At 69.2% G+C, this 57,671-nt stretch carries 47 protein-coding genes, 4 tRNA genes and 3 pseudogenes (1 of these 54 running past the window's edge); 42 read left to right on the forward strand and 12 right to left on the reverse strand.

Annotated features, from left to right (window positions below; translation table 11 throughout):
- Positions 1-955 precede the first annotated feature (955 nt).
- Both ACFY9I_RS13385 and ACFY9I_RS13390 read right to left on the reverse strand, forming a co-directional pair.
- Positions 956-2,287 carry a sensor domain-containing protein gene (locus tag ACFY9I_RS13385; protein ID WP_391001453.1) on the reverse strand — a complete coding sequence of 444 codons (1,332 nt, stop codon included), beginning with the start codon at positions 2,285-2,287 and terminating at the stop codon, positions 956-958.
- A 379-nt stretch (positions 2,288-2,666) separates the two neighbouring features.
- The gene (locus ACFY9I_RS13390; RefSeq protein ID WP_391000797.1) at positions 2,667-3,899 is read right to left on the reverse strand and encodes a sensor domain-containing protein; all 1,233 of its coding nucleotides are present in this window, start codon (positions 3,897-3,899) and stop codon (positions 2,667-2,669) included.
- Between the two features lie 309 nt (positions 3,900-4,208).
- On the opposite strand from ACFY9I_RS13390, the gene ACFY9I_RS13395 reads away from it, so the two are divergent.
- From ACFY9I_RS13395 to ACFY9I_RS13450, 12 genes are all read left to right on the forward strand, one after another.
- Entirely contained in the window at positions 4,209-4,604 is a 396-nt protein-coding gene (locus tag ACFY9I_RS13395; RefSeq protein WP_391000800.1) for an NADH-quinone oxidoreductase subunit A, read from the forward strand.
- On the forward strand, positions 4,595-5,344 hold the full coding sequence (locus tag ACFY9I_RS13400; protein WP_391000803.1) for an NADH-quinone oxidoreductase subunit NuoB: 750 nt from the start codon (positions 4,595-4,597) through the stop codon (positions 5,342-5,344). The genes ACFY9I_RS13395 and ACFY9I_RS13400 overlap by 10 nt, the downstream gene beginning before the upstream one ends.
- A complete protein-coding gene (locus tag ACFY9I_RS13405) occupies positions 5,341-6,819 on the forward strand; it encodes an NADH-quinone oxidoreductase subunit C (protein ID WP_391000805.1) in 1,479 nt (492 codons plus the stop codon). The genes ACFY9I_RS13400 and ACFY9I_RS13405 overlap by 4 nt, the downstream gene beginning before the upstream one ends.
- Complete coding sequence (locus ACFY9I_RS13410) at positions 6,816-7,784, forward strand: NADH-quinone oxidoreductase subunit H (RefSeq protein WP_391000808.1); 969 nt, start codon at positions 6,816-6,818, stop codon at positions 7,782-7,784. The genes ACFY9I_RS13405 and ACFY9I_RS13410 overlap by 4 nt, the downstream gene beginning before the upstream one ends.
- A 2-nt stretch (positions 7,785-7,786) precedes the next feature.
- Positions 7,787-8,548: a 4Fe-4S binding protein gene (locus tag ACFY9I_RS13415; RefSeq protein WP_391000811.1), complete on the forward strand. Its 762-nt coding sequence runs from the start codon at positions 7,787-7,789 to the stop codon at positions 8,546-8,548.
- On the forward strand, positions 8,545-9,327 hold the full coding sequence (locus ACFY9I_RS13420; protein WP_391000813.1) for an NADH-quinone oxidoreductase subunit J: 783 nt from the start codon (positions 8,545-8,547) through the stop codon (positions 9,325-9,327). Before ACFY9I_RS13415 ends, ACFY9I_RS13420 begins: the two co-directional genes overlap by 4 nt.
- Positions 9,327-9,728 (forward strand): NADH-quinone oxidoreductase subunit NuoK, encoded by a 402-nt coding sequence (gene nuoK / locus ACFY9I_RS13425; protein WP_391000815.1) that lies wholly within the window; start codon positions 9,327-9,329, stop codon positions 9,726-9,728. Before ACFY9I_RS13420 ends, nuoK begins: the two co-directional genes overlap by 1 nt.
- Complete coding sequence (locus tag ACFY9I_RS13430; RefSeq protein WP_391000818.1) at positions 9,725-11,770, forward strand: NADH-quinone oxidoreductase subunit L; 2,046 nt, start codon at positions 9,725-9,727, stop codon at positions 11,768-11,770. The genes nuoK and ACFY9I_RS13430 overlap by 4 nt, the downstream gene beginning before the upstream one ends.
- A gap of 6 nt (positions 11,771-11,776) precedes the next feature.
- Positions 11,777-13,369: an NADH-quinone oxidoreductase subunit M gene (locus ACFY9I_RS13435; RefSeq protein WP_391000820.1), complete on the forward strand. Its 1,593-nt coding sequence runs from the start codon at positions 11,777-11,779 to the stop codon at positions 13,367-13,369.
- Positions 13,366-14,934 (forward strand): proton-conducting transporter membrane subunit, encoded by a 1,569-nt coding sequence (locus ACFY9I_RS13440; protein ID WP_391000822.1) that lies wholly within the window; start codon positions 13,366-13,368, stop codon positions 14,932-14,934. Before ACFY9I_RS13435 ends, ACFY9I_RS13440 begins: the two co-directional genes overlap by 4 nt.
- 229 nt (positions 14,935-15,163) lie before the next feature.
- The gene (gene htpX, locus ACFY9I_RS13445; RefSeq protein ID WP_391000824.1) at positions 15,164-16,027 is read left to right on the forward strand and encodes a zinc metalloprotease HtpX; all 864 of its coding nucleotides are present in this window, start codon (positions 15,164-15,166) and stop codon (positions 16,025-16,027) included.
- The gene (locus ACFY9I_RS13450) at positions 16,024-16,422 is read left to right on the forward strand and encodes a YccF domain-containing protein (RefSeq protein ID WP_391000827.1); all 399 of its coding nucleotides are present in this window, start codon (positions 16,024-16,026) and stop codon (positions 16,420-16,422) included. The genes htpX and ACFY9I_RS13450 overlap by 4 nt, the downstream gene beginning before the upstream one ends.
- Before the next feature lie 159 nt (positions 16,423-16,581).
- Here the strand turns inward: ACFY9I_RS13450 and ACFY9I_RS13455 are convergent, their stop codons facing one another.
- On the reverse strand, positions 16,582-17,838 hold the full coding sequence (locus ACFY9I_RS13455) for an amino acid permease (RefSeq protein ID WP_391000830.1): 1,257 nt from the start codon (positions 17,836-17,838) through the stop codon (positions 16,582-16,584).
- Between the two features lie 167 nt (positions 17,839-18,005).
- Here ACFY9I_RS13455 and ACFY9I_RS13460 point away from each other — a divergent pair, with 167 nt between their 5' ends.
- Complete coding sequence (locus ACFY9I_RS13460; protein WP_391000832.1) at positions 18,006-18,272, forward strand: GlsB/YeaQ/YmgE family stress response membrane protein; 267 nt, start codon at positions 18,006-18,008, stop codon at positions 18,270-18,272.
- Between the two features lie 107 nt (positions 18,273-18,379).
- Here the strand turns inward: ACFY9I_RS13460 and ACFY9I_RS13465 are convergent, their stop codons facing one another.
- Positions 18,380-18,868: a YajQ family cyclic di-GMP-binding protein gene (locus ACFY9I_RS13465; protein ID WP_391000834.1), complete on the reverse strand. Its 489-nt coding sequence runs from the start codon at positions 18,866-18,868 to the stop codon at positions 18,380-18,382.
- Between the two features lie 167 nt (positions 18,869-19,035).
- Here ACFY9I_RS13465 and ACFY9I_RS13470 point away from each other — a divergent pair.
- Positions 19,036-19,117: transfer RNA gene (locus ACFY9I_RS13470), tRNA-Tyr, on the forward strand.
- A gap of 122 nt (positions 19,118-19,239) precedes the next feature.
- Positions 19,240-19,446, forward strand: a complete 207-nt coding sequence (locus ACFY9I_RS13475; RefSeq protein ID WP_391000837.1) for a hypothetical protein — start codon at positions 19,240-19,242, stop codon at positions 19,444-19,446.
- A 14-nt stretch (positions 19,447-19,460) separates the two neighbouring features.
- Here ACFY9I_RS13475 and ACFY9I_RS13480 read toward each other — a convergent pair whose 3' ends face one another.
- Positions 19,461-20,117 (reverse strand): NAD(P)H-binding protein, encoded by a 657-nt coding sequence (locus tag ACFY9I_RS13480; protein WP_391000839.1) that lies wholly within the window; start codon positions 20,115-20,117, stop codon positions 19,461-19,463.
- A 121-nt stretch (positions 20,118-20,238) separates the two neighbouring features.
- On the opposite strand from ACFY9I_RS13480, the gene ACFY9I_RS13485 reads away from it, so the two are divergent.
- Positions 20,239-21,318: a hypothetical protein gene (locus ACFY9I_RS13485; RefSeq protein WP_391000842.1), complete on the forward strand. Its 1,080-nt coding sequence runs from the start codon at positions 20,239-20,241 to the stop codon at positions 21,316-21,318.
- Between the two features lie 229 nt (positions 21,319-21,547).
- Here ACFY9I_RS13485 and ACFY9I_RS13490 read toward each other — a convergent pair whose 3' ends face one another.
- Positions 21,548-22,816: an amidohydrolase family protein gene (locus ACFY9I_RS13490; protein WP_391000845.1), complete on the reverse strand. Its 1,269-nt coding sequence runs from the start codon at positions 22,814-22,816 to the stop codon at positions 21,548-21,550.
- Between the two features lie 329 nt (positions 22,817-23,145).
- On the opposite strand from ACFY9I_RS13490, the gene ACFY9I_RS13495 reads away from it, so the two are divergent.
- The 6 genes from ACFY9I_RS13495 to ACFY9I_RS13520 all read left to right on the forward strand — a co-directional run bounded on the left by ACFY9I_RS13495 (position 23,146) and on the right by ACFY9I_RS13520 (position 25,867).
- Positions 23,146-23,218 (forward strand) — tRNA-Thr (locus tag ACFY9I_RS13495).
- Positions 23,219-23,263: 45 nt separating this feature from the next.
- Positions 23,264-23,336: transfer RNA gene (locus ACFY9I_RS13500), tRNA-Met, on the forward strand.
- 90 nt (positions 23,337-23,426) lie between these two features.
- Complete coding sequence (gene rpmG / locus ACFY9I_RS13505) at positions 23,427-23,591, forward strand: 50S ribosomal protein L33 (RefSeq protein WP_018834916.1); 165 nt, start codon at positions 23,427-23,429, stop codon at positions 23,589-23,591.
- A gap of 133 nt (positions 23,592-23,724) precedes the next feature.
- Positions 23,725-24,177 (forward strand): MaoC family dehydratase N-terminal domain-containing protein, encoded by a 453-nt coding sequence (locus ACFY9I_RS13510; RefSeq protein ID WP_391000848.1) that lies wholly within the window; start codon positions 23,725-23,727, stop codon positions 24,175-24,177.
- Between the two features lie 7 nt (positions 24,178-24,184).
- The gene (locus ACFY9I_RS13515) at positions 24,185-24,613 is read left to right on the forward strand and encodes a MaoC/PaaZ C-terminal domain-containing protein (protein WP_391000851.1); all 429 of its coding nucleotides are present in this window, start codon (positions 24,185-24,187) and stop codon (positions 24,611-24,613) included.
- Between the two features lie 198 nt (positions 24,614-24,811).
- On the forward strand, positions 24,812-25,867 hold the full coding sequence (locus ACFY9I_RS13520; RefSeq protein WP_391000854.1) for a UDP-N-acetylmuramate dehydrogenase: 1,056 nt from the start codon (positions 24,812-24,814) through the stop codon (positions 25,865-25,867).
- Positions 25,868-25,875: 8 nt separating this feature from the next.
- Here ACFY9I_RS13520 and ACFY9I_RS13525 read toward each other — a convergent pair whose 3' ends face one another.
- Both ACFY9I_RS13525 and ACFY9I_RS13530 read right to left on the reverse strand, forming a co-directional pair.
- Complete coding sequence (locus ACFY9I_RS13525) at positions 25,876-26,907, reverse strand: adenosine deaminase (RefSeq protein WP_391000857.1); 1,032 nt, start codon at positions 26,905-26,907, stop codon at positions 25,876-25,878.
- A 125-nt stretch (positions 26,908-27,032) separates the two neighbouring features.
- On the reverse strand, positions 27,033-28,259 hold the full coding sequence (locus ACFY9I_RS13530) for an aminotransferase class I/II-fold pyridoxal phosphate-dependent enzyme (protein ID WP_391000860.1): 1,227 nt from the start codon (positions 28,257-28,259) through the stop codon (positions 27,033-27,035).
- Positions 28,260-28,510: 251 nt separating this feature from the next.
- On the opposite strand from ACFY9I_RS13530, the gene ACFY9I_RS13535 reads away from it, so the two are divergent.
- The 12 genes from ACFY9I_RS13535 (at position 28,511) to ACFY9I_RS13590 (ending at position 44,480) form a co-directional block, all read left to right on the forward strand.
- Positions 28,511-28,583: transfer RNA gene (locus ACFY9I_RS13535), tRNA-Trp, on the forward strand.
- A gap of 114 nt (positions 28,584-28,697) precedes the next feature.
- The gene (gene secE / locus ACFY9I_RS13540; protein ID WP_033528314.1) at positions 28,698-28,985 is read left to right on the forward strand and encodes a preprotein translocase subunit SecE; all 288 of its coding nucleotides are present in this window, start codon (positions 28,698-28,700) and stop codon (positions 28,983-28,985) included.
- 77 nt (positions 28,986-29,062) lie between these two features.
- Positions 29,063-29,902: a transcription termination/antitermination protein NusG gene (gene nusG, locus ACFY9I_RS13545; RefSeq protein WP_391000863.1), complete on the forward strand. Its 840-nt coding sequence runs from the start codon at positions 29,063-29,065 to the stop codon at positions 29,900-29,902.
- Between the two features lie 175 nt (positions 29,903-30,077).
- The gene (gene rplK / locus ACFY9I_RS13550) at positions 30,078-30,512 is read left to right on the forward strand and encodes a 50S ribosomal protein L11 (protein WP_005481290.1); all 435 of its coding nucleotides are present in this window, start codon (positions 30,078-30,080) and stop codon (positions 30,510-30,512) included.
- A gap of 99 nt (positions 30,513-30,611) precedes the next feature.
- The gene (gene rplA, locus ACFY9I_RS13555; protein WP_033528317.1) at positions 30,612-31,337 is read left to right on the forward strand and encodes a 50S ribosomal protein L1; all 726 of its coding nucleotides are present in this window, start codon (positions 30,612-30,614) and stop codon (positions 31,335-31,337) included.
- A 207-nt stretch (positions 31,338-31,544) separates the two neighbouring features.
- Positions 31,545-32,417: a hypothetical protein gene (locus ACFY9I_RS13560; RefSeq protein WP_391000867.1), complete on the forward strand. Its 873-nt coding sequence runs from the start codon at positions 31,545-31,547 to the stop codon at positions 32,415-32,417.
- 281 nt (positions 32,418-32,698) lie between these two features.
- The gene (gene rplJ, locus ACFY9I_RS13565) at positions 32,699-33,229 is read left to right on the forward strand and encodes a 50S ribosomal protein L10 (RefSeq protein ID WP_033528319.1); all 531 of its coding nucleotides are present in this window, start codon (positions 32,699-32,701) and stop codon (positions 33,227-33,229) included.
- Positions 33,230-33,343: 114 nt separating this feature from the next.
- Complete coding sequence (rplL, locus tag ACFY9I_RS13570) at positions 33,344-33,727, forward strand: 50S ribosomal protein L7/L12 (RefSeq protein ID WP_030039747.1); 384 nt, start codon at positions 33,344-33,346, stop codon at positions 33,725-33,727.
- A 656-nt stretch (positions 33,728-34,383) separates the two neighbouring features.
- The gene (gene rpoB / locus ACFY9I_RS13575) at positions 34,384-37,869 is read left to right on the forward strand and encodes a DNA-directed RNA polymerase subunit beta (RefSeq protein ID WP_391000871.1); all 3,486 of its coding nucleotides are present in this window, start codon (positions 34,384-34,386) and stop codon (positions 37,867-37,869) included.
- 94 nt (positions 37,870-37,963) lie between these two features.
- Entirely contained in the window at positions 37,964-41,863 is a 3,900-nt protein-coding gene (locus ACFY9I_RS13580) for a DNA-directed RNA polymerase subunit beta' (RefSeq protein ID WP_391000874.1), read from the forward strand.
- A 181-nt stretch (positions 41,864-42,044) separates the two neighbouring features.
- Positions 42,045-43,157 (forward strand): DUF5937 family protein, encoded by a 1,113-nt coding sequence (locus ACFY9I_RS13585; RefSeq protein ID WP_391000876.1) that lies wholly within the window; start codon positions 42,045-42,047, stop codon positions 43,155-43,157.
- A gap of 51 nt (positions 43,158-43,208) precedes the next feature.
- Complete coding sequence (locus ACFY9I_RS13590) at positions 43,209-44,480, forward strand: MFS transporter (protein WP_391000879.1); 1,272 nt, start codon at positions 43,209-43,211, stop codon at positions 44,478-44,480.
- A gap of 286 nt (positions 44,481-44,766) precedes the next feature.
- Here ACFY9I_RS13590 and ACFY9I_RS13595 read toward each other — a convergent pair whose 3' ends face one another.
- Positions 44,767-44,928 carry a hypothetical protein gene (locus ACFY9I_RS13595; protein WP_391001491.1) on the reverse strand — a complete coding sequence of 54 codons (162 nt, stop codon included), beginning with the start codon at positions 44,926-44,928 and terminating at the stop codon, positions 44,767-44,769.
- 484 nt (positions 44,929-45,412) lie between these two features.
- Between ACFY9I_RS13595 and ACFY9I_RS13600 the strand changes: the two genes are divergently transcribed.
- From ACFY9I_RS13600 to ACFY9I_RS13630, 7 genes are all read left to right on the forward strand, one after another.
- The gene (locus ACFY9I_RS13600) at positions 45,413-45,898 is read left to right on the forward strand and encodes a DUF4190 domain-containing protein (protein ID WP_391001456.1); all 486 of its coding nucleotides are present in this window, start codon (positions 45,413-45,415) and stop codon (positions 45,896-45,898) included.
- Between the two features lie 388 nt (positions 45,899-46,286).
- Complete coding sequence (rpsL, locus tag ACFY9I_RS13605) at positions 46,287-46,658, forward strand: 30S ribosomal protein S12 (RefSeq protein WP_003948652.1); 372 nt, start codon at positions 46,287-46,289, stop codon at positions 46,656-46,658.
- A gap of 2 nt (positions 46,659-46,660) precedes the next feature.
- Positions 46,661-47,131, forward strand: a complete 471-nt coding sequence (gene rpsG / locus ACFY9I_RS13610; protein WP_005481264.1) for a 30S ribosomal protein S7 — start codon at positions 46,661-46,663, stop codon at positions 47,129-47,131.
- A gap of 39 nt (positions 47,132-47,170) precedes the next feature.
- A complete protein-coding gene (gene fusA, locus ACFY9I_RS13615) occupies positions 47,171-49,297 on the forward strand; it encodes an elongation factor G (protein WP_033528328.1) in 2,127 nt (708 codons plus the stop codon).
- Positions 49,298-49,479: 182 nt separating this feature from the next.
- Positions 49,480-50,673 (forward strand): elongation factor Tu, encoded by a 1,194-nt coding sequence (tuf, locus tag ACFY9I_RS13620; RefSeq protein ID WP_033528329.1) that lies wholly within the window; start codon positions 49,480-49,482, stop codon positions 50,671-50,673.
- A gap of 196 nt (positions 50,674-50,869) precedes the next feature.
- Complete coding sequence (locus tag ACFY9I_RS13625; RefSeq protein WP_391000884.1) at positions 50,870-54,094, forward strand: glycosyl hydrolase 115 family protein; 3,225 nt, start codon at positions 50,870-50,872, stop codon at positions 54,092-54,094.
- Positions 54,095-54,108: 14 nt separating this feature from the next.
- Entirely contained in the window at positions 54,109-55,185 is a 1,077-nt protein-coding gene (locus tag ACFY9I_RS13630) for an endo-1,4-beta-xylanase (protein WP_391000887.1), read from the forward strand.
- Positions 55,186-55,197: 12 nt separating this feature from the next.
- Here the strand turns inward: ACFY9I_RS13630 and ACFY9I_RS13635 are convergent.
- The 3 pseudogenes from ACFY9I_RS13635 to ACFY9I_RS13645 all read right to left on the reverse strand — a co-directional run.
- Positions 55,198-55,329: pseudogene (locus ACFY9I_RS13635) on the reverse strand (Uma2 family endonuclease); the annotation flags it as partial.
- Positions 55,330-55,358: 29 nt separating this feature from the next.
- Positions 55,359-56,050 (reverse strand): annotated as a pseudogene (locus ACFY9I_RS13640) (helix-turn-helix domain-containing protein); the annotation flags it as partial.
- 283 nt (positions 56,051-56,333) lie between these two features.
- A pseudogene (locus ACFY9I_RS13645) lies at positions 56,334-56,770 on the reverse strand (ATP-binding protein); the annotation flags it as partial.
- Positions 56,771-56,925: 155 nt separating this feature from the next.
- On the opposite strand from ACFY9I_RS13645, the gene ACFY9I_RS13650 reads away from it, so the two are divergent.
- Positions 56,926-57,671, forward strand: the 5' portion of a protein-coding gene (locus ACFY9I_RS13650) for a Scr1 family TA system antitoxin-like transcriptional regulator (RefSeq protein ID WP_391000889.1). The gene runs 130 nt beyond the window's last position; 746 of the gene's 876 nt are visible here — the first part of the coding sequence; its start codon is at positions 56,926-56,928; its stop codon lies beyond the right edge, outside the window.

Raw genomic sequence — 57,671 nt, forward strand, 5'->3', positions numbered from 1 at the left:
CCACGCCACGCCACGCCACAACCACCCACCCCCGACCGACCGCCGTTCGCGGCCCGGCCTGGTCCCTGCAACAGCTCCAGCATTCCAGCTTCGCGAGCCGGAGGCGTTGTACCGGCGGGAAAATAGGGGCAGGTAGACGCGATGACGTGGCCTGCCGCGGCCTTCCTCCTGGGGACAGGGGGTTTGTCCCGGCCGGACGGCGGCTGAGACAGGGTTCCCGAAGGGCGGCGGAACTCGTGGAGGGGCGGGTGCAGAGAGCAGTAGGGGGTGGGGGGAGACGGGAGGCGGAGGACGTCCCCGCGTAGGCGGCGTTGCTGGGAACGAAACGAGAACCCGGCGGGGCCCCACCGCGCCCTGGACCCCGCCGGAGCCGGATGCCGCCGTGGGCAAGAGGCGGATGCCGCCGGCGGGCGAAGGCGGATGCCGCCGACGGAGGAACGGAACGCGCGTCCGGGAGCAGACCCCTGGACGCGCTCAGCAGGCATCCTTCAGGGCGGCACACGGCTCGCCGACGGCCCCCGGCCCCCGGCCCTCGGCCCCCGGCCGACGGCGGGTCGGTTCGCTCATGACCCCCGGGCTGCGGCGGCTCGGCTCGGCTCGGCGACGGCTTTCGGGCTGCGGCGACTCGACGGCCCCGGCCGCCAAAGCGGCCGCGCGGTTCCCTTCCTGCCATCGGGTGGCCAGATCGCCGGGCTGTCGTGCGGTTCGCTCCCGGCCTTGCCGTCAGGCCGCCGGGCTGTCGGGCGGTTCGTGTCCTGCCACCGGGTGGCCAGATCGCCAGGCTGCTGCGGTTCGCCCCAGCCCTTGCCGTCATGCCTGTCGGGGCTGTCGTGCCGTTCGCCTCCTGCACACGGGTGGCCAGATCGCCAGACTGTCGTGCGGTCCCCTCCCACCAGGCAGCAACCGTCAGGCTGCCGTGCGGCGCGGGCCCTCGCCACCATCAGGTCCAGCCCCCTCACACGGCGCGCCAAGGCAACTCCGCCGTCACGCGGGTCGGGCCCCCGGCCGGTGAGTCGACGACGAGGATGCCGTCGACGGCGCCGATGCGCTCGGCGAGGCCCGCCAGGCCGGAGCCGCGGCCGGTGTCGGCGCCGCCCAACCCGTCGTCGATGACCTGGAGCATCAGCCGGTCCTCCACCTTCCACACATCCACGGTCGCCCGCGAGGCCCTCGCGTGCTTGCTCACGTTCTGCAGCAGCTCGGACACCGTGAAGTAGGCGATGCCCTCGATCGCCGGCACCGGACGCGTGGGCAGGTCCACCTCCACCACCACTGGGACGCCGCACCGCGAGGCGACCGCCGACAGCGCCGCGTCGAGCCCCCGGTCCGTCAGCACCGCCGGATGGATTCCCCGCGCCAGGTCCCGCAGCTCCCGCAGCGCCGTTTTGACCTCACCGTGCGCCGAGTCCACCATCACCGCCGCCGCCCGTGGGTCCTCCGCCAGCTTCTCCTTCGCCAGCCCCAAATCCATGGCCAGCGCCACCAGCCGCGCCTGCGCCCCGTCGTGCAGATCCCGCTCGATCCGCCGCAGATCAGCCGCCGCGGTGTCGACCACGACCCCCCGGTCCGACTCCAGCTCCACGACCCGCGCCCCCAGCCGCGACGGTCCGAGCAGCGCACCCACCAGCACCCGGTCCACCGTCGTCAGCCCCCGCAAAATCCACGGCGTGGCCATGGTGAAGAGCAGTCCCACCAGCGCGGTCACGGTCACCTCGAACGGGTTGTCCAGATACACGGAGTGCGTCTCGTCCCCGTACAACTGCAACCCGTCCTGCCCGGCCCACACGGGAAAGACCCAGAACCACAACGGATAAGTCAGCAGCGCCCAGCCGTACGCCCAGAAGTTCACCGCCACCACGAACGAGAACACCGACCACGGGAACAGCACGACCGTGTACAGAAGCTGCCGCCACGACGCCCCACTGCGCAGCACGGCCCCCATCCAGGCCATCGCCCCGCGCCCCCGCATCCGCAACGGCTCCGGCGCGGCCACCTCCACCCCGAGCAGCACGCGCGCCCGCGCCCGCTCCATCGCACCGAACGCCCGGCACCCGGCCAGCCCGGCCGCCAGCACCGGCACCCCGAGGAACGTGACCAGCAGACCCACGCCGAGCGACAGCATCGTCACGGCGTACGTGAACAGCACGATCCCGATCGGCAGCCCCAGTACCACGTACCCGAACTCCCGCCAGCTGCGGGCCTCGAACGGCGCCCGCACACCGGCCGGCACCCGATGCCGCCGCTCCTCGCCCCAACCCCCGTAGCCGTCCCCGTACTCCGTGGCCATCACCGTCGCCGCCTTCGCTCGTCCCGCACTCCGGATGTCGTACTCCCACAGTGCTCGCCCCGCCCTCACCCGGACCATGGAGCAAGTAGGCGTCTGCATACGGGGGTTTTCCCCACCCACCCACCCAACCCCGCGCCCCAAAGCAGCACGAGGACAACGCGAGCAACCACAACGAACCGCACCCCGCACCCCGGTGCAGCACCTTCATGGCGGTGAGGCGCGATAGGGGCGCGGGGAACTGCGCGAGCAACCACAACGAACCGCACCCCGCCCCCGGCGCAGCACCCCCACGGCGAAAGGGCGAACGGTCACCCCCGGCAAAGAACCTCCCACCCCAAGGCCCCCAACCGCACACCCACCCCGCCCAACCGTCGGAGACTCACCGCTCACGCCAAGGCAACTCCGCAGTGATCGTCGTAGGCCCACCCACAGGCGAGTCGATGACGAACAACCCGTCGACCGCGTCGAGCCGCTCCGCGAGCCCGGCGATGCCCGTGCCCCCGTCGAGCCTCGCCCCACCCCGCCCGTCGTCCCAGACCTGGATGAGGAGCCGATCATCAGACCGCCACACCTCCACCGCGGCCGACGTGGCCCCACTGTGCTTGCTGATGTTCTGCAGCAACTCGGAGACGGTGAAGTACGCGATCCCCTCGATCGCGGCGGCCGGCCGCGCCGCCAGGTCGACGGTCACCTTCACCGGCGCCGTACACCGCGACGCCACCGCCGACAGCGCGGCGTCCAGTCCCCGGTCCGTCAGCACCGCCGGATGGATTCCCCGCGCCAGATCCCGCAGTTCCTGAAGTGCCAGTTTCACCTCACCGTGCGCCTCCTCCACCATCGACGCGGCCGCGTCCGGATCCTCCAGCAGTTTCTCCTTCGCCAGCCCCAGCCCCATCGCCAGATTCACCAGCCGGGCCTGCGCCCCGTCATGCAGATCCCGCTCGATCCGCCGCAGATCGGCCGCGGCCGTGTCCACGACGACCCCCCGGTCCGACTCCAGCTCCGCGATCCGCCGCTCCAGCTCATCCGAGGGTGACAACAGCGACCGCACCAGTACCCGGTCCACGTTCGTCAGCCCCCGCACGATGTACGGCAGCACCGGCCACGCCACGAACAACCCCGTCAGGGTGATGACGAACGTCGCGATCGCCCACGGCATCCGGATCAGCTCGTACAGCATCGAACGCCAGCCGACCGGATCCTTGACGCTCATCCACACCTGCGCGAAGAACCCCTCGTCCGCCCTGCCGCCAGATCGGCCAGATCGGAACGGCAGCGGACTTGGCTCGTCCACCCGCACCCGCAGCAGCGCCCGCGCCCGAATCCGCTCCATCTTGCCCAACTGTCGCGCCCCCATGAGCGCGGCGGCGAGCAGCGGAAAACCGATCACCGTCAGCGTCAGGAAGGCGCTGGTGAACATCACCGTCGTCACATACACAAACCCGAACAGTGCGAGCGGCAGGTTCGCCAGCAGATGCGCGATCTCGCGCCACGTCTGCCCCTCGAACGCGAACCGCGCGGGGGGCAGCGGCTCGGAGGGAGTGTGACTGGAGGGCAACGGACGACCGTACGGCCGCCCGGGGCCGGTCGACGAGGAGAAGGCAGCGGTCATGGCCACAGCCTGCCCGCCCGCCCCCCTCCCGCGCCATGAGGAGGACCGGCCCCGCCACCCTGGGGAAAACCCCACCTCGCCCCGGGCATCGCGCCTCGCCCCCGGGTCATCGCGCGTCACCCGGCGTCATCTCGCGCCACCCGGCCCTCGGGACGCGGCGGCCCGGGCGTGCCGACCTGTGACGGGCTGCTTACGGTCTCTTTAGCAGGGCCTAGACTCCCGTGCGTACAGATCGTCGAACAGCGACGTACGTACGGCGTCCCCAGTCACGTACGTACGAATCGCCAGGCCAGGGAGCGAGGGACGGACGTGCCGGAACCGACCGTCGCCGTAGCGGCGGACTACTTCCAGTCCTACTCGGTCGTCGGACTGCTCGCCGCCGTGGGCGTGCTCTTCGTCGCCGTCGCCTTCGGCGCGGGACGACTGCTGCGCCCCGAGGTCCCCACCCAGGAGAAACTCCTGACGTACGAGTGCGGAGTCGACCCCGTCGGCGAGGGCTGGGCCCACACGCAGGTCCGCTACTACGTGTACGCCTTCCTCTACGTCATCTTCGCCATCGACTCGATCTTCCTCTTCCCCTGGGCGACGGTCTTCGCCGATCCTGGATACGGCGCGACCACGCTCGTCGAGATGTTCATCTTTCTCGGCTTCCTGGCCGTGGGCCTGCTCTACGCATACAAGAAGGGCGTCCTGGCATGGACGTGACGCCAGAAGTGAACTCGCCGGAGCCGATTCTCCTCCCGGAGCCCAAGCGGCTGGGCGCCCTCGCCCGCCTCGCCCCCGAGCCGATGAAGGTGATCCTCAACTGGGGCCGCCGCTACTCGCTCTGGGTCTTCAACTTCGGTCTCGCCTGCTGTGCGATCGAGTTCATCGCGGCGTCCATGGCCCGCCACGACTTCATCCGCCTGGGCGTCATCCCGTTCGCGCCGGGGCCGCGCCAGGCCGACCTGATGGTGGTCTCGGGCACGGTCACCGACAAGATGGCCCCGGCGGTGAAGCGCCTCTACGAACAGATGCCCGAACCGAAGTACGTCATCTCGTTCGGCGCGTGCAGCAACTGCGGTGGGCCCTACTGGGACTCCTACTCCGTCACCAAGGGCGTCGACCAGATCATCCCGGTCGACGTCTACGTCCCCGGCTGCCCGCCCCGGCCGGAGGCCCTCCTCCAGGGCATCCTGAAACTCCAGGAGAAGATCGCGAAGGAGTCCCTGGGCGAGCGCTACGGGTACGGCCCCGCCACCGGACGCCCTTCGACGGCGGCACTGCAGAGCGACCTGGTGAAGCCACCGGCGGCCGACGCAGACGCCGGCACCGGCACCGGCACCGGCACCGGCACCGGCACCGGCACCGGCATGGGCACGGGCACGGGTGTAGGCACTGGATCGAGCACCGGCACCGGTGATGACGCCGGTACCGGCGTCGATGCGGGGGAGGGGGACAGGTGACCGGCTGGCTTCCCGCCCCCGCCGAGGACCTCTTCGGCCCCGAGGCCACGGCCGAGGAGTCGTACGACGTCCTCACGGTGGACGTTCCGTCCGCATCCTGGACCGAGGCCCTGCTCACGGCCCGCTCCACGCTGGGCTGCACCTATTTCGACTGGCTCAGCGCGGTCGACGAACCAACGGGCTTCCGGGTGTCGGCCCACGTGGTCGCCCTGGCCCCCGTCCGCCGCCTCCTCCTCCGCACGACGATCTCCCACGAGTCGCCGACCCTCCCCACAGCGGTCGACATCTACGCGGGCGCGGCCTGGCACGAACGCGAGACCCACGAGATGTTCGGCGTCCGCTTCGAGGGCCACCCCGCCCTGGACCACCTCCTCCTCCCCGAGAACTTCGAGGGCCACCCCCTCCGCAAGGACTTCGTCCTTGCCGCCCGTGTCGCCAAGGCCTGGCCCGGCGCCAAGGAACCCGGTGAGTCCGAACACGGCGGTCCCAAACGCCGCCAGATGCTCCCGCCCGGCGTCCCCGACCCCAACGAATGGGGCCCCCTCAAGGGCCAACTCCCCCCGGCCCCGACCCGCCCCACCCGAGGCGCTCCCGGAGAACGCCCCGCCCGCCGAACCCGCACCACAGCCGAAGGCTCAGCCGCCCAGCGCTCCGCCGCGCCGGGCGACGCACCGACTCCTCGCCGTACTCGCTCGGCTGCGGAGGGCTCAGCCAGTCAGGCATCCTCCGCCGCGCCGGGCGACGCACCGACTCCTCGCCGTACTCGCACCGCTGCGGAAGGCTCCACCAGCGCGCCCGCACCCGCCCCAGGCGCCGACGCGCCCGGTGGTCCCACGCCCCCGCGTCGCGCGCGCACCGCGTCGGGAGGCTCGGCGAGCCAGCGCGCGACCCCCGCCGAGACATCGCGCACCGGCGAGCTGGCGGCACGGCCCCGCGCCGCCCGCCCCGCCTCACGCAGCGCGGACGCCCCCTGGCACCACGCCCGCCCAGCATTCGACGAGCCCGGTCTCGAGCGGGGGCCCGAGCGCAGGCCGGAGGCCGAATCCGAGCTCAAGAGCGGGCCGGAGGCCAAGAGCGGGTCGGAGCCGGAGGCCAAGAGCGGGCCGGAGGCCAAGAGCGGGTCGGAGCCGGAGGCCAAGAGCGGGCCGGAGGCCGAGCGCGGGTCGGAGCCGGTGGTCGCACCGGCCCCCGAAGCCACCCCCGCTTCCCCTCCTGTCCCCGCCCCGGCCCTCGACTCACCGCAGCCCGAGCCGGATGACGGGCCCACTCGCCCTACCGCTCCCCACCCGGACGCCATCCCCGGCGCGGACGCTGAGCCCGGAGCCGGAGCCGGAGCCGGAGCCGGAGCCGGAGCCGACGACGAGGCGGACCCGTCCGCCGAAGTCCGTCCGGCCGACGACACCCCCAACCCCGAGGAACTTTCCGCCGAAGACGCCCCCAACCCCGAAGAACCCCCCACCGGAGGCCCGCAGTGAACGACGCTCTGGACGTCGCCCTGCGACTCCTCCTCGTCTTCGTCGTCTTCCTGACCTTCCCCTTGATCATCGGCCAGACCGAACACAAGGTGATGGCCCACATGCAGGGCCGCCTCGGTCCCATGTACGCCGGCGGCTTCCACGGCTGGGCCCAACTCGTCGCCGACGGCGTGAAGTTCGCCCAGAAGGAAGACGTGGTCCCGGCCGGCGCCGACCGCCGCATCTTCCAACTCGCCCCCGCCGTCGCCCTCCTCCCTTACCTCCTCGTCCTCCTCGCCATCCCGATCGGCCCCGGCGAGGGCGCAGTCGGCGAGGTCATCGACGCCGGCATCTTCTTCGTCCTCGCCGTCATGGGCGTAGGCGTCCTCGGCTCGCTCATGGCCGGCTGGGCATCCGCCAACAAGTTCTCCCTCCTCGGCGGCCTCCGTACCGCCGCCCAGCTCCTCGCCTACGAACTCCCGATGCTGCTCACGGCCGCCTCGGTGGCGATGGCGGCCGGCACGGTCTCCCTCGTCGGCATCCTCGACGCCTTCGAGTGGTGGTGGCTCCCCTGGCAGATCGTCGGCGCGATCGTCTTCTTCGTCGCCGGCCTCGCCGAACTCCAGCGCCCTCCCTTCGACATGCCCGTCGCCGACTCGGAGATCATCTTCGGCGCCTACACGGAGTACACCGGCCTCCGCTTCGCCCTGTTCCTCCTCGCCGAGTACGCCGGAATCGTCGTCCTGTGCGGCCTCACCACCGTCCTCTTCCTCGGCGGCTGGCACGGCCCTTGGGGCGCCGACGGCCTCGGCTGGGTCTGGACCCTCCTGAAGACCGCCGCCCTCGCCTTCCTGGTGATCTGGCTCCGCGTCACCTACCCCCGCCTGCGCGAGGACCAGCTCCAGAAGCTCTCCTGGACCCTTCTCGTCCCCCTCTCCCTCGCCCAGATCGCCCTCACCGGCGTCGTCAAGGTGGTGATCCAGTAGCCATGGCCCCCATTCCTGGTTCCGGCCTCGCCAAGGGCCTGGCCGTCACCCTGCGCACGATGACGCGGAAGACCGTCACCGAGCAGTACCCGGACGTCCAGCCCGAACTCCCGCCCCGCACCCGAGGCGTCATCGGCCTCTTCGAGGAGAACTGCACGGTCTGCATGCTGTGCGCCCGCGAGTGCCCGGACTGGTGCATCTACATCGACTCCCACAAGGAGACGGTCCCGCCCGCCGCCCCCGGCGGCCGCGAACGCAGCCGCAACGTCCTCGACCGCTTCGCCATCGACTTCTCCCTCTGCATGTACTGCGGTATCTGCATCGAGGTCTGCCCCTTCGACGCCCTCTTCTGGTCCCCGGAGTTCGAGTACGCCGAGACCGACATCCACGAACTCACCCATGAGCGAGACAAACTCCGCGAGTGGATGTGGACGGTCCCTGCCCCACCGGCCCTGGACCCCTCAGCCGAAGAACCCAAGGAACTCGCCGCAGCCCGCAAGACGGCCGACAAACTTGCAGCCACGCAGGCCACGCAGGCCACGCAGGCCACGCAGGCCACACAGGCCACACAGGGCGCCCCGACCGCTGACCCGACCGCTGAGCCGCACGCGGACGAACAGTCCCGCGCGGCGGAGCAACCCACCCGCCCCATGGGCGCCTCCAAGCAGCAGACGGACGCGCCGAGGCAGCCGGACCAACCGAGGCAGCCGGACCAGCCGGACCAGCCGGACCAGCCAGGACAAGGACAGGAGGGCCGCGAATGACCCCCGCAACGACCGCCGCCCCCCTCACGCCGGACACGACGACCACGGCCGCCGAAACCGCCGGCTTCCTCTCCCCGACCGGCGTCGAGATCGCCTTTCTCCTCGTCGGCCTGGTCACCCTCGGCGCCGCGATCGTCACCGTCACCACCCGCCAGCTCGTACACGCCGCCCTCTGGCTGGTCGTGGCGCTCGGCGGGCTGGCCGTCGAGTACCTCCTGCTCACCGCCGAGTTCATCGCCTGGGTCCAGGTCCTCATCTACGTCGGTTCCGTCGTCGTCCTCCTCCTCTTCGGTCTGATGCTCACCAGGGCCCCCATCGGCCGCTCCCCGGACGCCGACTCCGGCAACCGCTGGGCCGCCCTCACCGTGGCCGTCGCCTCGGCCGCCGCCCTCGTCTGGGTCGTCGTCGACGCCTTCCGCACCAACTGGATCGACCTCGACGGCCCCGCCGTCGGCTCCACCAAGGCCACCGGCGAGAGCCTCTTCCAGAACTGGGTCCTCCCCTTCGAGGCGCTCTCCGTCCTCCTCCTCGCCGCCCTGGTCGGTGCGATCGTCCTCTCCCGCAGGACCAAGCCGACCACCCCGACCGCCCCGGCCGTCCGGACCTCCCCGACCGTCCGGACCGCCCCGACCGCGCCCACCACGGCGAGCACCCCCGCACCACGAGCCCCAGCCACACCCGAGCCCGGACGCAAGGCCACACCCGAAGCCGAATCCCAGGCCGAACCCAAGGCCGAACCCGACACCACACCCGAGACCGGCAAGGGAGGCGTCCGCTGATGCATCTCGTCTATCCCGTCGTCCTCTCCGCCCTCCTCTTCTGCACAGGCCTGTACGGCGTCCTCGCCCGCCGCAACGCGATCCTCGTGCTGATGTCCGTCGAGCTGATGCTCAACGCCGTCAACCTCAACCTCGTCGCCTTCGACGTGTGGCTGAGCAAGGCCGCCGAGGAGACCCTGCACTCCGGCCAGGCCCTGACCCTGTTCACCATCACCATCGCCGCCGCCGAGATCGGCATCGGCCTGGCGATCGTTCTCGCCGTCCACCGCAACCGGGGCACCGCGGACATCGACAAGCTCCGCGACACCGCCGAGCACCCCGACGGCGACCCCCACGAGCCCGGCCGCCCCGGTCTGCCCGGCCACCCCGAGCGGAGCGAGAAGGCTGAGGCCACCGCGTGACCACGACCACCCTCGCCGTCCTCGTCCCCCTCCTTCCCTTTCTCGGCGCCGCGGCAGGCCTGCTCCTCGGCCGCACCGCCCCCGGTTTCGTCCGCCCCCTCGCCGTACTGCCCACCTTCACGGCCTTCGCCCTGGCCGCGCTGGTCGCCGTCCGCCAGGGCGGTGACGACCCCGTGGACGCGGCCACCCAGCTCACCCCCACCGGCTCGGTCCCCGTCGAACTCGCCCTGCACATCGACGGATTCGCGGCCCTCGTCGCCGTCCTGGTCGGCCTGGTCGCCACCTGCGTGCAGATCTACTCGACGGGCTACCTCCGCGACGACCCGCGCTACCCCTCCTACGCCGCCCTCGTCTCCCTCTTCACCTCCGCGATGCTCCTCGTCGTCTACTCCGGCGACCTGATGGTGCTCCTGGTCGGCTGGGAGATCATGGGCATCTGCTCGTACTTCCTGGTCGGCCACTACTGGGAGACCCCGGAGGCCCGCGCCGCCTCCCTGAAGGCCTTCCTGGTCACCAAGCTCGGCGACGTCCCCTTCCTGATCGGTCTGTTCGCCCTCGCCACGGACGCCGGGTCGTTCCGCATCACGCGGATCCTGGCCACCGTCGCTGACGGCGGCCTCGACCACCCCACCCTCGTCGCCCTCCTGCTGCTCGCCGGAGTCGCCGGCAAGTCGGCCCAGTTCCCCCTCCACACCTGGCTCCCCGACGCGATGGCAGGCCCCACGCCCGTCTCCGCGCTGATCCACGCCGCGACGATGGTCGCCGCCGGTGTCTACTTCATCGCCCGGCTCCTCCCGGTCTTCGCCGCCTCCTCGGCGGCCCTGGTCGTCCTCGCCGCCATGGCCGCGCTCACCATGGCGGGTTCGGCGCTCGCCGCGCTCGCCCAGGACGACATCAAGCGCGTCCTCGCCTACTCGACGATCGGCCAGCTCGGCTACATGACCGGCGCCCTCGCCGTCGGCGACCGGGGCGCCGCCGTCTTCCACCTCCTCTCGCACGGCGCCTTCAAGGCGCTGCTGTTCCTCGCCGCCGGTGTGATCATCCACGCCGCCGGCACCAACTCCCTGGCCGCCATGTCCCGCATGAGCCACCTGCGCGCCCGCGTCCCGGACGCCTTCTGGACGATGACCGTCGCGCTCCTCGCCCTCGCCGCGATCCCGCCCTTCAGCGGCTTCTTCTCCAAGGAGTCCGTCCTCGGAGCCGCCGAGCACGCCGCCACCGGTCACGCCGAACGCATCCCCGGCGCCGCCGGCTGGACCGTCCTCGTCGCCGGTGTCCTGACCGCCCTGCTCACCGCCGCGTACGCGGCCCGCCTGTGGCTGCTCGCCTTCCACGGCACGGGAGCCGAAGCCCCCGACCACGGCCGTCAACCGCGCACGATGACCGTGGTGCTGTGGGTGCTCGCGGTCCCGTCCCTCGCCCTCGGAGCCTTCGCCTACGGCAGGCTCCCCGACTGGTTCGACGGCGACGAACTGGCCCCGACCCTCACCACGTCCGTCCTGGGCACGGGCGTCGCCCTGATCGGCGCCCTGGTGACGTACGCGGCCTGGCGGTCCGCGCGGGCCAGGGCGGCCCGTGTCCCGCTGGGCGCGGTCGCGGCCCACCCCGAGGCGGACGCCGGCACGGTCGAGGCGGAGGCCATCTCCCGCCCGTCGCCCGACCACCACCCCTCAACGAGCCGCTCCGCGGCGCCCCTTTCGATGACGCCCGCCTACGGGGACGTCGCCTCGGCGCCCGACCCGGCGGACCCGGGCCGCCTCCTGCTCGGCCCGCTGCACCGGCACGCCGCCGCAGGCTTTCACCTCGACGCCGTGTACACGGCCCTCTTCGTCCGCCCGGTCCAGGCCGGCGCGCGTCTCGTCCGGTTCCTCGACCGCGAGGTCGTCGACACCTACGTCCATGGCGCGGGCGCCCTGCCCCGCCTGCTGGGCGCGGCCGTACGCCGGGCGCAGACCGGCAACGTCCAGACCTATGTGAGCGCGCTGCTCGCCGGCACCGTCGTCCTGGTGGTTGCCGCCCTTGTCGTCGCCACGGGAGCGTGAGCAGGCGTGATCGATATCAACGAATCCGTGATGCAGGTCCTTCTGGCGTTGATCGTCGTCGGCCCGCTCATCGGCGCCGCCGCCGCTCTCCTGCCCGCCCCGCCGGGGCTGAAGGGGAAGTCACCCGAGCAGGCCGTGCTCCGCCACGGAATCACCGTGACCGGCGCGGTGCTCATCGCGGCGATCGTCCTCGCGCTCGGCTTCGACCACGACCAGCCGTCGAAGATGCAGGCCAGCACGGACATCAGCTGGATCCCGGCGCTCGACGTGCGCATCCACCTCGGCATCGACGGCATCTCCCTCCCCCTTCTGGTCCTGACCGCGCTGCTGACCTTCCTCTGCGCGCTCTACTCCTACTTCAAGCTGCCGTCGGGCCCGCCCCCGAAGGCCTTCGTCGCCCTGCTGCTCGTCCTGGAGTCCGGCACCCTCGCCACCTTCGCCGTCCTCGACCTGCTCCTCTTCTTCCTGGCGTTCGAGATGGTGCTCATCCCGATGTACTTCCTCATCGCCCGCTGGGGCGGTGAGCAACGCACGCAGGCCGCTTGGAAGTTCATCCTCTACACCCTGCTCGGTTCCGTGGTCATGCTGCTCGGCCTGCTCCTGATCGGAATCAGGGCGGGCACATTCGACATGGTGGCACTCGCCACTGACAATCGCCCCGAGCTGACCACATCCGTGCAGGTCATCGCCGTTCTGGCGATCGGTATCGGGCTCGCGGTGAAGACCCCGATGTGGCCCCTGCACAGTTGGCTGCCGGACGCCCACACCGCCGCCCCGACCGTCGGCTCGGTCCTGCTGGCCGGTGTCCTGCTGAAAATGGGCACCTACGGGTTCGTCCGCATCCTGCTGCCGATCACACCCGACGGCTTCCGCACCTTCGCGCCCTACCTCGCCGCCTTCGCGGTCGTCGGCATCATCTACGGATCCCTCGCCTGCCTCGCCCTCGCCAGACAGGGCGCGAAGGGCGACCTCAAGCGCCTCATCGCCTACTCCTCCGTCGGCCACATGGGCTTCGTGCTCCTCGGTATCGCCACGATGACCCCGACCGGCGTGAACGGCGCACTGTTCGCCAACATCGCCCACGGCCTCATCACCGGCCTGCTGTTCTTCCTGGTCGGAGCACTCAAGGACCGCACCGGCACCACCGACCTCGACACACTCGCGCAGGAGACCGGCGCCGCCCTCTACGGCAGGGCCCCGCGCCTCGGAGGTCTGCTCGCCTTCGCCGCCGTCGCCTCCCTCGGCCTGCCGGGACTCGCCGGGTTCTGGGGCGAGATGCTGGCGCTGTTCGGCGCGTTCCAGCCCGCCGACGGTCTCAGCCGCCCGGCCTTCCTCACCTTCATGACGATCGCCGCGTTCGGCACGCTCCTCACCGCCGCCTACCTGCTGATCGTGGTCCGCCGGGTCTGCATGGGCGCCGCCCCACAGGAACCGCGGGAAGCGCAGGAAAGGCCGCGACTCGCGGACGTGCAGACGTACGAGTTCGCGGCCTGGACCCCGCTCGTCGCCCTCACCGTCCTCGCCGGCCTCTGGCCCGCGGCCCTCCTCGGTCTGTCCGACCCGGCCGTGCAGCAGCTCCTCGCAGGAGGCACCCGTTGAGCCCCTTGGCCCAGCCGCCGGTTCAAGCCCAGGCCCATGCCCATGCCCAGACCCTGGCCGAGTCCGTCGTCCAGTCCGTCGACTGGCTCGCGATCGCGCCGCCCACGATCGCCGCGGTCGTCGGCCTCGCCGTGCTCGTCGCCGACCTCTTCGTGGGAGACCGCAGGAAGGCCCTGCTCGGCTGGGCCTCCGTCGCGGGCCTCGCCGTATCCCTCCTGGCCCTGCTGCCCCTCCTGGACGGCGACCGCGCCACGTTCTGCCTGACCGGCGACCCGGACGTCTGCAGCTACACCGCCGACCGCTTCACCCTCGTCGTCCAGTTCCTCGTCCTCGGCGGCGCCCTCCTCGCCGCCCTGCTGTCGATGACGGCTCTCAAGGACGCGCAGAAGGCGCTCCCCGAAGGGGAGTTCTGGTTCCTCCTGCTGTCGTCCGCCGCCGGTGCCGCCCTCCTGCCCGCCTCCCGCGACCTCGCGACCCTGATCGTCGCCCTGGAAGTCGCCTCCCTGCCCGCTTTCGCCCTCGTCGGCATCCGCCAGGGCGACAAACGGTCCTCCGAGGCGGCCCTGAAGTTCTTCCTGTCGTCCGTCACCGCGACCGCCGTCAGCCTCCTGGGCATCAGCTTCGTCTACGCCGCCACAGGCACCCTCTACCTCACCGAGATCGCCGACCGGATCCAGGACGTCGACGGCCAGCTCCACACCCTCACCCAGGCCGGCGTCGTCCTCACCCTCATCGGCTTCGCCTTCAAGACAGCCGCCGTACCGTTCCACTTCTGGGTCCCCGACACCTACGTGGGCGCCCCCCTGCCGGTGGCCGCCTACCTGTCCGTCGTCGGCAAGGCCGTCGGCTTCTCCGGGCTGATCCTCGTCACCGTCGTCGCCCTCCCGTCGTACGCCGACGTCTGGGGCCCCGCCCTCGCCGCGCTGGCCGCCCTCACCATGACCGTCGGCAACCTCGGCGCCCTGCGACAGCGCTCCACGCGCGCGTACAGCGCGGTCCGGCTGCTCGCCTGGTCCTCCGTCGGCCAGGCCGGCTACCTCCTGGTGCCGATCGCGGCGGCCGCGTACGCCGAGAACACCGACGACGCCGAAAGGGCCATCGGCTCCACCGTCGCGTACGCCCTGATGTACGCCGCCGTGAACCTGGGCGCCTTCACCGTGGCCGCCCTCGTCGGCCGTACGAGGACCCTGAACCGGGTCAGCGACTACCGCGGCCTGTACGCGTCGAGCCCTCTCTCCGCCCTGCTCCTCGCGTTCTTCCTGCTCTGCCTCGCCGGACTGCCACCGGGTGTCATCGGCCTGTTCGCCAAGGTCACCGTCTTCTCGGCGGCCGTCGACGCGGGCCTCGGCTGGCTCGCCGTCGTCATGGCCGTCAACGTAGTGATCGCGCTCTTCTACTACCTCCAGTGGACGGCCCTGCTGTTCCGCGCCCCCGAAGGCGAACCCCAGCCGCACGGGATCCCGGCACCGCTGACCGCCGCCCTCGCCCTCACCGGCATCGTCGGCATCGCCCTGTCCGGCGCCCCCCAGTTGGTCCTGCGCTTCGCCGACACCGGCCTCTTCTAGCGTGCCCCTGACGAACTAACGGGCCCCTGACGAACCCACACAACCCGCCCCTGACGAACCCCGCCCTCACCCGGACGGCCCAGGCGGCCCTCCCGGGCCCTCCCGCGCGCACAAGGGAACTCGTACTCCCCGCCTGGCGTTGACCAGTACGGGAGGGTCCACTGAGAAGTGGAGTCAACAGCTACAGCAAGCAAAGGGTTCCCCTGCCGCACGACTTGGAGGGCGTACCGTGCACCGCCGGCACAACGGGCTCAGGACCGCCGTACTCCTCGGGGGACTGTCCGCACTCATCATCGTCATCGGAAGCCTCTTCGGCCGCACGGGCCTGCTCGTCGCGGTCGTCGTCGCCCTCGGCACGAACGCGTACGCGTACTGGAACAGCGACAAGCTGGCTCTACGCGCGATGCGCGCCCGCCCGGTGAGCGAGTTCGAGGCGCCGGCGCTCTATCGCATGGTCCGCGAGCTCTCCACCCAGGCCCGCCAGCCCATGCCACGGCTCTACATCTCCCCGACGGACGCCCCGAACGCGTTCGCGACCGGCCGCAACCCGCGCAAGGCGGCCGTGTGCTGCACCGACGGCATCCTCCGCCTCCTCGACGAACGCGAACTGCGCGGAGTCATCGGCCACGAACTGAGCCACGTCTACAACCGGGACATCCTCATCTCGTCGGTCGCCGGCGCCCTCGCCTCCGTGATCATGTTCCTGGTGAACTTCGCCTGGCTGATCCCCATCGGCCGTTCGGACGACGACGACGGCCCCGGCCTGCTCGGCATGCTGCTGATCATGATCCTGGGGCCGCTCGCCGCGTCCCTCATCCAGCTCGCGATCAGCCGTTCCCGCGAGTACGAGGCGGATGCCTCCGGTGCCCAGCTCACCGGTGACCCGCTTGCGCTCGCCAGTGCCCTTCGCAAACTGGAAACAGGTACGAAGCAGCTTCCGCTGCCCCCGGAGCCCCGGATCGAGACCGCGAGCCACATGATGATCGCCAACCCCTTCCGGCCGGGACAGGGATTCTCCAGAATGTTCTCGACACACCCGCCGATGGCGGAACGCATCGCCCGACTCGAGAAGATGGCAGGTCGCCCGCAGTGAAGACCATTCTGAATATCATCTGGCTGATCCTCAGCGGCTTCTGGCTCTTCCTCGGCTACCTGTTCGCAGGCTTGCTTCTGTGCATCACGATCATCGGCATCCCGTTCGGTATCGCGTCGTTCCGTATCGGCATCTACACCCTGTGGCCCTTCGGATACAGCGCGGTCGAGCGCCGTGACGCGGGCGCGCCCTCCTGCTTCGGCAATGTCCTGTGGCTGCTGCTGGCAGGCTGGTGGCTGGCGCTGACCCACATTTTCGCGGGCATCGCGCTCTGCGTCACCATCATCGGCATCCCCTTCGGCATCGCCTGCTTCAAGCTCGTCCCGGTCTCGCTGATGCCCCTGGGCCGCGAGATCGTCCGCTCGGACCAGCCGTTCGCCCAGCAGCGCTGGTAGCGCGGCACGCCGGGGGCGGCCGGGATCCCGGCGGGTGAACCACTGGGCTCACGCGACGACTTGGCGCACCTCCCATGACGACGGCCCGTATGCGCCCGCCCCCCTGCCACCCGGCAGGGGGGCGGGCGCATACGGGCCCTGGGACACGGAACGCCCCGTTCAGCCGCTGCGCCCCGCCCACCACCGCCGTACGCCGTACGCCGCGGCCCCCACGCCCAGCACGGCCGCGCCCACGCCCACCGCCATCCCCGGCAGCGAGAACGCCAGGACCGCGCACCCCAGGAGCCCGACCACCGGCACGATCCGCGAGACGGCGGCCGAGTCCAGCGTCCAGGCGGACGCGTTGGCGACGGCGTAGTACGCGAGGACTCCGAAGGAGGAGAAACCGATCGCACCCCGGACGTCGACGGTGGCGGCCAGGACGGCGACCACGGCACCGACGGCCAACTCCGCCCGGTGCGGCACCTGGAAACGGGGGTGTACGGCGGCCAGGGCCCCCGGAAGGTGCCGGTCGCGGGCCATGGCGAGGGTCGTGCGCGAGACGCCCAGGATGAGCGCCAGCAGCGACCCGAGCGCGGCCACGGCGGCCCCCGCTCGCACCACGGGCACCAGCCCCGGCACCCCGGCCGCCCGCACCGCGTCGGCCAGCGGTGCGGTCGCCTCCCCCAGCTCTCCGGCGCCCAGCACGGACAGGACGGCGACGGCGACGGCCGCGTACACGACCAGCGCGATGCCCAGGGCGAGCGGGATGGCGCGCGGGATGGTGCGCGCCGGATCCCGTACCTCCTCGCCCAGCGTCGCGATCCGCGCGTACCCGGCGAACGCGAAGAACAGCAGCCCGGCCGCCTGCAGCACCCCGCCCACGTCGTCCGGCGCCCCGAGGTCCAGCCGCCCGGCGTCGGCCTCGCCGGACCCCAGGCAGACGACCACCACGGCGGCGAGGACCGCCAGCACCACGGCCACGATCGCCCGCGTCAGCCAGGCAGCCTTCTGCACACCGCCGTAGTTCACGGCGGTCAGTGCCACCACGGACGCCACCGCCACGGCATGCGCCTGCCCCGGCCACACGTACGCGCCCACGGTGAGCGCCATCGCCGCGCACGAGGCCGTCTTGCCGACGACGAACGCCCAGCCGGCCAGATACCCCCAGAAGTCGCCGAGCCGCTCACGCCCGTACACATAAGTGCCGCCCGACGCCGGATACACGGCCGCCAGCCGCGCCGACGACAGGGCGTTGCAGTACGCGACCACGGCGGCCACCCCGAGCCCGAGGAGCAGCCCCGACCCGGCGGCGCGGGCCGCGGGGGCCAGCGCCGCGAAGATGCCCGCGCCGACCATCGATCCCAGCCCGATGACCACGGCGTCCCCGACCCCGAGCGTGCGGCGCAGCGGGGCGCCCGATCCGGCCTGTGTCATGCGCCGCACCCTACTGATCAGCGCAACCGCACTGATCACCGCAACCGCCGGACGCCACCGAGGCGTCCTCCACGACAACGGGGCCTGGCGAGGCAGTTCCTGGTCTCTGTTGATCACTGTGGGGGGAAACACAGCACAGGTACAGCACGAAAGGGCAGGTGCACGGTATGAGCATCATCAGCTGGATCGTTCTGGGGCTGTTGGCCGGCGCCATCGCCAAGTTCCTGCTGCCGGGGCGGGACCCGGGCGGCTTCATCGGCACCACCCTGATCGGCATCGCGGGCGCCTTCATCGGCGGCTGGATCTCCGCCCGCTGGCTGGACCACCCGATCTCCGAGCAGTTCTACGACGGCGCCACCTGGGCGGCCGCGATCGGAGGTTCCCTGGTACTGCTCATCGCCTACCGCCTCCTCTTCGGCCACTCCCGCCGCTGAGCCGCCGGGAAAGAAGAAGCCGCAAAGAAGAAGCCGCAAGGAAGAAGGGTGGGCCCCGGCCGAAACCGGGAGCCCACCCTCCGAATGTCAGCGCCGCCTACGGCTCATCACCGGTAGTTGACGAACTGCACAGCGAAGTCGAACTCCTTGCCCTTGAGGAGGGCGATCACGGCCTGGAGGTCGTCGCGGCTCTTGGAACTGACGCGGAGCTCGTCGCCCTGGACCTGGGCCTTGACGCCCTTCGGGCCCTCGTCACGAATGATCTTCGCCACCTTCTTGGCGTTCTCCTGGGAGATGCCCTCCTCGATCGACGCGAAGATCTTGTACTCCTTGCCTGACAACTGGGGCTCGCCCGCGTCCAGCGACTTCAGGGAGATCCCGCGCTTGATCAGCTTGGACTGGAAGACGTCGAGGATGGCCTTCACCCGGTCCTCGGAGTTCGCCTCCATCAGGATCTTCTCGCCGGACCACGAGATCGAGGCGCCGACGCCCTTGAAGTCGTAGCGCTGGGAGATCTCCTTGGCGGCCTGGTTGAGGGCGTTGTCGACCTCCTGCCGCTCGACCTTCGAGACGATGTCGAAACTGGAGTCGGCCATGTCCTGTGGCTCCTTGTATCGGTGTATCGGGAGGCGACAAGCCTAGCCACCCCGCCCCCTCCGAGTACTGATCAATCAGGTGGCGGAGCACCCCCGAGCATCAGGTATCGTTTACGTCGTCGCCACGGAGCACCGCCGAAAAGCGGTTCGAAGGACGACAGATCCCAGGCGGTGTGCCCGAGTGGCCAATGGGAGCGGACTGTAAATCCGTCGGCTTAGCCTACCCAGGTTCGAATCCTGGCGCCGCCACGTGGAGGGGAGCCCCTCCCGGACTGTGAGAGCAGTTCGGGAGGGGCTTCTTCGTGCGTGTGTGCGACGGGGGATGGGGTCGACACGGGATGCCGACAGGGGCCGCGAGGCACACTGACTGCATGTCATCGCGTCGCAGGAACTGCCCCGAGTGCCGTCGTGAGATCGCCGTCGTGGCGGGCCGGTTCGCGCGGCACGATCCGCCCGGGGCGAGCGGGGAGCTCGTCTCGTGTCCCGGGTCGCGCAGGCAGGCCCAGATCGGTGCGGCCCAGCCCGCGCTCGACGGATACGTCGTCCCCGACTTCCCCGGTCAGCTACCGCTGTTCTGAGGAGAAGCCCCGGTTCAGTTGCCCGCCACCGACTTCACCGCCACCGACACCGGTGTCGAGCCGCCGACGACCTCCAGGGTCAGCCCGGCGGTGGCCGGGGTGTCGAGGAGTTCGGCGAGTACGGCGGCCACGTCGTCGCGTGGGATCGGGCCCCGGCCGGTGGAGGCCTCCAGGCGCACCAGGCCGGTGCCGGGGTCATCGGTCAGCATGCCGGGCCGCAGGATCGTCCAGTCCAGGGCGTCCAGACGGCGGACGTACGCGTCGGCCTCCCCCTTCGCCCGCTGGTAGGCGTCGAAGACGTCGTCGCCCTCGTGCTCGGGGTCCGCGCCCATCGACGAGACGACGATGTGGCGCCGTACACGCGTACGGACCGCGGCGTCGGCGAACAAGACCGCGGCGGCACGGTCCACCGTGTCCTTGCGGGCCACTCCGCTCCCCGGGCCGGCGCCCGCCGCGAACACGGCTGCGTCCGCGCCCTGCAGATGCGCGGCGACCTCCTCGACCGAGGCCGACTCCAGATTGCACAGCACCGGTTCGGCACCGGCCGCGCGTAGATCGTCGGCCTGTTCGGGGCGGCGGATCAGCCCCGCGACCTCTTCCCCGCGTGCGGCGAGCAGACGCTCCAGCCGCAGCGCGATCTGACCATGACCTCCAGCGATGACAATGCGCATGTTTCCGACCGTACGCCCGAAGGCCCCTGTTCGCCGAGCAACCATCCCGCCGTCCCAGGTGTCTCACAGACGTTCGCCGTCTCGGCGAGCGCCGGATCAACGGGGGAGAACCGTCACCGCCATGCGGCAAGCCATGCGTAGAACCGTCGTACGTACGCCCATGGAGCGCGCGTCCGCCCTCGGGGCGCCCCTCGCTCGCCGTGCCTGCACCGGTGTCGGCTGTGCCGCCGCCGTGCTCGCTACGGTGGCCGCCTGCGGCACCGTTCAGAACCTCACCGCGGGCCAGAAGGTCGACAGCGCCGTCGAGCGGCTGGGCGAGCAGAAGTCGCTGGCCTTCGGGATGCGGCTCGACGCGGACCCGGACGACCTCACGGCGCTGATGGGCGAGGACGGCGAGGAAGTACCGCCGGAGATGGTGGAGTTCGCCACCGGGTTGAGCGTCGACGTGTCGGTCACGTCGAAGAAGCCGCTGGCCGAGTCCGGCGAGAAGGACGTCGTCGGCGTCGGCATGAAGATCTCGGGCGACGACGGCGTGCTCACCGAGTACCGCCTCGTCGGCGACTACATGTATTACCGCGTCGACATGGAGGCCATGGGTGAGGCGATGGGCGTGCCGTTCCCGACCGCCGACGAACTCCCCGAGGGCCAGGAGCACTTGAACCCGCTCTTCGAGGGCGGCTGGGTCAAGATCGACACCGACGCGTTGAAGAAGGCCGGCGAGGACTCCCGGGCGGGCTCCGGCTCGGGGGGTTCCGACGAGATCGACGCCAAGACCCAGAAGAAGATCCTCGACGCCGTCCAAGGGGTCGTCGCCCGCGAGGTCGACTTCAAGACCAAGCACGGCAAGGACGGCGCCGAGGTCATCACCGCCAAGGCCAACTTCCGCGACCTGCTCACCGGCATCGTCGACAAGCTTCAGCCCATCGAGGACGACCTGCCGCCGGGGGCCGAACTCCCCACGAGCAAGGACATGAAGGACGCCCCGAACAAGAACGTCGCGGTCGACTTCACCCTCAAGAACGGCGACCTGACCCGGATCGAGACCGACCTCGCCGTCCTCGCCGACGACCCGAAGGGCGCCAAGGCGCCCCTCGTCCTCACCTTCGGCAAGGCGGGCGCCATCACCGCCCCCAAGGGCGCCTCCGAGATCCCGGCCGACGGGTTCGGCGGCCCGCTGGGCGGCGGCATGCTCGGCATCTGACTGCACTGACGGCGTCTGACGGACACCCGGCACTCTGACGGCACCGACGAGTCCGGCGAGTCGGATCCGTCACACCGGATACGCGCGCGTGGAGCAGCGAAACGCCCCACGACATCCTCGCGCGCGTGCCCGCACTCACACCGGGGGCGCCTGCGCCCCCGCCGCTGGGCGCCCGCCGCCCCGCACGCCCCTGACGTCGCCCCCACTCCCCTCACACCACCCGCACCCCTCACGACGGCTTCCCGCGCCCCTGCCGAGGCAGATCCAGCGCCGCGCTCGCCGCCGATCCGCAGTACTCCCGCACCGCGCTCGTACGTGCCACCACGCGCCCCCTATGGACCACGATGCGGCTGTACGCGAGTGACAGCACAGCCGGGAGCCGGTCACCGCGTACGGCGAGGAGTTCGGCGGGGAAGCCGGCCTCGACGCGTACCTCGGGCAGGCCGAGGGCGGCGCGTGCCGCCGCGCTGACGGCGTCGTACGCCTCCTCGGACCGCAGGCCGTACCGGGAGGCCAGCAGGAAGGCCGCCTCCAGCGGGTCCCCGCGCCCGACGGGGTTGGACGCGTCCCGCAGGGCGCCGCTGCCCGCCGCGACCCGTACGCCGGCCGCCCGGAGCAGTCGTACGGGGGCGGTGTCCCGGCGGTCGACCGAGCCGCAGCCGCCCTGGGGAAGGCACACGACGGTCACACCCGCCGCGGCGAGTTGGTCGGCGGAGCGGGCGGCGGCCTGGGCGGGGAGGCGGGCGAGGCCGCCGCACGGGCCGAGCGTGACACCCGGCCGCAGACCGCCCGCCATGGCCGCGAGCCGGGCCAGCCGCGCCGGTTCGGCGCCGTCCGTGTGCAGGTCGACCGGGCAGCCGTGCTCGGAGGCGATCTCCAGCACCGCCTCCACGTATCCGGTGGGATCGGGGTCCAGATCCGGGCAGCCGCCGATCACCGAGGCGCCCATCTTCACCGCGTCCCGCAGGACCGCGAGCCCGTCCGCCCCGGCCACCCCCGTCAGCACCCGGGGCATCGCCACCGCCGACACCGCGACCAGCCCGCGCAGCGCCCGCCCCGCCTGGAGCACCGCAGCCAGCGCCCCCAGTCCCTGGACGTCGCCCACGTGCACATGCGAGCGCACCGCCGTGGCGCCGTGCCCGAGCTGGAGCAGCGCGGCCTCGGTGACCCGACGCTGGACGTCCTGGCCGTCGTACGAGACCGGTCCCTCGGCCTCGGCCGACAGGGCCGTGTCGCCGTGGGCGTGCGGCTCGACGGGAGCAGGCAGGAGCAGATGGCCGCCGAGGTCCACCCGGGTGGCGGGCGGGCCGGATGCGGGCGGGCCGGTGCCCAGGCTGCCAGCCGTGCCCACCGCCTCGATACGGCCGCGTCCCAGCCGCACGTCCACCACCCGGCCGTCGGTCAGTCGCGCACCGCACAGCAGCAGGGCGCCTGCCTCGTCCGGGCCCGAGGGCGGGCCGGAGGAGGAGTGGGACGGCTGCGGCTGGCTGTCGGGCATCGCGCTCCTGGGGCTCGGCGACGGCTGCACGGTGACGCGCTGGGTGGGACACAGCGAGGGACACAAGGTCACGCAGAGTGAGTCGAGCCTAGGGGGGCCGCCCGCCCTCGTCGCGGAGGAGCGCAATAGTCGTACCGGCGTGGTTCACCTGGCGGCCGACCCCAGGGAGGGCCGGTGACGATGGTGCGCCTGAGCCCCACGAGGCCTGGGGAATCGGGACGGACGGGAGGACGGCAACGGCCCAGGAAGATCCCTGGACGGCGCGGGGATGGAGGCGGGGAAACGGATTTGGGCGATCGGCGGTGAGCCGTGTAATGTCTTCATCGCTCGCCCCAATAGCTCAGTCGGCAGAGCGTCTCCATGGTAAGGAGAAGGTCTACGGTTCGATTCCGTATTGGGGCTCTGGTGTGAAAGGTTCCCGCCGCGAGGCGGGTCCGATCGCATCACAGCGGTGTAGCTCAGTCGGTAGAGCAAGCGGCTCATAATCGCTGTGTCACCGGTTCAAGTCCGGTCACCGCTACTGACAGTAGCCGATTGCGGGGTCGGTCCTTCGATCGGCTACTCTTTCTTGCGTTAAACCAATCCCATCCGTTCGTCAAGGAGCACTCACGTGGCTGCCACCGACGTCCGCCCGAAGATCACGCTGGCCTGCGTGGAGTGCAAGGAGCGGAACTACATCACCAAGAAGAACCGGCGTAACAACCCGGACCGTATGGAGATGAAGAAGCACTGCCCGCGTTGCAACGCGCACACCGCGCACCGCGAAACGCGATAAATCAGGCTCGTACGCGAGGCCGTCCCCGAGAGATCGGGGGCGGCCTCGTGTCGTTGAGCGACCCGTACCGGTCAGTACCGCCGTATCTGCCATATCCGCCGCATCCGCCGATCAACCAGGAGGTGCCGAGCCCATGGCGCTCGACCAGTCCTTCGTGGGGCGTTCCTACCCGCCCACCGACCCCTACGAGGTCGGCCGGGAGAAGATCCGTGAGTTCGCGGAGGCCGTGGGGGACGCCAACCCGGCGTACACGGACCCCGAGGCCGCCAAGGCACTCGGGTACCCCGAGGTGATCGCCCCCCCGACCTTCGTGTTCTCGATCACGTTCAAGGCCGCGGGACTCGTCATCGCCGATCCGCAGCTCGGCCTCGACTACAGCCGCGTGGTGCACGGCGATCAGAAGTTCGCCTACACGCGCCCGGTGCGCGCCGGTGACCGGCTGACGGTCACCTCCACCATCGAGGCGATCAAGTCGCTGGCGGGCAACGACATCCTGGACGTCCGGGGCGAGGTCCACGACGAGGCCGGCGAGCACGTCGTGACCGCCTGGACCAAGCTCGTGGCCCGCGCGGCCGAGGAGGCGTGAGGACCCGATGACCGCGAAGATCTCCTACGACGACGTCGAGGTCGGCACCGAACTGCCCGCCCAGACCTTCGGCGTGACCCGCGCCACCCTCGTCCAGTACGCGGGGGCCTCCGGCGACTTCAACCCCATCCACTGGAACGAGAAGTTCGCCAAGGAGGTCGGCCTCCCGGACGTCATCGCGCACGGCATGTTCACCATGGCCGAGGCGATCCGTGTCGTCACCGACTGGACCGGCGACCCGGGCTCGGTCGTCGAGTACGGCGTCCGCTTCACCAAGCCCGTCATCGTCCCCAACGACGACCAGGGCGCCACCATCGAGGTCACCGCCAAGGTCGGCGCCAAGCTCGACGACAACACGGTCCGCGTCGACCTGACGGCGATGAGTGCCGGCCAGAAGGTGCTGGGCATGTCCCGGGCAGTCGTACGACTGGCTTGAGGCGGCGTGGGCCGACCGGTCAGGGGCGCCCTCCCTCGTGGGGCGCCCCGGTCGCTGGTCGGGTGCGGGCCGGCGGGGGCTTGCCGCGCGGTTCGCCGCGCCCCTGAAGGGTTGTGGGACCCACGAGCCCCACGCCCGTGAAGGCTCCGCGCGCCGTCCCAGCAGGAGGCGTGGGCCCCGTCTCGTACTCTTGAGCCCGTGCTGGAACTCCACGACGCCCCCCTCGCCCCGCTGACCACGTTCCGCCTGGGCGGGCCCGCACGGCGGCTGCTCACCGCCGTCACCGACGACGAGGTGATCGCCGCCGTCCGTGAGGCCGACGACGCCGGGACGCCGCTGCTGCTGATCGGAGGCGGGTCCAACCTGGTCATCGGGGACGAGGGATTCGCCGGGACCGCGCTGGTCGTCGCGACGAAGGGCTTCGCGCTCGACGGGACGCGGCTGGAGCTGGCCGCAGGTGAGGTGTGGACCGACGCCGTGGCCCGGACCGTCGAGGCCGGACTCGCGGGGATCGAGTGCCTCGCCGGGATCCCGGGCTCCGCCGGCGCGACACCGATCCAGAACGTCGGCGCGTACGGGCAGGAGGTGGCCACCACGATCACCGAGGTCGTCGCCTACGACCGCCTCAGCCGCGAGACGGTCACCGTGTCCAACGCCGAGTGCGCCTTCTCCTACCGGCACAGCCGCTTCAAGGAGGAGCCCGAGCGGTACGTCGTGCTGCGGGTCCGGTTCGAACTGGAGGACGCGGACGGGCTGTCGGGGCCGGTCAAGTACGCCGAGACGGCCCGTGTGCTGGGCGTCGAACCCGGAGACCGGGTGTCCCTGGCCCGGGCCCGCGAGACCGTGCTGAAGCTACGGGCCGGGAAGGGCATGGTGCTCGACCCCGAGGACCACGACACCTGGTCCGCCGGGTCGTTCTTCACCAACCCGATCCTCACGGACGAGCAGTTCGCCGCCTTCCAGGCGCGCGTGCGCGAACGCCTCGGGGCGGACGCCACCCCGCCCGCGTACGCCGCGGGCGACGGTCACACCAAGACCTCCGCGGCGTGGCTGATCGACAAGGCGGGCTTCACCAAGGGGTACGGCACCGGCCCGGCCAGGATCTCCACCAAGCACACCCTGGCCCTCACCAACCGGGGCGCGGCCACCACCGAGGACCTGCTCACGCTGGCCCGCGAGGTCGTGACCGGAGTCCGGGACGCCTTCGGGATCACCCTGGTCAACGAGCCGGTCACGGTGGGCGTCACCCTCTGACGCGGACCTCAGGCGGCGAGCCAGTCGTCGACCCCGGCCAGCAGCTTCTGCTTGACGCCGTCCGGGGCCGCCGAGCCGCGTACCGACTGGCGGGCCAGCTCGGCCAGCTCGGCGTCCGTGAAGCCGTGGTGGTGGCGGGCGATCTCGTACTGCGCCGCGAGGCGTGAGCCGAACAGCAGCGGGTCGTCCGCGCCGAGCGCCATCGGCACACCGGACTCGAACAACGTCCTCAGGGGGACGTCCTCGGGCTTCTCGTAGACACCGAGCGCCACGTTGGACGCCGGGCACACCTCGCAGGTGATCTGCCGGTCCGAGAGCCGCTTCAGCAGCCTGGGATCCTCCGCCGCGCGCACCCCGTGCCCGATCCGTGAGGCGTGCAGGTCGTCCAGACAGTCCCGCACCGACGACGGACCGGTCAGCTCACCGCCGTGCGGCGCCGACAGCAGCCCGCCCTCCCGGGCGATGGCGAAGGCCCGGTCGAAGTCCCTCGCCATGCCCCGGCGCTCGTCGTTGGAGAGCCCGAACCCGACCACGCCCCGGTCCGCGTACCGCACCGCCAGCCGCGCCAGCGTGCGCGCGTCCAGCGGGTGCTTCATCCGGTTCGCGGCCACCAGCACCCGCATCCCGAGGCCGGTCTCCCGCATCGTCGTGTCCACCGCGTCCAGGATGATCTCCAGCGCCGGGATCAGCCCGCCCAGCCGGGGCGCGTACGAGGTCGGGTCGACCTGGATCTCCAGCCAGCCCGAGCCGTCCCGCACATCCTCCTCCGCGGCCTCCCGCACCAGCCGCTGGATGTCCTCCGGCTCCCGCAGACAGGAGCGCGCAGCGTCGTACAGCCGCTGGAAGCGGAACCACCCGCGTTCGTCCGTCGCCCGCAGCCTCGGCGGTTCCCCGCTGGTCAGCGCCTCCGTCAGCGCGTCGGGCAGCAGCACCCCGTGCTTGTCGGCCAGTTCCAGCACGGTCGTGGGCCGCATCGACCCGGTGAAGTGCAGATGCAGATGGGCCTTGGGCAGTTCAGAGAGATCACGTACACGCTCCATCGCCCGATCCTGCCGCACGCCCACGCCGTCCCGGAAGCGGAATCCTCGAACGTGGTCTTGCTCGCACACATGAATAAGGGGCCGCATCCGGACATCCGGACGCGGCCCCGCGAACGCCCAGGACGTCAGTCCGTCGCCTCCGCCAGCAGCTTCTGCACGCGGGAGACACCCTCGACGAGATCCTCGTCACCCAGGGCGTACGACAGGCGCAGATAGCCGGGCGTGCCGAACGCCTCGCCGGGAACGACCGCGACCTCGACCTCCTCCAGGATCAGCGCGGCCAGCTCGACCGTGTTTTGGGGGCGCTTGCCGCGGATCTCCTTGCCGATCAGCTCCTTCACCGACGGGTAGGCGTAGAACGCGCCCTCGGGCTCCGGGCAGAACACGCCGTCGATCTCGTTGAGCATCCGCACGATCGTCCTGCGGCGACGGTCGAAGGCCTCCCGCATCTCGGCGACGGCGTCCAGGTCACCGGAGACGGCGGCGAGGGCGGCGACCTGCGCCACGTTCGACACGTTCGACGTGGCGTGCGACTGGAGGTTCGTCGCGGCCTTGACCACGTCCTTCGGGCCGATGATCCACCCGACACGCCAGCCGGTCATGGCGTACGTCTTGGCGACGCCGTTGACCACGACGCACTTGTCGCGCAGCTCCGGCAGGATCGCGGGCAGCGAGGTGAACGTGGCGTCGCCGTAGACCAGGTGCTCGTAGATCTCGTCGGTCATCACCCACAGGCCGTGTTCGACGGCCCAGCGGCCGATCGCCTCGGCGTCCTCGGCGCTGTAGACCGCGCCGGTCGGGTTGGAGGGGGAGACGAACAGGACGACCTTCGTCTGCTCCGTGCGGGCCGCCTCGAGCTGCTCGACGGAGACGCGGTAGCCGGTGGTCTCGTCGGCGACGACCTCCACCGGGACACCGCCGGCGAGACGGATCGACTCCGGGTAGGTCGTCCAGTACGGCGCCGGGACGATCACCTCGTCGCCCGGGTCGAGGATCGCGGCGAACGCCTCGTAGATGGCCTGCTTGCCGCCGTTGGTGACGAGGACCTGCGACGGGTCGACCTCGTAACCGGAATCGCGCAGGGTCTTCGCGGCGATCGCGGCCTTCAGCTCGGGCAGACCGCCGGCCGGCGTGTAGCGGTGGTACTTCGGGTTCTTGCAGGCCTCGACGGCCGCCTCGACGATGTAGTCCGGGGTCGGGAAGTCGGGCTCACCGGCGCCGAAGCCGATCACCGGACGTCCGGCGGCCTTGAGGGCCTTGGCCTTGGCGTCCACGGCGAGGGTGGCGGACTCGGAGATCGCACCGACTCGGGCGGAGACCCGGCGCTCGGTGGGAGGGGTTGCAGCGCTCATGGGGCCCATCGTTCCAGACCGGAAACGCGCCCGGCACACGGGTTTCACCCAGTGAACAGTTCGGGAACAACCGTCCGTATCCGGGTCCGGGAACGGTCGATCTTCGTCGATCAACGCCCCTACGGACCCTTTCTGTTCGACGGCAGGCCCCGGACCACGTATGCTCTCTCCTCGTTGGCCTTCACCGGCCGCGCCCACCAGGTGCACACCGAGCACTCGGTCGGATGCGGTACGTTGGGGGAGAACCGCAAAGGGTCGTAGCTCAATTGGTAGAGCACTGGTCTCCAAAACCAGCGGTTGGGGGTTCAAGTCCCTCCGGCCCTGCTACACACTCCTCACGCCAGGATGTGTGCGCATGTACGTACAGCAATGTTCCGCCGTGCGGCTCAGACCGGGCGCGGCACGGCCACGACCCGGACCGGAATCAGGTGAGGATGAATGACGGACGCCGTGGGCTCCATCGACACGCCTGATGCCCAGGACGAGGTGCCCGAGGACAAGAAGAAGACCCGCAAGGGCGGCAAGCGCGCCAAGAAGGGCCCGCTGAAGCGCCTCGCGCTCTTCTACCGCCAGATCGTCGCGGAGCTGCGGAAGGTCGTCTGGCCGACCCGCTCCCAGCTGACGACCTACACCACGGTGGTCATTGTCTTCGTCGTCATCATGATCGGTCTTGTTACTGTGATTGACTTCGGACTCGACAAGGCCGCCAAGTACGTCTTCGGCTGAGCCGAGAGCGAAGGGCGCCGTAACCTGGCGCCCCTTTCGCGTGTTCCACCCCCATGCATCCAGGAAGAAGCAGCCACGTGTCTGACCCGAACCTGAACGACGCCATCGAGCCGGACAAGTCCGTGGATGATGAGCTCGACATCGTCGAGGGAGCGGACGAGGTCGACGAGTTCGAGGCTGCGGAGGCCGAGGCGGGGGAGCCGGCCGAGGAAGCGGCCGTGCACGTCGAGGAAGCCGACGTGGACGACGCCGACGACGAAGAGGCGGCCGACGAGGCCGTCGAGGAGGAGACCGAGCCGGTCGACCCCGTCGAGGCCCTGCGTGAGGAACTGCGGACTCTGCCCGGCGAGTGGTACGTCATCCACACGTACGCCGGTTACGAGAACCGCGTGAAGACCAACCTCGAACAGCGTGCCGTCTCGCTGAACGTCGAGGACTTCATCTTCCAGGCCGAGGTGCCGCAGGAAGAGGTCGCGCAGATCAAGAACGGCGAGCGCAAGACGATCCGCCAGAACAAGCTCCCCGGATACGTGCTCGTCCGCATGGACCTGACGAACGAGTCCTGGGGCGTCGTGCGCAACACCCCCGGCGTCACCGGCTTCGTGGGCAACGCCTACGACCCGTACCCGCTGACCCTGGACGAGATCGTCAAGATGCTCGCCCCGGAGGCCGAGGAGAAGGCCGCCCGTGAGGCCGCCGAGGCCGAGGGCAAGCCGGCTCCCGCCCGCAAGGTCGAGGTCCAGGTGCTGGACTTCGAGGTCGGCGACTCGGTCACCGTCACGGACGGCCCGTTCGCCACGCTGCAGGCGACCATCAACGAGATCAACGCGGACTCGAAGAAGGTCAAGGGTCTTGTGGAGATCTTCGGCCGCGAGACCCCGGTCGAGCTGTCGTTCGACCAGATTCAGAAGAACTGAGTTCTTCGGAGCGACACAACCCACGCTTCCGACCAGGTCGGGCAAGCTCTCCGCAGCTTGTCTGACCTGCTCGGTTTTTGGCCGCGCATCTATACCCGCTATCGTTGTGCGGTATGCCTTCATCTGGCCGCGAACCGGATGAGGGCGCACTCGAATCGAAAGGACCCGGAGAGTAATGCCTCCCAAGAAGAAGAAGGTCACGGGGCTCATCAAGCTCCAGATCAACGCCGGTGCGGCGAACCCCGCCCCGCCGGTCGGCCCCGCGCTCGGTCAGCACGGCGTCAACATCATGGAGTTCTGCAAGGCCTACAACGCCGCGACCGAGTCGCAGCGTGGCTGGGTGATCCCGGTGGAGATCACGGTCTACGAGGACCGCTCCTTCACCTTCGTCACCAAGACGCCGCCGGCCGCGAAGATGATCCTCAAGGCCGCGGGTGTCGAGAAGGGCTCCGGCGAGCCGCACAAGACCAAGGTCGCCAAGATCACCGAGGCGCAGGTCCGTGAGATCGCCACGACCAAGCTCCCCGACCTGAACGCCAACGACCTGGACGCCGCGTCGAAGATCATCGCCGGCACGGCCCGTTCCATGGGCATCACGGTCGAGGGCTGAACCCCACCTTCGTAGAACCACGCGGCTCGCGAGGCCGCACGTGGTAGGGCCTGCTCGGCCCGTACACCACGACTCCTTTTAGAACACACAGGAGCAGTTGTGAGCAAGCGCAGCAAGGCTCTCCGCGCTGCGGACGCCAAGGTCGACCGGGACAAGCTCTACGCCCCGCTCGAGGCCGTCCGTCTCGCCAAGGAGACCTCCACCTCCAAGTTCGACGGCACCGTCGAGGTCGCCTTCCGTCTGGGTGTCGACCCGCGCAAGGCCGACCAGATGGTTCGTGGCACCGTGAACCTCCCGCACGGCACCGGTAAGACCGCCCGGGTCCTGGTCTTCGCGACCGGTGACCGTGCCGAGGCCGCGACCGCCGCCGGCGCCGACATCGTCGGCTCCGACGAACTGATCGACGAGGTGGCCAAGGGCCGTCTGGACTTCGACGCCGTCGTCGCCACCCCGGACCTCATGGGCAAGGTCGGCCGCCTGGGCCGCGTGCTCGGTCCCCGTGGTCTCATGCCGAACCCCAAGACCGGCACCGTGACCCCGGACGTCGTGAAGGCCGTCAACGACATCAAGGGCGGCAAGATCGAGTTCCGCGTGGACAAGCACTCGAACCTGCACTTCATCATCGGCAAGACGTCGTTCGACGACACCAAGCTGGTGGAGAACTACGCCGCGGCGCTGGAGGAGATCCTCCGTCTGAAGCCGTCGGCCGCCAAGGGGCGCTACATCAAGAAGGCCGCGATCAGCACCACGATCGGCCCCGGCATTCCGATCGACTCCAACCGCACCCGCAACCTCCTCGTCGAGGAGGACCCGGCCGCCGTCTGAGCCTGACGCTCACCGGCAGCCGCGTCGCGGACGCAACGCCCGAGGACGAGCCCCGCAACCTTTCGAGGTGCGGGGCTCGTCCCTTTTTGCCGTACGGGCCTCTCGCGGGCTTCTCTCGGGTCTTTCCCGCGTACGGGTGGGCATGCGCTCGTGAGTGTGCTGCCCTGGTGGGCGGGGCACGGCAATCTCCCTGGGGGGTGGGCACGCATGACCAGGACGGCCAGGTGTCGTCGTACGGTCCTGTCGTTCGCGGTAGCGGCCGCGCTGACGGGGGTGGCGGCCTGCGGAGCCTCGGAACCGGGCGGGGGAGAGGAGAAGGCCGACCTCTTCGCCGCCCTGAGGCTCGCCGACAGGTCCACGGGCGACGCCGACTCGTCGCGGATCGAGTCCACCGGGAGCCTCGGCGACCTGATGTCCTTCGCGGCGGACGGCGAGATCGACTGGGCGGACGGCCTGGACGGCACCCTGACCCTCACCTACACCGGCGGCCAGGCGGCCGACCGGATGCGCCGGCTGGGCGTCACGTCCACGCGGGCCCGCTATCTGCCCGACGCCTACTTCGCCGACATGGGTGACCTGTTCGCCGGCCGGTACGGCGGCAAACGGTGGATCAGGTACGCGTACGAGGACATGGACGAAGTGATCGGCGGTGCCTCCGGCGCCTACATGACGGAGCATCTGCGGAGCGTCACACCGAACCACTCCGTACGGCTGCTGCTGGCCTCCGGGGACGTCGAGAGGGTCGGCGAGGAGCAGGTGCGCGGTGAGCCGACCACCCACTACGCGGGCACGGTGGACGTCGACGACCTGCGGAAGCGGAACGCGAACCTGGGGGAGGAGACACGTGCAGGGTTGGAGGAACAACTGAAGGCGTCCGGCGTCACCGCCGCCGCCATCGACATCTGGATCAACGACGACGACCTCATGGTCAAGAAGGTCGAACGCGGCGACACGGCGAACGGCGCGCTGGAGTCCACGGCCTACTACAGCGACCACGGTCTCGACGTCACCACCGAGGAGCCGCCGGCCGCGGAGACGGTCGACTACGAAGACCTGCTGAACCGCCTTCCTGGGAGTTGAAACCACCGGATTTGCTTGACGGGGACACGGTCCCGTACGCTTCCGGAGAAGCCAAAGACCGCTGGTCGTTGCCGTGTGCTCGTGAGAGGGCTCGGTGGCCGAAGGATCCGCTGAACTGCGGACGACCCGCGCAGGTGACTGTGGAAGTTGCTCCTGGTCCGGTTCCGTGATCGTACGGAATTCGTCCGGTTGAGCCACGCCCCGTGCGCCTGCGCCGGGGCGTTTCGTTTCCCCAGCCCCTTCCGAGCGGTCCTCATCACCCGGAAGGAGGCCGACGCTCTATGGCAAGGCCCGACAAGGCTGCCGCGGTGGCCGAGCTCACGGAGCAGTTCCGTAGCTCGAACGCCGCCGTGCTGACCGAGTACCGGGGTCTCACTGTGGCGCAGCTCAAGAATCTGCGCCGTTCGCTCGGTGAAGACGCCCAGTACGCCGTGGTGAAGAACACGCTGACCAAGATCGCGGCCAACGAGGCCGGGATCTCGACGCTCGACGACCTGTTCAACGGTCCGACGGCGGTTGCCTTCATCACCGGTGACCCGGTGACGTCGGCGAAGGGTCTTCGTGACTTCGCCAAGGACAACCCGAACCTCGTCATCAAGGGCGGTGTCCTTGACGGCAAGGCGCTGTCCGCCGACGAGATCAAGAAGCTTGCGGACCTCGAGTCCCGCGAGGTTCTGCTCTCCAAGCTGGCGGGTGCCTTCAAGGGCAAGCAGTCCCAGACTGCTCAGCTCTTCCAGGCGCTTCCCTCGAAGCTCGTCCGCACGGTGGACGCTCTTCGCGCCAAGCAGGACGAGCAGGGCGGTGCCGAGTAACTCGGCTCGCGCATTGATCAGCGCCGCCTGAGGCGCGGGTCGTAGCGGGCCGTAAGTACGCCCGCCGTTTCGATACATCCGGCACCTGCCGAATTAGTGGAAGGATCGCCCATCATGGCGAAGCTCAGCCAGGAAGACCTGCTCGCGCAGTTCGAGGAGATGACCCTCATCGAGCTCTCCGAGTTCGTGAAGGCGTTCGAGGAGAAGTTCGACGTCACCGCCGCCGCGGCCGTCGCCGTCGCGGGCCCGGCCCAGGGTGGCCCGGCCGCCCCGGTCGAGGAGGAGAAGGACGAGTTCGACGTCATCCTCACCGGTGCCGGCGACAAGAAGATCCAGGTCATCAAGGTCGTGCGTGAGCTGACCTCCCTGGGCCTGAAGGAGGCCAAGGACCTCGTGGACGGCGCCCCGAAGCCCGTTCTCGAGAAGGTCGCCAAGGACGCCGCGGAGAAGGCCGCCGAGTCCCTCAAGGGCGCCGGCGCCTCCGTCGAGGTCAAGTAAGGCCTCGCTGGTCCGCCAGCACCTCGGGATCCGCGAGGATCCGCGCGGGACGGTTCCGGACAGTTCTGAGACGCGTGTCAAAAGTTTGTTCGAAGCTGTAACGCGGAAGCACTGAAGGGCGATCACCCAACTGGGTGGTCGCCCTTCGGCGTTCCGGGACGTCGAGCGACGGCTGCCTTGCAGTGTCGGTGGCGACGAGTATGGTGATCTTCGTCCTGCCCCGAACGCCCCAGGTGACGAGTCGCGAGTGACGATCGCGGCACCGGGATGGGGTATGAGGGGCCTTGACGAACCGCACGCAGCGCGCAATTCTCAGGACGCGTCGTCACACCGATCCGAACTCCGAGGCATGGATCGACGGCGAAGAGGGCAGTATCAACGTGCATTGAGGGCGTGGGCTTGCGCAGGTGTTGAGAACAACGAGGGTCTCGAGAAACCCGCACTGGACATCAGTGTGCCAAGTGGCTACACTGACCCTTTGCGCTGCCTGTTAGCTGTCCCCTGCCCGTCACCAGGGGCATGCCCTCGCTTGAGCATCGACGAACAGATCATTTCTGACCTGGCTTTTCTGTCAGTTCAGGAACAGCCTGCTCGCTTTGCACAGGAGAGGGGCCGGTACGCGCGTAGTGAGTCCGAGCCCTCGGAAGGACCCCCTCTTGGCCGCCTCGCGCAACGCCTCGACCGCGAATACGAACAACGGCGCCAGCACCGCCCCGCTGCGCATCTCCTTTGCAAAGATCAAGGAGCCTCTTGAGGTTCCCAACCTGCTCGCGCTGCAGACCGAGAGCTTTGACTGGCTGCTCGGGAACACCGCCTGGCAGAGTCGGGTCGAGGAGGCTCTGGAGTCCGGTCAGGACGTCCCCACCAAGTCCGGTCTGGAGGAGATCTTCGAGGAGATCTCCCCGATCGAGGACTTCTCCGGGTCGATGTCGCTGACCTTCCGCGACCACCGCTTCGAGCCGCCGAAGAACAGCATCGACGAGTGCAAGGAGCGCGACTTCACGTACGCCGCCCCGCTCTTCGTCACGGCCGAGTTCACCAACAACGAGACCGGTGAGATCAAGTCCCAGACGGTCTTCATGGGCGACTTCCCGCTCATGACCAACAAGGGCACCTTCGTCATCAACGGCACCGAGCGTGTCGTCGTGTCGCAGCTGGTCCGTTCGCCGGGCGTCTACTTCGACTCCTCGATCGACAAGACGTCCGACAAGGACATCTTCTCCGCCAAGATCATCCCGTCCCGGGGTGCCTGGCTGGAGATGGAGATCGACAAGCGCGACATGGTCGGTGTCCGTATCGACCGCAAGCGCAAGCAGTCCGTGACCGTCCTCCTCAAGGCCCTCGGCTGGACCACCGAGCAGATCCTGGAGGAGTTCGGCGAGTACGAGTCCATGCGCGCCACCCTGGAGAAGGACCACACCCAGGGCCAGGACGACGCGCTGCTCGACATCTACCGCAAGCTGCGTCCGGGCGAGCCCCCCACGCGTGAGGCCGCGCAGACGCTGCTCGAGAACCTGTACTTCAACCCCAAGCGCTACGACCTCGCGAAGGTCGGCCGCTACAAGGTCAACAAGAAGCTGGGTGCGGAGGCTCCGCTCGACGCGGGCGTCCTGACCGTCGAGGACGTCATCTCGACGATCAAGTACCTGGTGAAGCTGCACGCGGGCGAGACCGAGACGGCCGCCGACAACGGCCAGACGATCGTCGTCGAGACCGACGACATCGACCACTTCGGCAACCGTCGTCTGCGCAGCGTCGGCGAGCTCATCCAGAACCAGGTCCGTACGGGTCTGGCGCGTATGGAGCGTGTCGTCCGCGAGCGCATGACGACCCAGGACGTCGAGGCGATCACGCCCCAGACCCTGATCAACATCCGGCCGGTCGTCGCCTCCATCAAGGAGTTCTTCGGCACCAGCCAGCTGTCGCAGTTCATGGACCAGAACAACCCGCTGTCGGGTCTGACGCACAAGCGTCGTCTCTCGGCGCTGGGTCCCGGTGGTCTGTCGCGTGAGCGGGCCGGCTTCGAGGTCCGTGACGTGCACCCGTCTCACTACGGCCGTATGTGCCCCATTGAGACCCCTGAAGGCCCGAACATCGGTCTGATCGGTTCGCTCGCCTCCTACGGCCGCGTCAACGCGTTCGGTTTCGTGGAGACGCCGTACCGCAAGGTCGTCGACGGTCAGGTCACCGACGAGGTGGACTACCTGACGGCCGACGAGGAGGACCGGTTCGTCATCGCGCAGGCCAACGCCACGCTCAACGACGACATGCGGTTCGCCGAGAACCGCGTGCTGGTCCGCCGTCGTGGTGGCGAGGTCGACTACGTCGCCGGTGACGACGTGGACTACATGGACGTCTCGCCGCGCCAGATGGTGTCGGTCGCGACCGCCATGATCCCGTTCCTCGAGCACGACGACGCCAACCGTGCCCTCATGGGCGCGAACATGATGCGTCAGGCCGTGCCGCTCATCAAGAGCGAGTCCCCGCTCGTCGGCACCGGCATGGAGTACCGCTCCGCCGTCGACGCCGGCGACGTGGTCAAGGCCGAGAAGCCCGGTGTGGTCCAGGAGGTCTCCGCGGACTACATCACCACGGCCAACGACGACGGCACGTACATCACGTACCGCCTGGCCAAGTTCGCCCGCTCCAACCAGGGCACCTCGGTCAACCAGAAGGTCATCGTCAACGAGGGCGACCGGATCATCGAGGGCCAGGTCCTCGCCGACGGTCCGGCCACCCAGAACGGCGAGATGGCGCTCGGCAAGAACCTGCTGGTCGCGTTCATGCCGTGGGAGGGTCACAACTACGAGGACGCGATCATCCTGTCGCAGCGCCTCGTGCAGGACGACGTCCTCTCCTCGATCCACATCGAGGAGCACGAGGTCGACGCCCGTGACACCAAGCTCGGCCCCGAGGAGATCACCCGGGACATCCCGAACGTCTCCGAGGAGGTCCTCGCCGACCTCGACGAGCGCGGCATCATCCGCATCGGTGCGGAGGTCATCGCCGGTGACATCCTCGTCGGCAAGGTCACGCCCAAGGGTGAGACCGAGCTGACGCCCGAGGAGCGCCTGCTCCGCGCGATCTTCGGTGAGAAGGCCCGTGAGGTCCGTGACACCTCGCTGAAGGTGCCGCACGGCGAGACCGGCAAGGTCATCGGCGTCCGCGTCTTCGACCGCGAGGAGGGCGACGAGCTTCCCCCCGGTGTCAACCAGCTGGTGCGCGTGTACGTGGCGCAGAAGCGCAAGATCACCGATGGTGACAAGCTCGCCGGCCGTCACGGCAACAAGGGCGTCATCTCCAAGATCCTGCCGATCGAGGACATGCCGTTCCTGGAGGACGGTACCCCGGTCGACATCATCCTCAACCCGCTCGGCGTCCCGTCCCGAATGAACCCGGGACAGGTGCTGGAGATCCACCTCGGCTGGCTCGCCAGCCGCGGCTGGGACGTCTCCGGTCTCGCCGACGAGTGGGCGCAGCGGCTCCAGGTCATCGGCGCCGACTCCGTCGCCCCCGGCACCAACGTCGCGACCCCGGTCTTCGACGGTGCCCGCGAGGACGAGCTCGCCGGTCTGCTGGAGCACACGATCCCGAACCGTGACGGCGAGCGCATGGTGCTTCCGTCCGGCAAGGCGCCGCTGTTCGACGGCCGCTCGGGTGAGCCGTTCCCGGAGCCGATCTCGGTCGGCTACATGTACATCCTCAAGCTGCACCACCTGGTCGACGACAAGCTGCACGCCCGGTCGACCGGTCCGTACTCGATGATCACCCAGCAGCCGCTGGGTGGTAAGGCCCAGTTCGGTGGCCAGCGCTTCGGTGAGATGGAGGTGTGGGCGCTGGAGGCTTACGGCGCCGCGTACGCCCTCCAGGAGCTGCTGACCATCAAGTCCGACGACGTCACCGGCCGTGTGAAGGTCTACGAGGCCATCGTCAAGGGCGAGAACATCCCCGAGCCCGGCATCCCCGAGTCCTTCAAGGTGCTCATCAAGGAGATGCAGTCCCTGTGCCTCAACGTGGAGGTGCTGTCCTCGGACGGCATGTCCATCGAGATGCGCGACACCGACGAGGACGTCTTCCGCGCTGCGGAGGAGCTTGGCATCGACCTGTCCCGGCGCGAGCCGAGCAGCGTCGAAGAGGTCTGACGGGAGTTCGGCGGCCTTCACCATGAAGGCCGCCGGCCCCAGGACCCCCGTATCAGACCCCATGACTTACAACCCTGAGAGGGATTGACGCATAGTGCTCGACGTCAACTTCTTCGACGAGCTCCGGATCGGTCTGGCCACCGCTGACGACATCCGTCAGTGGAGCCACGGCGAGGTCAAGAAGCCCGAGACGATCAACTACCGCACCCTGAAGCCCGAAAAGGACGGACTCTTCTGCGAGAAGATCTTCGGTCCGACCCGGGACTGGGAGTGCTACTGCGGCAAGTACAAGCGTGTCCGCTTCAAGGGCATCATCTGTGAGCGCTGTGGCGTCGAGGTCACGCGTGCCAAGGTGCGCCGTGAGCGGATGGGCCACATCGAGCTCGCCGCTCCCGTCACCCACATCTGGTACTTCAAGGGCGTTCCGTCGCGGCTGGGCTACCTGCTCGACCTCGCCCCGAAGGACCTGGAGAAGGTCATCTACTTCGCGGCGTACATGATCACGTACGTCGACGAGGAGCGTCGCACCCGCGACCTGCCCTCCCTGGAGGCGCACGTCTCCGTCGAGCGGCAGCAGATCGAGAACCGCCGGGACGCCGACCTGGAGGCCCGCGCCAAGAAGCTCGAGACCGACCTGGCCGAGCTGGAGGCCGAGGGCGCCAAGGCCGATGTGCGCCGCAAGGTGCGCGAGGGCGCCGAGCGTGAGATGAAGCAGCTGCGCGACCGTTCGCAGCGCGAGATCGACCGTCTCGACGAGGTGTGGACCCGGTTCAAGAACCTCAAGGTCCAGGACCTGGAGGGCGACGAGCTCCTCTACCGCGAGCTGCGTGACCGCTTCGGCACGTACTTCGACGGTTCGATGGGTGCCGCGGCGCTGCAGAAGCGTCTGGAGTCGTTCGACCTGGACGAGGAGGCCGAGCGCCTCCGCGAGATCATCCGCACCGGCAAGGGCCAGAAGAAGACCCGTGCGCTCAAGCGCCTCAAGGTCGTCTCCGCGTTCCTGCAGACCAGCAACAGCCCCAAGGGCATGGTGCTCGACTGTGTGCCGGTCATCCCGCCGGACCTCCGCCCGATGGTGCAGCTGGACGGTGGCCGCTTCGCGACCTCCGACCTGAACGACCTGTACCGCCGTGTGATCAACCGGAACAACCGACTGAAGCGGCTTCTCGACCTCGGCGCGCCCGAGATCATCGTGAACAACGAGAAGCGCATGCTCCAGGAGGCCGTCGACGCGCTGTTCGACAACGGCCGCCGTGGCCGTCCGGTCACCGGTCCCGGTAACCGCCCGCTGAAGTCCCTCAGCGACATGCTGAAGGGCAAGCAGGGTCGATTCCGTCAGAACCTGCTCGGCAAGCGTGTGGACTACTCCGCGCGTTCCGTGATCGTCGTCGGTCCGCAGCTGAAGCTGCACCAGTGCGGTCTGCCGAAGGCGATGGCGCTGGAGCTCTTCAAGCCGTTCGTGATGAAGCGGCTCGTGGACCTCAACCACGCGCAGAACATCAAGAGCGCCAAGCGCATGGTGGAGCGCGGCCGCACCGTCGTGTACGACGTCCTCGAAGAGGTCATCGCCGAGCACCCGGTGCTGCTGAACCGTGCTCCCACCCTGCACCGCCTCGGCATCCAGGCCTTCGAGCCGCAGCTGGTCGAGGGCAAGGCCATCCAGATCCACCCGCTCGTCTGCACCGCGTTCAACGCGGACTTCGACGGTGACCAGATGGCCGTCCACCTGCCGCTCTCCGCGGAGGCGCAGGCCGAGGCCCGCATCCTGATGCTGTCCTCGAACAACATCCTCAAGCCCGCCGACGGCCGTCCGGTGACGATGCCGACCCAGGACATGGTCCTCGGTCTGTTCTTCCTCACCACCGACGGCGAGATGCGCGACATCAAGGGCGAGGACCGCTCGTTCTCGTCGGCCGCCGAGGCGATCATGGCGTTCGACGCCGGCGAGCTCTCGCTGCAGTCGCGCGTGGACATCCGCTTCCCGGTGGGCACCATCCCGCCGCGCGGCTGGACCCCGCCGGCCCGCGAGGAGGGCGAGCCCGAGTGGCAGCAGGGTGACAGCTTCACCCTCAAGACCACGCTGGGCCGCGCGCTCTTCAACGAGCTGCTGCCCGAGGACTACCCGTTCGTCGACTACGAGGTCGGCAAGAAGCAGCTCTCCGAGATCGTCAACGACCTCGCCGAGCGCTACCCCAAGGTCATCGTGGCGGCGACGCTCGACAACCTGAAGGCGTCCGGCTTCTTCTGGGCGACCCGTTCCGGTGTCACCGTGGCCATCTCCGACGTCGTCGTTCCCGAGGCGAAGAAGGAGATCGTCCGCGGGTACGAGGCGCAGGACGAGAAGGTCCAGAAGCAGTACGAGCGCGGTCTGATCACCAAGGACGAGCGCACGCAGGAGCTCATCGCGATCTGGACCAAGGCGACCAACGAGGTCGCCGAGGCGATGAACGACAACTTCCCGAAGACCAACCCGATCTTCATGATGGTGAACTCGGGTGCACGAGGCAACATGATGCAGATGCGTCAGATCGCCGGTATGCGTGGTCTGGTGTCGAACGCGAAGAACGAGACGATCCCGCGTCCCATCAAGGCCTCGTTCCGTGAGGGTCTGTCCGTGCTGGAGTACTTCATCTCCACGCACGGTGCCCGTAAGGGTCTGGCGGACACCGCCCTGCGTACCGCCGACTCGGGTTACCTGACCCGTCGTCTGGTGGACGTCTCGCAGGACGTCATCATCCGCGAGGAGGACTGCGGTACCGAGCGCGGTCTGAAGCTGCGGATCGCCTCGAAGGACGAGACCGGTGTCCTGCGCAAGGCCGAGGATGTCGAGACCAGCGTCTACGCCCGCATGCTCGCCGAGGACGTCGTCATCGACGGCAAGGTGATCGCGCCGGCCAACGTGGACCTGGGCGACGTGCTCATCGACCAGCTCGTGCACCACGGTGTCGAGGAGGTCAAGACCCGCTCGATCCTGACCTGTGAGTCCAAGGTCGGCACGTGCGCCATGTGCTACGGCCGCTCCCTGGCCACCGGCAAGCTGGTCGACATCGGTGAGGCGGTCGGCATCATCGCCGCCCAGTCCATCGGTGAGCCCGGTACCCAGCTGACGATGCGTACCTTCCACACCGGTGGTGTGGCCGGTGACGACATCACCCAGGGTCTGCCGCGTGTCGTCGAGCTCTTCGAGGCCCGTACCCCGAAGGGTGTCGCCCCGATCTCCGAGGCCTCCGGCCGCGTGCGGATCGAGGAGACCGAGAAGACCAAGAAGATCGTCGTCACCCCGGACGACGGCAGCGACGAGATGGCCTACCCCATCTCCAAGCGTGCCCGTCTGATGGTCAGCGAGGGCGAGCACGTCGAGGTGGGCCAGAAGCTCACCGTGGGTGCCACCAACCCGCACGACGTGCTGCGCATCCTGGGTCAGCGTGCCGTCCAGGTCCACCTGGTCGGCGAGGTCCAGAAGGTCTACAACTCGCAGGGTGTGTCGATCCACGACAAGCACATCGAGATCATCATCCGGCAGATGCTCCGCCGGGTGACGATCATCGAGTCCGGCGACGCCGAGCTGCTGCCCGGCGAGCTGGTCGAGCGCTCGAAGTTCGAGACCGAGAACCGTCGTGTGGTCCAGGAGGGCGGTCACCCGGCCTCCGGACGTCCGCAGCTCATGGGTATCACCAAGGCCTCGCTGGCCACGGAGTCCTGGCTGTCGGCGGCGTCCTTCCAGGAGACGACGCGAGTCCTCACGGACGCGGCGATCAACGCCAAGTCCGACTCGCTCATCGGCCTCAAGGAGAACGTCATCATCGGTAAGCTCATCCCGGCCGGTACGGGTCTGTCCCGCTACCGCAACATCCGGGTCGAGCCGACCGAGGAGGCCAAGGCCGCGATGTACTCGGCCGTCGGCTACGACGACATCGACTACTCGCCGTTCGGCACGGGCTCCGGCCAGGCCGTTCCGCTGGAGGACTACGACTACGGTCCGTACAACCAGTAGGCGAGCGGCTGCAGTCGCTTGAGTTGAGGGGCGGTCACCTTCGGGTGGCCGCCCTTCGGCGTTGCCGGGGTTCCGTCGGCCCGTGCACGGCCGGGTGTTCCGGGGCGAGTGCGGGGTTCGGGCTGACCAGCAGGTGCGCCGGTCCCAGCAAAGGCAGTCGGCTCGCGGTGATGATGTCGCCATGACCATCACTTTCCGGATCCCCGCGTCCGGCGCGGAACTCGTGGGGTTCTCGTACTCGCCGTCGATGGAGGCGGTGCTGAGCCTGCACGTGCTGGTGGAACCCAAGCATCATCCCGTCCAACACGCCTGGGTACGGGCCATGCGCAGGCTGTCGCCGGCGCTGAAACGCGAGATCGACGTGTTCTCCTTCGCCTTCCGTTCCTACTTTCCGGAGTTCTTCTTCCCGTCGCCGACGGGTGAACTGCTCGGCTTTGAGGACGAACTGCGACAACTGCGCTCGGTCGACCCGGAGCTGGTGCAGCTGGAGTTCGCAGTCGCGCTGGGTGGTCAGCCGTTGGGAGGCGGGCCTGGCAGGAACCCCGCTGCCCTCAACGAACCCGAAGTCCGCCGTCGACTGGACGAGCAAGCAGGGGCAACAGGCGATCAGAGGCTGGCCAGGCTGCTGCTCGATGAGCCTGCCTCCCTGTTGGAGCGGTTTCTGGAGATGCTGGAGCGCTACTGGGAGGAAGCGTTCTCACACGAGTGGCAGCGCATCGAGCCGACTCTCGCCGAAAGCGTCACCGAGGCCGGTCGTCAGATCGCCGAGCACGGTCTGTACACCCTGTTCCGTGGCCTGTGGCCGGAGGTGCGCAGCGAACCCGAGGCCGGGCGGGTCTGGCTGGAGCGACCGCACGACCATGACGTCGAGATCACGCCGGAAAAACAGCTCGTCCTCGCCCCCAGCGCTTACGTATGGCCGCACGTTCGCGTCAACTGTGACGGCCCCTGGCCGCTCGGGCTGGTGTTTCCCGCGTCCTCCATCGTCCGCGAGGCCCGCCCGCGCATTCCCCCGGCGCGGCTGACGGGAATCCTCAGGGCACTGGCCGACGACACCCGCCTGCGCACCCTGCGGCTGATCGCCGAACAGCCACGCAGCACGCAGGAGCTCGCCCCCCTCGTCGGAATCACCGAGGCCGGTCTCTCCAAGCAGCTGCGCCTGCTGAGCGAGGCAGGCCTGGTCGAGCGCCGCCGCGAGGGCTACTACGTGCTGTACCGGCTGGTCCCGGAGCAGATGGCAGCTCTTGCCCCCAGCCTGGAGGCGTTCCTGCACGCGAGCGACCCCAGTGATTAGCGGCATTCTCAATCAGTTGATCAGTGCATCGCTCGTTCCGACAGTGGGAGCATGACACTTCTGAAGGACCGGAACTTCCTGCTTCTCTTCGCAGGTCAGGGCATTTCACGTTTCGGTGACGGCATGTTCACCGCTACCACCGCCTGGCTGGCCTGGTCGCTCACCCGTGATCCGGCGGCGGTGGCGCTGGTCACCGTGGCCGCGTACGCGCCGGCATTTCTGGCTACGTTCGTTGCCGCTTCCTACGCCGACCGCTACGACCGGCGACGTCTGATGATCCTCACGGACATTCTCCGGGCGGCGCTGGTGGCTGTCGCCGTGGGCCTGTTCGCGTTCGGATCGATGAACCTGACCGTGCTGGTGGCAGCAACAGCGTTGTTGGCCCTGGTCGGGGCCCCGTTCGCTCCCGCCCGCAACGCCATCGTGCCGCAGATCGTGCCGCCCGCTCTTCTGCAGCAGGCCAACGGACTGCTCCAAGTAGCCTTCCGCGCCGCCTTTTTCGTAGGTCCGCTGGTACTCGCGCCGGTGCTGGCCGTTGCTTCCCTGACGACCGCTGTGGCACTCAACGGACTGACCTTTCTGCTCTCGGCGGCCGCCGTCGCAGCCCTCCGGGTCCGCGCTCCCGCCCGCCTCAGCCGGCCGACCGGGCTTCGCTCCGACCTGGCGGCGGGCCTCAGAGCAGTTCGGTCCGAGCCGGACGTACTGCTGGTGATCGTGACCTTCGTCCTCGCTCTCACCCTTACCAGCGGTTTCCTGACCGTCGGCCTGGTGGCCTTGGTGGGGCAGGGCGGCCAGTACGGTCTGCTGCTGGGGATCGCCGGACTGGCGGAGGTTGCCGGAGCCCTCCTCCTTTCCAGGATTCCGATCCGCAGGCTCGCCCTGGTCGCCATACTCGCCTGGGCCCTGCTGGGTGTCTTCCGACTTCCGCTGGGCCTGGCCACCTCTTCGGTCATGGCAGCCGCTCTGCTCGCGCTGACAGGGCTCGCCTCCGCGCTGACCGACATTCCACTGATCGCACTGGTACAACAGCGCATCCCGGACAGCCACCTCGCCAAGGCCCTCGGTCTGTGGGAGGCCGGCATCGCCGGCGCCCTCGCCGTCTCCCCGTTCATCGCGTCGACGACCATCTCCCTGGTCGGAGTGAGGGCCGCCTTCATGCTGTCGGGCGCCACCCTGGTGGCACTTGCCCTGGTGGCCTCCACGATCCTCGCCGCGACAACCGCCCAGCGGCCCGACCGGCTGGACAGCCGGACGGGTGCCCCCAGGACGAGGCCGTCACAGCTTCATCGCCGCCCCGAAGGGCGGGGCTCTTCACCAAGCTGAACCTGACAGAGAAGTCGTCGCTGACGACCTCGCGCAGGGCGTCCAAGGACAGCACTGGGGAGGCGGGCCAGGTGCGCGCGAACGTGGACGTCCCGGCGCCGGGCGGCGGCTTCGCGCAGCACCGCCTGCGGACGATCAGGTGAGAGAGGTGGCCGTTCTTCATGTGGTCCACGTACTGCGGGAAGTCCTCGCGGACCGAGCCCGGCGTGCGCCCACGGTTGGCGTACGCGTGGCACGAGCACCGCGTGCACTGCCCCCGGGGTTCATCGCCTTGCGGTTCGCCATCTCAGATGGCTCCTTGCGGGTGAAGGGCGCGGGCAGCCCACATGATCCGCATCCCGGCGTTGTCAGTGAGCAGGGCAGCGGCCTCGTGCAGCGGGCACGAGGCGTCGCCGTGCTCCATGGCGGAGTCACCCGGGTCGGCGCGCAGCCAGGCGGTCTCGTCCACGTCGGCGGTGGCGGCGTGGCGCGTCGACGACTTCGAACGCGGTGAGGCGGGACTGGGCCGATCATGTCGCCGGGCCGCGCAGGGCCGCGCCGGGCCGCGCAGGGCGAGGAGGGCGAGGAGGCGAGGAGGGCCTCGTGGCCGTTGGCGGCGATGGTCGTGCGCGGTCGTCCTTCTGCGAAGCCGTCGTCCCCCGCGTGTGTACGTCTCCCGGCCAGCCAACGTACTGGAGATGACCACGGGGGCAACGGGCGGCAACCGGCCAGGCCTGGCCGGGGCCCGTCCCTTGCGGGGCAAGCGCCCCTCGGTGGGCTCGTGAGCGGGGCGGTGTGGCAGAACCGGGACATAAGTGGGACGGGGAACCGATGCCGTCGGGCGGGCGTTGGAGCATCATGGAGGGCACCACCAGTCCGGGGGAGTGTTTCTCGTGTCGAACCCTTCGTGGCAGCCGATGCCGTGGCAGCAGGCGCAGGGCGGCAGCCCTTCGATGCTCGCCGCCCATGCCGATCGTGAGCGTGCCGTGGATGTCCTGCGGGCCGGCTTCAGTGAGGGCCGCCTCCAGCAGGACGAGTACGAGAAGCGCATCGAGAGGGCCTATACGGCGCGCACGGTGGGGGAGCTGACCCTGCTGGTCGCCGACCTGCCCCAGGGGCCCATGGGGATGCAGCCGACCGCCATGGCGCCCATGGTCCCGAGAACGTTCATGCCGGCGCCCGTCCCGCCCCCGGTCACCAACGGCAAGGCCGTCGGCTCGATGATCTGCGGTGTGCTGACGACCATGACCATGGGACTGACGGGCATCCCCGCCGTCATCCTCGGCCACACCGCCCGCGCCGAGATCAAGCGCACGGGCCAGGGCGGCGAGGGTTTCGCCCTGGCCGGCCTCATCCTCGGCTGGCTCTCCGTGGCCGGGTGGGCGTTCTTCCTCACGCTCATGGTGATCATGGGGGTGTCGTCGAGCAGCGGCCCCTGAGCCGTACGGGTCGCCGAGGTGCGCCGGATGTCGCACCATGGGTGGGTTTCAGGGCGTGGGAAAGCCACGCGAACAACTCCCGTGAACCGCACGCGCCGTACGACATCGTGACCCCACGGTGAGCGGGCGCCCCGGCCCCTAAACCCCCGCACGCCCATTTGTTTTGACCATAGCGAATGAGGTAGGTACGCTCAGACCTTGTGCCTGGGGTGTGCCCTGGCTCTCGTGCGTGCCTTCAACCGCACAGGGGGAGCCGTAAGCGGCCGCCGTACTCTGCGCCCTTTCTGCCTCGCGGCGGGAGTTCAGCAGTTTCGACACACCCGACCGCGTGGGTCGGCGAATGTTCCAGGTTAGCTTCACCATTCGGCACACAGAAACCGGAGAAGTAGTGCCTACGATCCAGCAGCTGGTCCGTAAGGGCCGGCAGGACAAGGTCGAGAAGAACAAGACGCCCGCACTCGAGGGTTCGCCCCAGCGTCGCGGCGTCTGCACGCGTGTGTTCACGACCACCCCGAAGAAGCCGAACTCGGCCCTGCGTAAGGTCGCGCGTGTGCGTCTGACCAGCGGGATCGAGGTCACCGCTTACATTCCGGGTGAGGGACACAACCTGCAGGAGCACTCCATCGTGCTCGTGCGCGGCGGCCGTGTGAAGGACCTGCCCGGTGTTCGCTACAAGATCATCCGCGGCTCGCTTGACACCCAGGGTGTCAAGAACCGCAAGCAGGCCCGCAGCCGCTACGGCGCCAAGAAGGAGAAGTAAGAATGCCTCGTAAGGGCCCCGCCCCGAAGCGCCCGGTCATCATCGACCCGGTCTACGGTTCTCCTCTGGTGACCTCCCTCATCAACAAGGTGCTGCTGAACGGCAAGCGCTCCACCGCCGAGCGCATCGTGTACGGCGCCATGGAGGGCCTGCGCGAGAAGACCAGCAACGACCCGGTCATCACGCTGAAGCGCGCGCTGGAGAACATCAAGCCGACCCTCGAGGTCAAGTCCCGCCGTGTCGGTGGTGCGACGTACCAGGTTCCGATCGAGGTCAAGCCCGGTCGTGCCAACACGCTCGCGCTGCGCTGGCTCGTCGGTTACTCCCGCGCCCGTCGCGAGAAGACCATGACCGAGCGTCTGCTCAACGAGCTTCTCGACGCCTCCAACGGCCTGGGTGCCGCTGTGAAGAAGCGCGAGGACACGCACAAGATGGCCGAGTCCAACAAGGCCTTCGCGCACTACCGCTGGTAGTCGCAGACCCCATCGAGACCGAGAGAAGACTGAAGCCTTATGGCTACCACTTCGCTTGACCTGGCCAGGGTCCGCAACATCGGGATCATGGCCCACATCGACGCGGGCAAGACGACCACCACCGAGCGGATCCTGTTCTACACCGGCGTTTCGTACAAGATCGGTGAGGTCCACGACGGCGCCGCCACCATGGACTGGATGGAGCAGGAGCAGGAGCGTGGCATCACGATCACCTCTGCTGCCACCACCTGTCACTGGCCGCTCGAGGGCGTCGACCACACCATCAACATCATCGACACGCCGGGTCACGTCGACTTCACCGTAGAGGTGGAGCGTTCGCTCCGAGTCCTCGACGGTGCCGTGACGGTGTTCGACGGCGTTGCCGGTGTGGAGCCGCAGTCCGAGACGGTGTGGCGTCAGGCCGACCGTTACGGCGTGCCCCGCATCTGCTTCGTCAACAAGCTGGACCGTACCGGCGCCGAGTTCCACCGCTGCGTGGACATGATCTCGGACCGTCTGGGCGCCCAGCCGCTCGTCATGCAGCTCCCGATCGGCGCCGAGGCCGACTTCAAGGGCGTCGTCGACCTCGTGACGATGAAGGCCCTGGTCTGGTCCGCCGAGGCCGCCAAGGGCGAGATGTACGACGTCGTCGACATCCCGGCCACGCACACCGAGGCTGCCGAGGAGTACCGCGGCAAGCTCGTCGAGGCCGTCGCCGAGAACGACGAAGAGATCATGGAGCTGTACCTGGAGGGCGTCGAGCCCACCGAGGAGCAGCTGTACGCCGCGATCCGTCGCATCACCATCGCGTCCGGCAAGTCCAACGACACCACGGTCACCCCGGTGTTCTGTGGCACCGCGTTCAAGAACAAGGGCGTCCAGCCCCTGCTCGACGCGGTCGTGCGCTACCTGCCGACCCCGCTCGACGTCGAGGCCATCGAGGGCCACGACGTGAAGGACCCCGAGCTGGTCGTCAAGCGCAAGCCGTCCGACGACGAGCCGCTGTCCGCGCTGGCGTTCAAGATCATGAGCGACCCGCACCTCGGCAAGCTCACCTTCGTCCGGGTCTACTCGGGCCGCCTGGAGTCCGGCACCGCCGTGCTGAACTCCGTCAAGGGCAAGAAGGAGCGCATCGGCAAGATCTACCGCATGCACGCGAACAAGCGTGAGGAGATCGAGTCGGTGGGCGCCGGCGACATCATCGCCGTCATGGGTCTGAAGCAGACCACGACGGGTGAGACGCTGTGCGACGACAAGCAGCCGGTGATCCTGGAGTCCATGGACTTCCCGGCGCCGGTCATCCAGGTCGCCATCGAGCCCAAGTCCAAGGGTGACCAGGAGAAGCTGGGTGTCGCCATCCAGCGTCTCGCGGAGGAGGACCCCTCCTTCCAGGTCCACTCGGACGAGGAGACCGGCCAGACCATCATCGGTGGTATGGGCGAGCTGCACCTCGAGGTGCTGGTCGACCGTATGCGCCGTGAGTTCAAGGTCGAGGCCAACGTCGGCAAGCCGCAGGTCGCCTACCGCGAGACGATCCGCAAGGCCGTCGAGCGCGTCGACTACACGCACAAGAAGCAGACTGGTGGTACCGGCCAGTTCGCCAAGGTGCAGATCGCGATCGAGCCGATCGAGGGCGGCGACGCCTCGTACGAGTTCGTGAACAAGGTGACCGGTGGCCGCATCCCGAAGGAGTACATCCCTTCGGTGGACGCCGGTGCGCAGGAGGCCATGCAGTTCGGCATCCTCGCGGGCTACGAGATGACGGGCGTCCGCGTCACGCTCATCGACGGTGGCTACCACGAGGTCGACTCCTCCGAGCTCGCCTTCAAGATCGCCGGTTCGCAGGCCTTCAAGGAGGCCGCGCGCAAGGCCAGCCCCGTGCTGCTCGAGCCGATGATGGCCGTCGAGGTCACCACGCCCGAGGACTACATGGGTGAGGTCATCGGCGACATCAACTCCCGCCGTGGTCAGATCCAGGCCATGGAGGAGCGGGCCGGTGCCCGCGTCGTGAAGGGCCTCGTGCCCCTCTCGGAGATGTTCGGCTACGTCGGAGACCTCCGCAGCAAGACCTCGGGTCGCGCAAGCTACTCGATGCAGTTCGACTCCTACGCCGAGGTTCCGCGGAACGTCGCCGAGGAGATCATCGCGAAGGCCAAGGGCGAGTAACGCTCAGCGTTGAACCACCGCGTTCAACGCACCGCGTTCTCACGCTTTAGGCTTGACTCCGGAGCCTCAGGGGGCAAACACCCGCGAATGTGGGTGTTTGCCTCGGGACCCGGATTTCCCAGCAAAGATCACCTGGCGCCGATGAAGCAAGGCGTTCAGAACCACTCCACAGGAGGACCCCAGTGGCGAAGGCGAAGTTCGAGCGGACTAAGCCGCACGTCAACATCGGCACCATCGGTCACATCGACCACGGTAAGACGACCCTCACGGCCGCCATTACCAAGGTGCTGCACGACGCGTTCCCGGACCTGAACGAGGCCTCGGCGTTCGACCAGATCGACAAGGCTCCCGAGGAGCGCCAGCGCGGTATCACCATCTCCATCGCGCACGTCGAGTACCAGACGGAGACCCGTCACTACGCCCACGTCGACTGCCCCGGTCACGCGGACTACATCAAGAACATGATCACGGGTGCGGCGCAGATGGACGGCGCCATCCTCGTTGTCGCCGCCACGGACGGCCCGATGCCGCAGACCAAGGAGCACGTGCTCCTGGCCCGCCAGGTCGGCGTTCCGTACATCGTCGTCGCCCTGAACAAGGCCGACATGGTGGACGACGAGGAGATCCTGGAGCTCGTCGAGCTCGAGGTCCGTGAGCTGCTCTCCGAGTACGAGTTCCCGGGCGACGACCTGCCGGTCGTCAAGGTCTCGGCGCTCAAGGCGCTTGAGGGTGACAAGGAGTGGGGCCAGTCCGTCCTCGACCTGATGAAGGCCGTCGACGAGAACATCCCGCAGCCCGAGCGTGACGTCGACAAGCCGTTCCTGATGCCGATCGAGGACGTCTTCACGATCACCGGTCGTGGCACCGTCGTCACCGGTCGTATCGAGCGTGGTGTCCTCAAGGTCAACGAGACCGTCGACATCGTCGGTATCAAGCAGGACAAGACCACCACCACGGTCACCGGCATCGAGATGTTCCGCAAGCTGCTCGACGAGGGCCAGGCCGGTGAGAACGTCGGTCTGCTCCTCCGTGGCATCAAGCGCGAGGACGTCGAGCGCGGCCAGGTCATCATCAAGCCCGGTTCGGTCACCCCGCACACCGAGTTCGAGGCCCAGGCCTACATCCTGTCCAAGGACGAGGGTGGCCGCCACACGCCGTTCTTCAACAACTACCGTCCGCAGTTCTACTTCCGTACGACTGACGTGACCGGTGTTGTGACCCTCCCCGAGGGCACCGAGATGGTCATGCCCGGCGACAACACTGAGATGAAGGTTGAGCTCATCCAGCCCATCGCCATGGAAGAGGGCCTGAAGTTCGCCATCCGTGAGGGTGGCCGCACCGTGGGCGCCGGCCAGGTCACCAAGATCAACAAGTGAGTCCACTCGCTTGAGGGTCGCTTGACCTGAGAGGGCCCGTACGACTTCGGTCGTACGGGCCCTCTTTCCGTTCCGGAGCCACTCGAGTCCGGACTCCACTCCGAAACTATTCGACGGTGACGACCCATTCCCCTCATGGGCCACTCCCTTCACCATTTGTCATGCCGCTGACCAAATTCGGGTGGAGGGGTGCGCCATGTCGTGGAGCGTCAGTCGTAGGGCGTTGCTCGGGGCGAGTGCCGGGGCCGCCGTGCTGCCCGCGCTGTCCGGGGTCGCGCGGGCGGAGGGGGTGGACATCGCACGGGCGGAGGGGATGGACGCGGCGGGTTCGGAGTTACGGGTGACGGATGCCGGGGCCTGTGTCTCCTTCACGGGCGGAGTCATGTCGCTGGTCGGGGCCCCGGTGGTCGTGGATCCCGAGGATCACCCCGGAGTCGTACGGGTCGCGGGGGACCTTCGGGACGACATCGAGCGGGTGACGGGCGTGCGGCCGGGGAGTTCCATGGCTGCGGAGGTGGTCCTGGTGGGGACCATCGGGCGGAGTCCGCTGATCGACGGGCTGATCGCCGCCGGGAAACTGGACGTCCGCGGGGTGCGGGGGAAGTGGGAGACCTCGCTGCAGACGGTCGTCGAACGACCGATGCCGGGGGTGGAGCGGGCCTTCGTCGTCGCGGGGAGCGATCCGCGGGGGACGATCTTCGGGGTCTACGACGTGTCGTACGGGATCGGGGTCTCGCCCTGGTACTGGTGGGACGATGTGCCGCCGAGGCGACGGGACGCGGTGTACGTGCGGCCGGGGCGGTTCAGTCAGGGGACGCCGGCGGTGAAGTACCGGGGCGTCTTCATCAACGACGAGAACCCGGCGCTCGGGACGTGGGCTCCGGCGTACTTCGGGCCGGGCAAGGCGCCGGGGCACCCCGGGGGCTTCAACGCCGACTTCTGGGCCAAGGTCTTCGAGGTGCTGCTGCGGCTGAAGGGGAACTACGTCTGGCCGGCGGTGTGGGGCCGGGCCTTCGCCGAGGACGACCCGGAGAACCACGCGCGGGCGAAGGAGTACGGAATTGTCATGGGCACGTCTCATGAGGCGCCCATGATGCGGGGGATCGAGGAGTGGAACCGCCATGCCGTGCCGGCGGTGCGGGACAGCGCCGGCAATGTGGTGACCCCCGGGCGTGACCCCTACGGGGGTACCGGCGAGTGGTCGTACCGCCGGAACGCCGAGGCCATCAGGGCGTACTGGCGCGACGGCATCCGGCGGATGGTGGAGCAGGACTTCGAAGGCGTCGTCACGCTGGGGATGCGCGGGAACGGCGACACGAGTCTGCCGGACGGCGACGGCATCGAACTGATGCAGGAGATCATCGCGGCGCAGCGGAGGATCATCGAGGAGGTGACGGGGCGGCCGGCGTCGGAGACTGCCCAGGTGTGGACGCTCTACAAGGAGGTCCAGCGGTACTGGGACCGGGGGCTGCGGGCGCCGGACGACGTCACCGTCGTCCTCACGGACGACAACTGGGGGAACATCCGTAAGCACCCGGATCCGGCGGAGCCCGTACGACCAGGGGGTTACGGGCTGTACTACCACTTCGACTACGTGGGCGTCGGGCGCAACTACAAGTGGGTCGACACGGCGAACCTCGCGAACCTGTGGGAGCAGTTGCACGAGGCGGACGCGTACGGCAACCACGGCTTGTGGGTGGTGAACGTCGGCGATCTCAAGGGGAACGAGCTGCCGACCGAGTTCTTCCTGAACTACGCCTGGAGTCCTGGCCGTTGGGGGCTCGATCGGTTGGAGGAGTGGGAGCGGGGGTTCGCGCGGCAGAACTTCGGGGCGGATGCGGCCCCGGACATCGCCGAGGTGCTGAGCCAGTACGGACAGCTCCAGGCCCGGCGCAAGCCCGAACTGCTGAACCGCCGGATCACCGTGGACACGTCGAAGGACCCGACCGATCCGGCGACGGGCGAGCGCGCGATCGTCTACGACGACCAGGAGACGCCCTTCTACTTCGGCCACCGGGAGCTGGAGAGGGTCACGGAGGAGTGGCGGACGCTGGCGAAGCGGGCCGAGCGGGTGGGGCGGCGGGTTCCGGCGGGCGCGCGGGACGCCTGGTTCGAGCTGGTCGGGTACGAGGTGGAGGCCACCGCGAACCTGTACGGGCTGCGGGAGGCCGAGTTCAAGAACCTGCTGTACGCGGGGCAGGGCCGGGCGGCGACGAATCGTATGGCGGCCGAGGCGGAGAAGGGTCTGGAGCGGGACTTCGCGCTCGCCGAGCGCTTCAACTCCGAGGTGGCGGGCGGCAAGTGGCGGGGCTTCCAGACCCAGCCGCACATCGGGTACGGGGACGTGGAGCGCTACGGCCCCAACGCCGGGTGGCAGCAGCCGGAGAAGAACCACGTGGCCCTCCCGGACGAGATCTTCCCCAAGGTGCGGCGGATCGAGGTGCCCGAGGCGGCGGAGCTGGGGGTGACGGTCGACGGTTCCGAGGACTCGGGGGAGTGGTGGCCTGGGGCCGGTGGGGGGTCTGGTGGGGCCGGTGGGTCCGGTGGGGCCGGAGCGTCTGGTGTGTCTGGTGCGGAGGCGGTGCTTCCGGTGTTCAGCCCGTACCAGACGAGGCCCCAGCAGTACGTGGAGATCTTCAACCGGGGGCGTACGCCCTTCTCGTACCGGATCGAGTCGTCGGTGCCGTGGCTGGTGGTGGAGCGGACTCGGGGGCGGGTCGAGGAGCAGGTGCGGGTGGCGGTGCGGGTGGATTGGGGGCGGGTGCCCGCGGGGGGTGGGGAGGCGTCGCTGACGGTGTCCGGTGCCGGGGTCTCGGTGACGGTGAAGGCCGTTGCGGAGAAGCCGTCGGCCCGGGAGTCACGGAGGCTGAAGGGGTTCGTCGAGGCGGGCGGGTACGTGGCGATCGACGCGGAGCACTACGCGCGGGCGGTGGGGTCGTCCGACGGGCGGGTGCGGTGGCGGCGGATCGAGCGGATCGGGCGTACGGGGGCGGGGGTGATGCCGTGGCCGGTGACGGCGGCCCGGCAGACGCCGGGTGGGTCGGGGCCGCGCCTGGAGTACGAGATCGGCCTGGTGTCGGCGGTGGACGAGGTGACGGTCTGGGCGTACGTCTCGCCCAGGAATCCGACGCTCGCGACGGGCGGGCTGCGGTACGCCGTGTCGTTCGGCTCCGGGACTCCGCAGGTCGTCGACATCAACGCGGTCACCGGCGCCGACGACGGGCTCATGAACAAGCAGTGGGCGCGCAACACGTCGGACAACGTCAACGTGACGGCGACCCGGCACACGATCTCCGGGCCCGGGGTGCACCGGCTGAAGTTCTGGATGGTCGATCCGACGGTGGTGCTGCAGCGCTTGGTGATCGACACGGGTGGGTTGACGCCGACGTATCTGGGGCCGCTGGAGAGCCACCGGATCTGAGAAGGGATTGGTAGATGACGTACATCAACCGCTTTCGCATGCCCGCGCTCGGGGTGGTCGCCGCGGCGCTGCTGTCCACGGCGGTGGCCGTGCCGTCGGCCTCGGCGCATGACCAGGCAGGACGGTCCTTGCGGGCACTCGCCGACCGGGCCGGCGTACGCATCGGCACGGCCGTCGACATGGCGGCCCTCGCGGACGACAGGACATACCGCAGGACGACGGGCCGTGAGTTCAACTCGGTGACCGCCGAGAACGTCATGAAGTGGGAGTCGGTGGAGCCGCAGCGGGGGGTGTACGACTGGAAGGCCGCCGACGACCTGGTCCGCTACGCGCGCAAGAACGGCCAGGTCGTCCGGGGTCACACCCTGGTCTGGCACAGCCAGCTCCCGGGCTGGCTGACGGCCGGGGTGGCGGACGGCTCCATCGACGCGGCGGAGCTGCGCGGGATCCTGCGCAACCACATCACCACCGAGGTGAAGCGGTACAAGGGGAGGATCCAGCAGTGGGACGTGGTGAACGAGGTCTTCGAGGAGGACGGCAGCCTTCGGGACTCGATCTGGCTGCGTGAGCTGGGTCCTTCGTACATCGCGGACGCCTTCCGCTGGGCACACGCGGCCGACCCGAGGGCGAAGCTCTTCCTGAACGACTACAACGTGGAAGGCGTCAACGCGAAGTCCACGGCGTACTACGAACTGGCGAAGCGGTTGCGCACGGAGGGCGTACCGGTGCACGGCTTCGGCGCCCAGGGCCACCTCGCGATCCAGTACGGCTTCCCGGGGCAGGTCGCCGAGAACCTGGCCCGCTTCGGGGCGCTGGGCATGCGGACGGCGTTCACGGAGGTGGACGTACGGATGATCCTGCCGGTGGACGAGGCGAAGCAGGCGACCCAGGCGTCGTACTTCCGGCGGCTGCTGGACGCGTGCCTGGGGGCGCGGAGCTGCACGTCCTTCACGGTGTGGGGGTTCACGGACCGGTACTCGTGGGTGCCGGAGGTGTTCGAGGGGCAGGGCTCGGCGACACCGATGGACGAGGAGTACGGGCGGAAGCCGGCGTACGGGGCGCTGCGGGAGGGGCTGGCTGCGGGGAGGTGACCGGCGTCGTCCTCAGCCCTGGTCCGGGTAACGGGGCAGGTTCTCCGTGGAGATGGTCCAGTCGGCGATGGTGATGTCCTCGCCGTAGACGAAGTCCTTGCGGGTGGCGTAGCGCGGGCCGTCCGGGGTGGCGTGGATGTCGCTCCCATGAGGTTGGGCATGGGGTCGGGCCCGCAGTCGCGGCAGCGGCTGCCCTTCGGTCCCCGGAAGCCGCGGTCGCAGCCGTCGCAGCCGTCGCAGCCGTCGCAGCCGTCGCAGTTCGTCATGGGGTACTGGACGGTAGGGGCGGGTGGTGACGCGGGCGCCCGGAACGGCGGCAGGGGCGGCAACTGGGCCGTGAGCCGGTAGGCCAGGAGGGCGGCCGGGCGGTGGAGGGGATCGTTCGGGAGATCGTCGGTCAGGGCGTGGCGTACGGCGGTGGGGGTGAGGCCGCGCTCCAGCCAGGCGGCGACGCCCGGGGCGAGGTGCGCGGTGTCGCAGGCCGAGAGGAGGAGGCGGGGGTCCGTGCGGCGCAGGTCGGCGAGGAGGTCGGTGGCCGTCTGTGTCTCCAGCTCGCGCAGCGCGGCGGGATCCGGGTCGCGCCCTCCTTGAAGCGGGCGGCGACGCTCTCGATGTCGACGCGGGCGCCCTTCGGCAGCGACTGGATGTGCGTCGCCAGTCCGATCGCGAGCAGCGACAGCTCCGGGTGCTGGGCGAGGTGGTTGCCGATCACCGTGAAGCGGGCGGTGTGGCGGGTGTGGTCGTGGAGCAGGCCGCCGCCGGAGTGAGGCCGGTCCGGGTGCTGCTCCGGGTGCCGGTTCGGGTGGTTGTTGTCGGCAAGCCGGGCGTGGGCGCGCGGGGGCGCGCTAGGGTGCTGCGTATCCATCGGGAAGGTCTCTTCTTCCTTGGTGGTCAGGCCCTCGCACTGGGATTGCCGTCCCGGCGGGGGCCGTCGTCTGTCTGCGGTTGTTGTGCGGTGTGCGGTGTCGTGCTGCGCCGAGAGTAGGGCAGGTGACCGCTCCCGAATCCAGCCGAGTGGGCGATGTTCACCCGCGAGGGTGAGGCGGCCTGCTGGGCGGGAGGAGGGGTGGGGTTTGGTCGGGTTCTTTCTCTCCCGGGTTCTTTGGGAAAAGACCGCCCGTCGCACCGAAGCCCGCGGAACTGGGTTCCGGTTCCGGTGCAGGCCGGAGAGCGACCTCGGCCCAGACGGTCTTGCGCGGCGGCCTCCCCGGCGTGGTGCCCCAGCGGTCGGCGAGCGCCTCGACGAGGAGGAGACCTCGGCCGGACTCGACGTCGGGGGTGGGGGGTTGGGCTGTGGGCAGTCGTTCACCACGCGTGTCCGTGCCTCGATACGGAGGGTGGCGCCGATGACGTACATCGTCAGGTCGAAGTCACGGCCCTGAACTCGCCCATGAGTCGCCGCGTTGGCCGCCAGCTCGGCGACGATGTGGTCCGCCGGGTGCAACGGCATTCCCCAGTCGCGCAGTTGCTCGGTGGCGAGGAGACGAGCGAGGCGGGCTCCGCGTGGCGTGGATGACAGCCGCACGCTGAAGTTGCGGAGGGGGCTGACGAGTTCGGTGTCGGGGGCGACGGTTTCCTGATTCACATCACTCAGCGTGGCGGTGCGTGCCTAATGTGAACAGTTACTACGCCGATACGTACGGTTACTGTCCAGGGCTTGTCCGGCGCTGTCGAGCTTGTCCGGAACGGTCGTACGGGTAGGCGGCGTTGCGTCACATCGGTACGGCGGAGAGGTGCGCGATGCGCGTGGACGGCGACGCGGTTCGGCTGAAGGACGAGACGAACGAGCCAGGTTGGGAGGTGGACCCCGACGACGACTGGGGTGTCGCGGTCGTCGAGACCGTGGGGCGACAGCTGAAGCTTCGGCGCGAGGCCGTCGGCATGCGGGTCGCCGACTTCGCCGTGGCGATCGGGTACGGCGAGGACCTGGTCTACAAGATCGAGGCCGGCAAGCGGATTCCCCGCCAGGAGTATTTGGACAAGTCCGACGAGGTGCTGAAGTCCGGCGGGCTCATCTCGGCGACCTGGGAGGACGTGAAGAAGGTCCGGTACCCGAAGAAGGTGCGGGAGCTGGGGAAGCTGGAGGCGCAGGCGGTCGAGATCGGGGTCTACGAGTGCAACATCATCGCCGGGCTGCTGCAGACGCCGGACCATGCGCGGGCCGTCATCGGGGCGGCCCAGCCGCCGTACTCGCTGGACGACGTGGAACGCATGGCGGCGGCCCGGCTTGCCCGCCAGTCGGTCTTCGAGCGGGATCCGGCGCCGTCGATTCACTTCGTCTTGGAAGAGGCGCCGCTACGTCGGCAGGTCGGAGGCACAATGGTGTGGCGACGGCAGCTCGAACGCCTGCTGGAGGTGGGGCGGTTGCACAACGTCACGCTTCAGGTGATGCCGACGAACACTGAACCCCACCCAGGACTGGACGGCAGGATCGAGCTGCTGAAGTTCTCGGACGGTACTGCCGTGGGCCGCTCCGACGGTGCGTT

Origin of the sequence: Streptomyces sp. NPDC012510 (genome assembly GCF_042955065.1) — a bacterium.
Lineage (GTDB): Bacteria > Actinomycetota > Actinomycetes > Streptomycetales > Streptomycetaceae > Streptomyces.

Excerpts from the sequence above, each read along its gene's own strand:
- fusA (WP_033528328.1), top strand. The coding sequence starts at position 47,171 with ATGGCTACCACTTCGCTTGACCTGGCCAGGGTCCGCAACATCGGGATC.
- ACFY9I_RS13415 (WP_391000811.1), top strand. The coding sequence starts at position 7,787 with ATGGCCCCCATTCCTGGTTCCGGCCTCGCCAAGGGCCTGGCCGTCACC.
- ACFY9I_RS13480 (WP_391000839.1), bottom strand. The coding sequence starts at position 20,117 with ATGCGCATTGTCATCGCTGGAGGTCATGGTCAGATCGCGCTGCGGCTG.
- nuoK (WP_391000815.1), top strand. The coding sequence starts at position 9,327 with ATGCATCTCGTCTATCCCGTCGTCCTCTCCGCCCTCCTCTTCTGCACA.
- ACFY9I_RS13385 (WP_391001453.1), bottom strand. The coding sequence starts at position 2,287 with ATGGCCACGGAGTACGGGGACGGCTACGGGGGTTGGGGCGAGGAGCGG.
- rplJ (WP_033528319.1), top strand. The coding sequence starts at position 32,699 with ATGGCAAGGCCCGACAAGGCTGCCGCGGTGGCCGAGCTCACGGAGCAG.
- ACFY9I_RS13530 (WP_391000860.1), bottom strand. The coding sequence starts at position 28,259 with ATGAGCGCTGCAACCCCTCCCACCGAGCGCCGGGTCTCCGCCCGAGTC.
- rplK (WP_005481290.1), top strand. The coding sequence starts at position 30,078 with ATGCCTCCCAAGAAGAAGAAGGTCACGGGGCTCATCAAGCTCCAGATC.
- rplL (WP_030039747.1), top strand. The coding sequence starts at position 33,344 with ATGGCGAAGCTCAGCCAGGAAGACCTGCTCGCGCAGTTCGAGGAGATG.
- ACFY9I_RS13400 (WP_391000803.1), top strand. The coding sequence starts at position 4,595 with ATGGACGTGACGCCAGAAGTGAACTCGCCGGAGCCGATTCTCCTCCCG.
- ACFY9I_RS13490 (WP_391000845.1), bottom strand. The coding sequence starts at position 22,816 with ATGCCCGACAGCCAGCCGCAGCCGTCCCACTCCTCCTCCGGCCCGCCC.
- ACFY9I_RS13525 (WP_391000857.1), bottom strand. The coding sequence starts at position 26,907 with ATGGAGCGTGTACGTGATCTCTCTGAACTGCCCAAGGCCCATCTGCAT.
- ACFY9I_RS13600 (WP_391001456.1), top strand. The coding sequence starts at position 45,413 with ATGCTCGCCGCCCATGCCGATCGTGAGCGTGCCGTGGATGTCCTGCGG.
- ACFY9I_RS13625 (WP_391000884.1), top strand. The coding sequence starts at position 50,870 with ATGTCGTGGAGCGTCAGTCGTAGGGCGTTGCTCGGGGCGAGTGCCGGG.
- ACFY9I_RS13585 (WP_391000876.1), top strand. The coding sequence starts at position 42,045 with ATGACCATCACTTTCCGGATCCCCGCGTCCGGCGCGGAACTCGTGGGG.
- ACFY9I_RS13560 (WP_391000867.1), top strand. The coding sequence starts at position 31,545 with ATGACCAGGACGGCCAGGTGTCGTCGTACGGTCCTGTCGTTCGCGGTA.
- ACFY9I_RS13630 (WP_391000887.1), top strand. The coding sequence starts at position 54,109 with ATGACGTACATCAACCGCTTTCGCATGCCCGCGCTCGGGGTGGTCGCC.
- rpsG (WP_005481264.1), top strand. The coding sequence starts at position 46,661 with ATGCCTCGTAAGGGCCCCGCCCCGAAGCGCCCGGTCATCATCGACCCG.
- ACFY9I_RS13420 (WP_391000813.1), top strand. The coding sequence starts at position 8,545 with ATGACCCCCGCAACGACCGCCGCCCCCCTCACGCCGGACACGACGACC.
- secE (WP_033528314.1), top strand. The coding sequence starts at position 28,698 with ATGACGGACGCCGTGGGCTCCATCGACACGCCTGATGCCCAGGACGAG.
- ACFY9I_RS13465 (WP_391000834.1), bottom strand. The coding sequence starts at position 18,868 with ATGGCCGACTCCAGTTTCGACATCGTCTCGAAGGTCGAGCGGCAGGAG.
- ACFY9I_RS13390 (WP_391000797.1), bottom strand. The coding sequence starts at position 3,899 with ATGACCGCTGCCTTCTCCTCGTCGACCGGCCCCGGGCGGCCGTACGGT.
- ACFY9I_RS13515 (WP_391000851.1), top strand. The coding sequence starts at position 24,185 with ATGACCGCGAAGATCTCCTACGACGACGTCGAGGTCGGCACCGAACTG.
- ACFY9I_RS13590 (WP_391000879.1), top strand. The coding sequence starts at position 43,209 with ATGACACTTCTGAAGGACCGGAACTTCCTGCTTCTCTTCGCAGGTCAG.
- ACFY9I_RS13475 (WP_391000837.1), top strand. The coding sequence starts at position 19,240 with ATGTCATCGCGTCGCAGGAACTGCCCCGAGTGCCGTCGTGAGATCGCC.
- ACFY9I_RS13510 (WP_391000848.1), top strand. The coding sequence starts at position 23,725 with ATGGCGCTCGACCAGTCCTTCGTGGGGCGTTCCTACCCGCCCACCGAC.
- ACFY9I_RS13460 (WP_391000832.1), top strand. The coding sequence starts at position 18,006 with ATGAGCATCATCAGCTGGATCGTTCTGGGGCTGTTGGCCGGCGCCATC.
- ACFY9I_RS13455 (WP_391000830.1), bottom strand. The coding sequence starts at position 17,838 with ATGACACAGGCCGGATCGGGCGCCCCGCTGCGCCGCACGCTCGGGGTC.
- ACFY9I_RS13485 (WP_391000842.1), top strand. The coding sequence starts at position 20,239 with ATGCGGCAAGCCATGCGTAGAACCGTCGTACGTACGCCCATGGAGCGC.